This is a genomic window from Vibrio sp. 1731, from assembly GCF_033339955.1.
Classification (GTDB): domain Bacteria; phylum Pseudomonadota; class Gammaproteobacteria; order Enterobacterales; family Vibrionaceae; genus Vibrio; species Vibrio alginolyticus.
This window is the reverse complement of record NZ_JAWOVO010000002.1, coordinates 344,926-401,664: the sequence shown is the minus strand read 5'-3', so window position 1 is coordinate 401,664 and position 56,739 is coordinate 344,926. Positions and strand designations below refer to the sequence as shown.

The window sequence follows — 56,739 nt, the reverse complement described above, 5'->3', positions numbered from 1 at the left end:
GTGAAGGCTTGGGTTATCTGATGCTCCAAGCTAATGCTCGCATGATCATTGATGAGATGTTTGCGGCGCTGTTTATCCTAGCCGTGCTGTCTATCTCACTCTACTTCATCACCGATAAATTATTGAAAAAAGCCATCCCTTGGGAAAGCAAATAATTACAGAAAATAACCAAAGAAAATTGGGAAAGAAAAGGAAGAACCCCGTGAATAAAAACAAACTTATGAGCGCTGCTGCTCTACTCGCTTCAGTGGTATCAACCAATGTGCTTGCAGCAGAAAAAGAGATGACACTGATGTTGGATTGGTTCGTCAACCCAAATCATGGTCCTATCGTGATTGCCAAAGAGCGTGGTTACTTCAAAGAACAAGGTTTGAAGGTCAACATTCAAGAGCCTGCTGATCCAAGCACACCACCTAAGTTGGTCGCGGCGGGTAAAGTCGACATGGCGATCTCTTACCAACCAAGCCTGACCATCGATGTCGCGGCTGGTTTGCCACTAATCCGCTCTGCGACTTTGATTGCTACGCCACTCAACACGCTGATGGTGTTGGACAACGGTAAGAATGAAAACCTTGGCGACTTAAAAGGCAAGAAGATCGGTATTGCGATCGCCGGCAACGAAGAAGCGACAATCGGCACCATGCTTGCGCAAGAGAATGTGAAGTTTTCTGACGTACAAATCATCAACGTAGGTTGGGCGCTGTCTTCGTCTCTTGCGTCTGGCAAAGTGGATGCGATTTGGGGCGGTCTACGTAACTTCGAAACCAACCAACTGGCACTAGAAGGTTATAAAGCTAAAGCCTTCTTCCCTGAAGAACACGGAGTACCAGCGTATGACGAGTTAGTCTTCGTAGCCAATGCAAAAACCTACGACAAAGAAGCCATCAAGGCATTCAACAAAGCACTAGAGCAAGCGACCACTTACATCGTTAACCATCCAAAAGAGTCGTGGAAAGAGTTTGTGGCTTATTCACCAGACACACTCAACAACGAGCTTAACCAACGCGCTTGGAACGACACACTAATTCGTTTCGCTCTTCGTCCATCTGCAGTAGATCTGAAACGCTACGATGATTACGCCGAGTTTATGTATTCACAAAAAATCATCGAAACACTGCCAAAAGCGAAAGATTACGTACCGAATTTTGACTAATTCTACTGACCTTAGGATCTAAGCCTAGGGTCTTTTGATAACGAGATACCCATAATGAAATACCAAGATTTGATCGACGCTTGCCGCCAAGATTGGCAAGAATACACCGAGCATGCTTTCGTGCAGCAATTGGCGCAGGGCACTCTGGCTCAGCCTTGTTTTCTGCATTACCTAAAGCAGGATTTTCTTTTCCTAAAACAGTACGCACGAGCTTACGCATTAGCGATCTACAAAGCGCGTACTTTGGATGACATGCGCCGCGCGCTCCCAAGCGTACATGCATTGCTCGATTCTGAAATCGCCCATCACGTGACTTACTGTGAGCAATGGGGGCTGACGGAATCCGACCTAGAAAACGAGCCAGAAGATTTCGGCACTGTGGCTTACACCCGCTACGTATTGGATGCTGGCATGACGGGCGATCTTGTTGATCTATACGCGGCACTAGCGCCATGCTCCATCGGTTATGCCGTAATCGGTAAGATGCTGATTGAAGTTGAAAAGACAGTAATCGAAGGCAACCCATATGCAAGTTGGATCAACCTCTACGGTGGTGAGGAATTCCAATCTGGTGTCGCAAAAGGTGCAGAACACTTTAATCAGTTATTGGCGGAAATCGATATCAATAGTCAGCGTGGTCAAAACCTGATTCAGGTATTCAAAACTGCAACGCGTATGGAAGTGGCATTCTGGCAACAAGGTCTAAACGCTCAGCAAGATTAATCGGAGAGTCTCATGTTAATTGAACAAATCACCCAAGCATTAACCGCAGTACGCCAGCAAAAGCCGTTAGTCGTCAACATCACTAACTACGTGGTGATGAATAACACAGCAAACGCACTATTAGCGATCGGCGCTTCTCCAATCATGGCGCACTCCAAACAAGAGATGGCAGAGATGATGTCGTTCGCTGGCGCACTGGTTATCAACATCGGTACCCTAGACAGCGTTTGGACACCGCGCATGAGCTATGCCGTAGAGCAAGCCAATTCCAATGGTAAAATCGTTGTACTCGACCCTGTCGGTTGCGGAGCAAGCTCACTACGTACCGAGACATCACGTGAGATCGCACGCCTTGCAAACAAGCTGATCATTCGTGGTAACGCCTCAGAAATCATTGCACTCGCTGGCGAGCAAGCACAAAGCAAAGGCGTCGATGCGTTAGACAGCAGCGACGCAGCACTTGGCGCAGCGAACTTCTTAGTCTTAGAGTACGGCGCGAGCGTAGTGATTTCTGGCGAGACTGATTACATCGTCACGAAAGGGCAAACCGTGCAGCTAAACAACGGTCACGAGATGATGCCATACGTAACCGGAATGGGTTGTACACTAACGGCTCTAACAGGCGCTTTTGCTGCTGTTGGTGATGATACCGGCCTTGCTGCAGCGGCGGTACTGGGCGTTGTTGGCGAGATTGCCGCGGAACAAGCTCGCGGCCCAGGTAGCCTACAAATGAACCTGCTGGATGAGCTTTACCAGCTGGATGAAGAAACGCTGGCAAAACGCCTAAAACTACACGTGAGCTAAGCTTTTCTCTACAAATACCAGCCTCTCATTCCATCTAGATGAGAGGCCCAAAGGAAACAAAATGAACGCCTATCGTTTATATTTGGTCACCGATGACCAACAAGATTTAGCCACACTAAAGCGTGTTGTGAGAAAAGCCGTGGAAGGTGGCGTGACCATGGTACAAGTCCGCGAAAAACACGGCGATGTGCGTGCGTTTATCGAACGTGCTCAAGCCGTCAAAGACATCCTTAAAGATACCGATGTGCCCTTGATCATCAATGACCGCGTTGATGTCGCACTGGCTGTCGATGCTGATGGGGTTCACCTCGGGCAATCAGACATGCCAGCAAATATCGCTCGTGAGTTGATTGGACCAAACAAAATCCTCGGCTTATCCATCGAAAATGAAGAGCAGCTTGCACAAGCGGATTCTCTTCCAATTGATTACATCGGTTTGAGCGCAATCTTCGCGACGCCAACCAAAACCAACACCAAAAAACATTGGGGTATTGATGGTTTGAAAATGGCGTTAGAGACGACTTCACTGCCGATTGTTGCCATTGGCGGCATTAACGAAACCAACATTCCTGCCCTGAGTGCGACAGGTGTACATGGTTTGGCTTTGGTTTCTGCCATTTGTCATGCAGAAAACCCAACCAAAGCAGCAGAATACTTACTTTCTCTGATGGATTAAGACCCCAGCGCTTAAGGATGAGCGCCTTTACCCTCCGGATAAGTGTCATCAATTCATCACTCAACCTTCATTCTCTCGTCAAATTGACAGAGCGTTGATAAGTTTTTCACGCCAGATAACGTAAGATAAGCCCATTATTTTCACGTGGTTGAATAACCCTCAATAAAAACAAAACGCTCTCAATGAAAACCAAAAAATATGGATTGATGATGCTCGCCTTGTTTGTTCTTGGCATCATCCCAATGTCGCTGTTTGGCTCTTATCACAATCTCACTTCACAGGTGCCTGAAAGTCTGGGTATTACTTTTACTTTGCTCACAGATTCTGCTGGTAGCAAAGGTTTTTTAATTACGTTAACACTGCTACTGCTTTCTTTATTTCGCTTTAAACCAAGTCGCATTGAGTGGATACAAAAACTCTCAATGTTAGGGTTGTTACTGGTGATTGGTTTTGCCAGCAAAACGGGGCTAAAACTGATGACAGAAAGCCCGCGTCCCTACGCCGAACTGCTTGCTGCAGAGCAATTGATTGAGCACCCAGAAGCGTTTTATCAGTTGGATACAAAGCAGCAAGCCAACGTAATTAACCAGATTTCTGAACACGTCAGTGATTGGCGAACGCGCCATTGGCAAGGCGAGAAAGACTATTCTTTCCCATCCGGCCATACGATTTTCGTTTCGATTTGTTTGGCTTTCTTTGGTGGTTTGTTCTTACAGAACAAGTGCTATATCTCTGCACTGTCATTGTGGATGTGGGGAATGAGCGTCGCATATAGCCGCTTATGGCTGGGCATGCATCGCCCTGAAGATTTAATAGGCTCGGTCTTGTTTGTCGCGATTGTATTTACTTTACTCCCGACATTTCAGATTAAGAAATAGATGCCGTTTGTTTCTCTCGCTTCGCGCTAATGTGAACGATGACTAGATAAAAAGAAGCCAGCGATTCGCTGGCTTCTTGCTTTCAATCGCTACTTTTTTCTAGCCATTTCTTGGTGGTTCAAACGCTGTTAGTTCTAATTCTGGGCCAGTGTATTTTTCAATACGAACCAGTGCCGAGTTCGCCGCACAGCCGTTTGCAAGTCGAGAGGTCGGAATATCCAACGTTAACACGTTACAACCGCCGTTCTTACAAATGCCGGTTTTAGGATCCAAATCCGGCCAACCGCCTTCATGAATACACACTGAACCTTGCTTGATTCGGTCAGTCACTTCTGCACCAACCAATACTTGGCCACGGTTGTTAAACGCACGAACTAGATCGCCCGTTTTAATACCACGCGCTTTCGCATCTTCAGGGTGAATCCAAATAGGTTCACGGTTTGCAATTGCGTACTCTTCGCGAATCTTCGCGTAGTTGAATTGGCTGTGTAGACGATGCGCTGCGTGCGCGGTCATTAGCTGCAACTCGCCATCTTTCGCAGTACCCGTGTACTCGGTTGGTGCCATCCACGTTGGATGTGGAGGACAGTCTTCCAACTGATAGCCTTCAATGGTTTTCGAGAAGATTTCGATCTTACCACTTGGTGTACCGAGTGGATTCATGATCGGGTCTTCACGGAAATCTGCGTAACGAACAAACTGTGCGTTCTTCTCGTTCCACTTCATCTCGATCAGTTGGTTATCTTCCCAGAACTTGCTGAAGTTCGGCATTGCTACGCGAGAGCCACGGCCACCTTGTTGCGCCGCCTTGTAGAAGCCGTACAGCCATTCCATTTCGGTTTTGCCTTCGGTGTATACGTCACGGCCACCCGGAGCTAGCATCTCTGCCATGTCCGCGAATACATCGAAGTCATTACGCGCTTCACCTTGCGGCTCAACCACTTGCTTCATTGGCACCAAGTGTTGGTTACTGTAGTCACCCGTCATCGTTAAGTCGTTACGCTCGAACGATGTGGTGATTGGCAGAACAATGTCCGCGTGCTTCGCAGCCGCCGTCCAGTAAGGCTCTGAAATCACGATCAGCTCAGGCTTTTGCCACGCTTTGATCAGACGGTTGGTGTCTTGGTGGTGAGTAAAGTTCGCACCACCTGCCCACCAAATCATCTTGATGTCCGGGAACGTCAGTTCATGACCGTTATGATGGTAGGATTGACCTGGGTTTTCCAACGCCTCGACAATACGCGCCACAGGGAAGCTTTGCACCGCGCCAGACACCGCCCAGTCGTTCCCCGCAGAAGAGCCGCCACCCAGCGATGCCGAAATCGCAGGAAGTACGCCAGCATCACGAGCAGGGTTACCACCGTTTGAGTAGTGGTAAGAGAAACCAAAACCACCGCCCGGTAAACCGATTTGACCCAACATCGTTGCCAGTGTAACCAGCATCCAGTGACGCTGCTCACCGTATTGTTGGCGCTGCATGCCCCAACCCGCCATCAGCATGGTGCGGTTTTTACTGAAGATGTCAGCCAGTAGCTCAAGTTGCTTCGCAGGTACGCCACAGATTTGTGATGCCCATTCTGCTGATTTTTCTACGCCGTCTTCTTCGCCCATCAGGTACGCTTTAAACTTGTCGTAACCTGCGGTGTATTTATCGAGGAAGGCTTTATCGTGCTTACCTTGTTTCACTAAGGTGTGTGCGATACCCATCATCATTGCCACGTCGGTCATTGGGTGAGGAGCAATCCACTCCGCATTCTCACCAAAGAACTCGATGGTTTCAGAACGAATAGGGTCAATAGCGATAACCGTCTTGCCTGATTTTTTCAACTGATGGAAGAACTCAAGACCAGCACAGTCTGTTGAGCTCCACGCGATTTTTAGAGTGTTAATTGGGTTTAAGCCCCAAAGCACAACCACATCGCTGTGCTCTAGTACCACTGGGTACGTGGTTTGTTGCTCGTACACTTCGATAGAGCCCACAACGTGCGGCATGATGACCTGCGCAGCACCCGTTGAGTAGTCACCCAAGTGGCCTGAATAGCCACCCGCCATGCTCATGTAACGTTGCAGCAAGGTTTGTGCTTTGTGCAGCACGCCACTTGAACGCCAGCCGTAAGAACCAGCAAACACAGAAGCCGGGCCATATTCTTTACGAATGCGCATGTGCTGCTCGTGTATCAACTTGTAAGCTTCATCCCAAGACACCCGTACAAATTCATCGCTGCCACGAACTCCTTCGGGAGCTGATGGGTTTGCCAAGTAACCTTTGCGAACCATTGGGTACTTGACACGCGCTTTAGTGTGCACTTGGTCAGGACCGGTGCTTTGTAGGCTGTTTGGTACCGTTTGTGGCAATGCGTTCGTGGTTGAAACCAGCTTACCGTCTTGCACTTCACACAGCATTGGGCCCATGCGGCCCGCTGTCAAAATGCCCTTGCCACGCTGGTTTGAAGACGCAACAGACATAGGTGCAAATGAAGTGAATGCCATTGCACCAGCCGCCATACCAGTGCCTTTTAGAAATCCGCGACGGGTCATATTAGTCATAATCTTATCCTTCTATTTATCGTTAGTGACCAACCACATCTTTTGCATGGTGCTGGAAGAACTTGGTTAGAATTTCTAGGTTCTCGGCTGAAATATCAGTTCGATCACCCATACTCTTCGCTACCGGTCCCCATGCATTCACTGTGAAGTGATTTGAAGGAATTTTCGCGTGACAAGTTGCACAGTAAACGTTGTCCAACTCTTCTGCGTATGACCATACTGGTTCAAGCGTGTCAACAACTGGAGAATCAATAGCGCCAGTTAAAGAAACCGCGCGCCATTCGTTGCCGTAAACATCTGCCTCAAATTCACCAGTTTCAAGCGCTTGTTGGCCTTGCTCTGTTAGCGTTGCTACGATGGCACGTTGACCTTCTCCCATGTAAAGCACTTGCTCTGCGCCTTTCATTTGGAATGCGTTCAACTTAACAGTGCGGTTGTCGCCTTCAGAGCTGATTACTTCCAACTTCGTCGTTGGGTTAATTTTACCCATCTCACCCATTGCGATTTCAGTCACAGGGTAAACGACTTTGGCACCAGGTGATGTTTTTGTGGTGAAGCTCATCAACGTTTCAAATGCCTTGCTGTCTAGCTCTGCTTCTGGTGCAAAGTGCGCCACACCTTTATGACAATCGATACACGTTTGATCGTTTGCTTTCGCGTAAGCGTGCATCTTCGCCGCATCACGTGATTGCTCAAACTCTTCCATTGCATCGAAATCATGACACGAACGACACGTCGCTGAATCGTTTTCACGGAACTGAGCCCATACCGTTTCAGCCATATCTTTACGATGTGCTTCGTATTTCTCTGGCGTGTCGATCTTGCCTGTCACAAATTCGTGGTAAATGTCTTTCGACGCACGAATTTTGGTGATCAGGTAATCCATTGGTTCTTGAGGAATATGACAGTCAGAACATTCCGCGCGAATGCCTTTCGCATTACTGAAGTGCACTGAGCCTTGGTACTCTTTGTAAGGGGTTTCCATAGAGTGGCACGAGAGACAAAATTCAGTATCTGAGGTGTAATGCATTACTGCCGCACTCCCCCCCAAAGTTAACCAGCCCACACCAATGCCGGCAGCAACCAGCAGTGCAACATATCGTTTTTTTATTGACATAATTAGCAACACTTCCAAATAAAATGTAATTATAGGTCGCAAATTACTACTTTATGGGTAGCCCTCTCTTGATCCACATCATTTCCGTGTTGCTCTGTATGCCTCAAGTATGAAATTTTGTTATTTGCATCTCAAAGATGAATATATGGCAATAATCCATTACCCAGCCAACTATTCACCACATAAATCACTTTTATGAATGCAACTATTTGATTAAACAGATAAGAGGATGAGAGACTGAATCTCCACATTGATGCAGTAAGGACACGCATGTCAGTTTATATCGAGACGCACAGAAGCCAATTAAGACCCATCAAAGCCAGTGACTGGGAACTCTTTCAACGATTACTCTCCGAACAAGAGGTTATTGCGCTCTGTTTCGATCGTCCCAGCGAAACAGAAATAAGAGAAAAATTTGCTTCGCGATTATTACCATGGACCCCAAATTGCCAGCATTGGCTTTGCCTTGTAATACTCGATAAGCAATCTGAACAACCCATCGGCATCACTGGCTTTGCTATTGAAAACGGTAAGGCAGAGGTAGGTTACTTACTTTTGCCGGAATTTCATGGCCAACAGTTTGGAACAGAAACTCTTCAAGCGCTTCTATACTGGGCAACCTCGACACATAACATCAACCACTTTTCCGCGACGGTCACTGAAGGCAATATTGCGTCAGAACGTGTCCTGATAAAATGTGGTTTCGAACTCATTGAGGTCATTCCAGACGCATACCAAATTGGTGGCAAACCCTACGCCGATAAAATCTACTCACTACAAAAATAAGGACGTATTTTGAATAAAGTAGTCATCATTACCGGCGCAAGCCGAGGCATTGGAGCCGCAGCGGCGAAAAAGCTGGCCGAGCAAGGCTATCGCGTTTGCGTTAATTACCGCACTCAGCAAGAGGCCGCCGACCAAGTTGTGGCAGAAATACAAGCAAACGGTGGCAAAGCGATTGCCATCGCCGCAGACGTAGCCGATGAGAAGCAAGTGCTCTCCTTGTTTGATGAAACAGAACGTGAATTTGGTGCAGTGACGCACTTGGTCAACAACGTTGGCATCCTATTTACTCAATCGCCTTTGTCAGAAATCAGCTTGGAACGCTTTCAGAAAGTAATGAACACCAATGTGAATAGCTGTTTTCTCTGCTGTCGAGAAGCGGCGAGGCGATTCAGTGCAGGCGGTGCAATTGTGAATGTCTCCTCTGGAGCGTCGCGCTCAGGCGCGCCATTTGAGTATGTCGATTACGCCACATCAAAAGGCGCGATGGATACCTTAACTAAAGGGCTCTCGCTAGAGTTGGCAGAGCGCAATATTCGCGTCAATGGCGTTCGACCTGGTTTCATTTACACTGATATGCATGCCGACGGCGGAGAACCAAACCGAGTAGATAGACTCAGCCCTCAAATTCCTCTTAAACGCGGTGGCACGGTAGAAGAAGTAGCAAATGCGATCGCTTGGCTATTAAATGACGAAGCCTCTTATGTCACAGGATCATTTATCGATATTGCAGGGGGCAGATAGAATGCAAGTCCATATCCGACAAGCGATTCCCGATGATTTAGACGGAATTTTTCAGCTTAATTTTCAAATTAATTCACTGCATTTTGCGAATGCGCCAGAAGCCTTTGTTGCGCCATCAGAAGCTGATCGAGAATTTCTTGCACAAGCACTAGAGAACAAAGAGCGACTCTTTTTGATTGCCGAACGCGAACAGCAAATTCTCGGCTTCTTAACCGCGATGATCACCCAAAACGACACCGTCAGTTTTCTGATCAAAGACCCAATTTGTCGCGTGGGAACAATTGTTGTCGATGAAGCGCAAAAGCAGCAAGGAATCGGCCGCCAACTGCTCCAAGCCTGTGAGCAATGGGCGCGCGATGCCAATGCCACACAAGTTCGATTGGAAGTGATGGAATTCAATCAGCCAGCACAGCGCTTTTACGATAATCAAGGTTTTAAAACTAACTCACGCATTATGCTGAAACATTTGTAACGATAACGACAATTAAGCGCTTTTCACGACTAAACCCACCTAAATCGCATTTATCGATGCAATTTACCCCCCTGATTTTAGAAAAAGACGATATGATGTGCGGATAAGGAGATTCGAACATGATTTATCTTTTCGATTGGGGGAACACCTTGATGGTAGATTTCCCTCACGCACAAGGAAAAATGTGCGATTGGGAACACGTAGAAGCAGTTCCTCAAGCCAGAGAAACACTGGCAATACTTTCCCAAAATCATCCCATCTACATTGCGACCAGTGCATCTGATTCCAACATGGAAGAGGTTCAGCGTGCATTTGTTCGCGTCGACTTAGACCAATACTTAAATGGCTATTTTTGTTTTGCCAACCTCGGTATCGCTAAAAACCAACCTGAGTTTTATCTCGCCATCGCAAAACAGTTAGGGGTTAACGTGAGTGGAATAACCATGGTTGGCGATTTACCTCACAAAGATATTTACCCTGCGATGAAAGCGGGCGTAAACACAATTTGGTTTAACCCAACGGGCGCTGATGCACCAGCCGAAGCCATTCCTAACCAAATTCGTTGTTTATCTGAGCTTATCCCCTAACCGTTACTAACCTGCACTAATCAAGGAAGATGAATGCAAATCAGATCCATCAAGGTGAGCGATATCGCGCGCTTCACCGCGCTGTGGAATCGAGTGTACTCCGAAGGGGAATTTTTGATTTCTCCTGCACCCGATAACGCAACGCTTCGCAGAATCCTGCAACGTGTGGAAAACGAGTCCATCCCTCAGTTTGTCGCGTTTGACCGCCAAAAACTTATCGGTAGTGTTGAAATCTACCCAGCTGAGATGTGCGGTTACGAAAGAGGGCAACGCCTTCGCGTCGGTATTCTTGGTATTCACATCGACAAAAACTACCGAGGCAAAGGATTGGGGCGGAAACTATTGGCAGTCGCGATCGCACGTGGTTGGGAATTTGGTTACGACCAAATCGCACTCTACGTATACACAACCAACACACCAGCGATTGCTTTATATGAACGGTTTGGATTTGAACATCAGGGGGAACTTGGGGAAGTGACCTTGCCAAATGGTAAAGTCTTGATGAGTCAAAAAATGGTATTGTATAAAGCGCAAAGCCCTTCGAAAAACCCCGATTTGTAGACTCACGATAACCGTTGTTCGCAACACTTATTCGGGATTAACACCCTTGCGTCACATACCCTCGAACAATTGAATCGTTAGAGGCTTGATTCACGTAGTAGAAATAGCATGCTTCTTCTGCCAGTGTGTAACCTTGCGGCCAAATGTACACCACGCGATCAACACCCGATTTATCTAAGAACTGATAATCAGGAATAGCGACAAAATGAGCACTGTTTGGGTGCTGCTGACCGATGATGCAAAAATCACTGCCTTTGCACGGCACGTCAATTTTCGAATAACCTCTGGCTGGTAGATCGATTTCTAACAAAGCTCGAATACTATCGGCACTCGCTTCTGGCATGCCTTTGCGTGTTTTGACATGTCGGTCAATGTAGTGAACGTGCTCTTGGCCGTAAGCGTTATCAATCACTGATTGAGCATGAAAGAATTTGAGAGCCGTACCCAAAGAAGACTGAGAACTGTGCAGCATCGCAGCGTATGCTTGGCGATGAATATCGAGTAGTACTGGTAAAGCAGCTAATGCGATGAAAGCCAAAGTGGTAAGCACTATGGTGATTTCCATCAGCGTAAATCCCTTTGATTTCACGTTTCTTATCTCAACTAGCCCAAGACAATAGCCCCACATCCATGTGAGACCGAGCCAATATATCGCCAATTTCTTACGATTAAAGGCTTAAGGGGTAAGAAGAGACAAACACCACTCAAACTTGAGAACAGCAGCCAAAGAGCAGTGTAACAAAACGACGCTATGTGTCAGATATTAGACGATTTTTACTCTCTAGTTACTGAGTAAAGGCACATTATTTCGCACCAGACCACGACGAACATTCGTGCACATTTTGCCAAAACGACGAATCTCATCGAACTGCGGAACAATGCCGCGCTCCATGGCTGACTCCCAATAAGTGACTTCTGAATCGACCATTTCCAACAATTTCTTCGGACAGCCAATGCACTGCCCTTCTGGTCCACATACAAACGTTTCTGGTTCATAAATTGGTAGTTCCGCTTTTACTTGCTCGATGATGCTACGCATGGCGGTCATTCGATCTGGCTTTACCTTCATCATTCTGCTCCACGGATTAAGATGAAGCAGATTGTACCCACTGATACGCAAATGTCCCTACCCAATTTAGGTATATTCTGTTTGAATCGATTTCTTTATCGTCAGATCCGGCTTTTTAACCACCAAATACACCGCCGTAGCTGCCAGTACGAAACCAGAAATCCCCATCCAATCAAATGACTCTCCAAACGCGAGCCAAGCCTGAATCGCCGTCGTTGGCGGCACCAGGTAGAATACAGAAGCTACGCTCGATGCAGCACCGTTCTTAACCATGTACAGCAGCAGTAGAATAGCTACACAAGAGAGCACGACGACCAACCACAACACAGTCAAAATAAACTCCAGTTCCCACTGCACTTGCATGGTTTCAAACTGCATCGCAACGGGCAGAAACATGACGAGCGCGGCCAAATATTGCACCGTCGCACCACCCACCATATCCACTTGTTGGCAATGTTTTTTCTGATAAAGCGTCCCTAGCGTGATACCAACCAAAGCCAACAAACACAAACCAATGGCCAACACTTTATGCTGCTCGGATTGCCACTCCATTTTGCCCATCAACACCATAGCGATACCGACAAAACCAAGAGCCAAACCCAACCATTGCGAGGGTTTAAATTCCTCACGAACAAACACCACCAGCAAAGCCGCGGTTAAAATCGGTTGAATACCCACCAGCAACGAACTCAACCCCGCAGGCATACCTAAGGCGATAGCGAAATAAGTACCGCCCAGATAGAAACCGTGGATCAATGCACCAACCACACAGCTGTGCCATAAATCTTTTCCTGTCGGCAACCTTCTACGCAATACCGCCACAAGAACCAAAAACAATAAGACATTGAATGCCATACGGATAGAAAGTAGTGTCGCTGGCTCGGCATATTGCAAACCAAAACGCGCACCAACGAATCCAGAAGCCCAAAGGATGACAAATACAAAAGGGATGGCTCGGATTAACATGATCGCCTCACTCACGCTTGTTTTATGTTTTGAGATACTGCTAATGTAATTAGGTACAGTGTTTTCAAAAAGTGACAGATGGAAGTGTTTTTATGGGTACAGATTTATTGGGAAGCGGTGAAGGGAATAAGTACCTCGTGGTGGAAAAACACCTCAAACAAGCCATCAGTGGTGGCGTTTATCAGGCGGATGATCGACTGCCCTCCATTCGCTCGTTGAGCCAAGAATTAAACGTCAGTAAAAATACCGTGATTCGTGCGTATCAAGAGCTGGAAGCACAAAACTTGGTGTACTCGGTTCCCAAATCGGGTTATCGAGTTAAAGTCGCTTTGCCGACCTCTCGCTCAATTCCGGATCCGACTCGCGTGGATTTGCTCTCGATCTGCAAAGAAATCCTTACTTATCCTGAATACCAAGAGCGTTTGCCTACCGGTTCTGCCCACCCAAACATTGACTCTCCCGCGATCAAAAGCTTGTACGCCGAGATCGGCCGTCACAGCCGCCAGCAAACGCATGTACCGAGCCATTACCAGTTGCCACCCGGTGATCACCTCTTAATTAAACAACTGGCGAAAATCACGCAAGATTTGGGCACACCAGCCAAATTGGATGAAATCATGGTGACGCACGGCGCGCAACAAGCAATAAGCCTAGCGCTGCGCGCAACGACACAAAAAGGCGATATCGTCGCGGTGGAGTCTCCTTGTTATTTTGGAAACTTATTGATGCTCGAATCACTCGGCCTCAAAGTGGTGGAAATCCCGAGTTGCCCACGAGACGGTATGTGCCCCGAAGCCTTAGCAAAAGCAATGGCGACATGGGACATAAAAGCGATCATCGTAACACCAAACTTCACCAACCCTACTGGTGCCATGATGCCGTTAGAAAAGCGCCAGCAATTGCTATTGGCGTCCGGCAATATTCCTATTATCGAAGACGATGTGTTTGGCGGGTTAAGTTATGATAAGCCGTTGCCAAGCTTGAGATTGCTCGATGACAAGCAACGCGTAATTTACGTGAATTCGTTATCCAAAACGCTCGATTCGCGTTTGAGAATTGGTTGGATGTTGGCGGGGCGATATCGAGACCAAATTGAACAATATCTACTGTGTGAGAACATGGGCAGTTTGAACCTGATGCAATCCGCCGTGGCAACGTTTCTAACGTCAGGCAAGTATCGAACGCATACTGCGCGAATGGGTCGGGTTTATCAAAACAACATGCGACGATTTATCCAGATGCTTCATCAATACTTGGATGAATACGAACCTCTAAAAAATCGATACCAGATCAACGCCGTACAAGGCTCGTTCTTACTTTGGTTGCGACTGCCCGAAGACACGGACAGCTATGCGTTGTATCAAGCATGCAATAAGCACAGAATCAGCCTACTTCCCGGTACCGTATTTGGCACTCAAGGGCAATATCGGCATTGCGTACGCCTCAGCGTGGCAAACTTTGGTCATGAAACCGATTGGAGTCACGCGATGCAAACTCTGGCAAAATTGATAAAAAAACATGCCTGTTAACTCGCTCTTGCTAAATGAACTTATGCCGACATACGCAAACAGGTAACAACAAAAAACTCCACACAAAGGTGGAGTTTTTTCATATCGTCATCGCCTTCAGTTCGACTTAATTTGCCACATTCTCGCGACGTTTTCGGCTAAATTAGCAACGTTGACGTCGGCCTCTTTCATGGCCTCAGGTAAGCTCATCGCCCTTGGTACACAAGCAAACACCGCATCAATGCCGCACTCATAAACCGCCTGATAGTTGTCGCCCACACAGCCTGCTAATGCAATGACTGGTAAATTACACTGCTTAGCCACCTGAGCAACGCCCATCGGCGTTTTGCCATGTGCGGTTTGATGATCGATTCGACCCTCGCCTGTAAATACGATATCCGCATCCTCAACATGCTGAGCAAGTTTGACCGTTTCAAGCACAATCTCAATTCCTGGTTGCAAACGTGCTGGCGTGTACCCGAGCAAGGCCGCGCCCATACCACCAGCAGCACCCGCCCCTTCACGAGTCAGTACATGCTTACCCGTCGCTTGTTCCGTCAACTCGCCAAACTTGCGCAATGCGTTATCGAGCAGAGTGACGTCTGATACCGTCGCTCCCTTTTGAGGGCCAAAGATAGCCGACGCGCCTTTGTCACCACAGAGTGGGTTATCAACATCGCACGCTACCAACACTTCGCAAGTTGCTAAACGAGGGTCAAGACCAGAAATATCGATGGACGCAAGCGCCGCTAACCCGCCTCCATTTGGGGTAATTGCATGACCAGATTCATCAAGAAACGCCACCCCCAACGCGGTCAACATGCCCACGCCACCATCATTGGTAGCGCTGCCGCCCAAACCAATGATTAAACGTTGAATGCCTCTGTCTAGCGCGTGTTTGATCAGCTGTCCGGTACCAATGCTACTGGTCAGTTTTGGGTCGCGAGCGTCACTCGGCACAAGGTGTAGCCCACTGGCCTCCGCCATTTCAATAACCGCAGTTTCGCCGTCGCCGAGGATGCCATAAAACGCTTCAACATCATTCCCTAATGGCGCAGTCACTGTTGTGAAGACTTGTTCGCCTTGAGTTGCATCTATCAAAGATTGAACCGTGCCTTCGCCACCGTCTGCGACCGGAACCGTAACAAACTCGGCATCATGCCATACGCGAGCAAGACCCGTTTTGATCGCCTCGCTCACTTGTTTGGCGGTTAAGCTTTCTTTAAATGAATCAGGTGCAATTACCACTTTCATACGTATTTCCAGAGACTTATAAGAGAACGAGACTCAAAATGTACACCAATGCCATTGCCGTGACACCTTGAACGAGCGTAGCCATGGTTTGCGCGCGGTACGCTAAGCCCACTGACATGCGGCTAAACTGCGAAACTACCCAGAAGAAGCTGTCGTTTGCATGAGAAACCGTCATCGCACCTGCACCGATCGCCATCACCGTTAATACGCGGCCCATTTCTGAATCTAGCCCCAATTGCGTAAGCATAGGCGCAACCAAAGCCGATGTGGTCACTAGTGCAACCGTTGACGAACCTTGCGCCGATTTTAGCGCAGCCGCAACGATAAATGGCATGAAAATACCCACGCCCAGCGCCGATAGCGTCGTACCCAAGTATTCACCTAGCGGCGTTGCTTTTAATACCGCGCCAAATGCACCACCCGCACCGGTAATCAAAAGAATAGGCGCAGCAGCCGTAATACCTTGGCTGATTCGCTCGCCAAATTCTTCAATCTTGTTGTCTGACTTGAGTAGGCAAACAGAAAGGAACAGGCCAATCACCAATGCCGTTAGTGGCTGTCCTAAGAAAGTCAGAACATCAAACACAAAACCTTCGCCCAGCGGTAGGCTTGGGAATTTCGCGATAGAGCCAAAACAGATCAATAAGATAGGAACAAAAATAGGAGCGAATGCTTGGCTCGCCGTTGGCAATTTGCCGTAAGACGCTTTGAGTGCTTGCCAGTCTTGCTGAATTTCTTCTACGGCTTCAATGCCATCTGGTTCAACATGTTGGAATCGGTTCGCCCACAACATACCCGCTAACGCCGCAACCGCTGCAACAAACACACCCACACCAATCACTAAACCAAGGTTAGATTCCAGGCCTAAGTTACCCGCAGCGGCAATCGGGCCAGGAGTTGGCGGCACAAACGTGTGCGTTGCGTATAGGCCAGTTGCCAACGCCACACTCATCGCAACGCTTGAGGTTTTTAAACGCTTAGCGAGTGATTCTTTGAGCGAGTTCAGAATGACAAAGCCTGAATCACAAAATACTGGAACAGAAACGATGTAACCGATGATGCTCATGGTCAATGTTGGGAAACGCTCACCCAACACTTTGATGACCGTATCGGCCATGGTGATCGCCGCACCACTTTTTTCCAAAATAACACCAATGATGGTACCTAAAACGATAACCAAACCAATGTAACCAAGGATGCCGCCAAAGCCAGAAGCAATGGTTTTGGCAATGCTATCTGCCGGTAAGCCGTAAGCAAATGCCGCAAGGAACGCCGCGATGATCAGCGCTAAAAAGGGATGTAATTTGAATTTGGTGGTCGTGAGCACAATAAATGCGATCACCCCGAGCAGGATTAATATAAGGTTCATGATAACTCCATTTATTCTTATTTTGCTGAGCGAGTCCGTGTTGGCTCACTCAACATGTAGGGACGCATGAATTATTAATCGTTTGCTTTCGAATTCCTTTAGGCGGAGTGACAAATGATGTGGTCAAAAAATAACGCGTATTGTGCAAATGCACAACATCACGACATTTTTGAGAGCCGAGTCGCAATATAAAGCTCCGCTAACCCCACAAAATTGGTGGTTGGTAGCCCTGTTATCTCGGTGATTTTCTCTAACCGATAGCGCAGAGTGTTCCGGTGAATAAACAGCATTTTAGAGCATTCTGTTACATTGCCATTGCATTCAAACAGTGCATCTAGGGTTTTCAGTAATTGCCCAGATTTGTCTTTCTCTTTCAACCGTTTCACACCATCAATAATTTGTTCACCTTGCCAAATATCCGCCAACGGCGCTAACAAAACAGGCAAACGAAGTTCATCGAACAGGTACTTACGTTTCTCTGGGTAGAACTGCTTGCCAATAGCTAATACCTGCTTCGCACTTTGGTATGACAACGCGACATCTTTAGGCTCATTAAACAGCTGCCCTAGCGCAATGTGAAACGTATGCGAATCGTGATCGCTTAAACGCGACATCAACTTATCAATGCGCTCACTTTCAACTTGGCTATCCCACTGCTTGGCGGAATGACACGGTTTCAACACCACAATTTCATTCACTGAGACAATCGCAACTAGGTTGTTACGCTCTGGGTATTCAAGCAGCTCAACAATATTGCGCACACTCTTCATGCTTTTCGAGGCCGACGGCGTCGAGACTTCAATCACCGTTGCCACCCGTGGTTGAGTAACATCGATAGAAAGACGCATCGCCCAATCTTTCAGCTCTTCATCGGTCAATTTGCCATTGATCCAAGCCAGAATAAACTCTTCACGATGACGTCTGTCCCACTGAAATTTTTCCACCAGCGCAGCTTGCTCGATTGTTAGTTCAGCGGTCATTTTAACCAGTTTTGCAAAATCTCGGATTTTCTCCGGCTCTCCTGTGACGCCAACAATACCGACCACGTCGCCATGTAATTTCAACAACATATTGATACCGGGTTTGACACCCTGCAACGTCAAACATTGCTGCTCATTAAGCTCTAGCGAATCGCCATGATTCAGCGCCAGTACCGCGCCATCATGCACTTGCCCAACACGTTTAGGGTCGCCACTGCCAATGATGATGCCTGCCGAGTTCATCACATTCACATTGTGACCAATGATGGACATGGTTCGATCAACAATTTGTTGTGCTAAAGCGTGGTCGAGAATCACCATTTCGAGTTTCCAAATTGACCGTTTAATCACTCAATAAATCACAAATGGCAAACTATCGCGATGCTGCGGTTCTAAATAACGGAAGCAGCTCAAAGCATTATCCAATTGCCCATATTTAAAAAGTGGATTAAACCTTCATTTTTAGCAGCGGGTTATATACTTAGAACAAAGGTTACCAATGCATTCTTCACTGTGCATTGATGCCACTCGTCTACCTACAGAGGAGAGATCAACATGGAGTTACGGAATAAATCGGGGGAAGTTGCAAATATTGCTGATAACCTCACTTTGAAGGAAATCACAGAAATGGGCTACACCGTAGATTTATGCGATGAAGCATTTGCTCCTGGAGAGCATTGGAAAGCGGAAGGTAAAACGCAAGGTATGGGCGAGTATCCAGAAGAGTAAACGTCCTGACGAGCCAGCGCACAAAAGCGTTCCACAAACAGAAAAACCGAGCGACTTAACGCTCGGTTTTTTACTTTTGAACTTCTTGAATAAACAAGCTCATCTCTTCAAGATAATTGCCGTTTGAGCATCCCCAGTCGGTGACCTCAATCAACTCAGTAACTAACTGTCCAGACTCATCATCTTGCACTCTCTGCACAAACGCTTCAAAACGTTCCAGTTGTGTCTGACTCTTAACGCCATGCACGGCATATTCTACAAGCAAGCCGTTGTACGTCTGCCAGCGCTGGTCGCCAGCAACATCATTGCTTAAAATCACAGAACACTTTTGTTGAATGCTTTCAACCGCATCATTTCTTGGTGGCGCGACTGTGGAACATCCAACTAAAATCGTACCTACCGCCAATAACGTAACTTTTGTCTTATTTATCATATCGTTTCCAACTGTATCGCCACGATATGGAAATCTTATTACACCTGATAAGGATCATCGATAGCGCACCGCAGATTAATTACTTAATAAACTGTAAACTCCATACCAGTCTTAACACTGCAAGCTCATAACTCCTATTAACTCACCCAAATGTAAACAAATAGTAAAATCACCTTTACGCGATGCAAAATCGACAAATGAGATTAGCGTTCCTTTCTCGCGACCAAGCGTGCAATAATCAACTGTCTACATAACGAAACCATTTGAAGGATCAAAATGACCGCAACGGATTACCTCAACGACCTCAATCAACGTTACCTTGCGATTCACCGCACCAAAGAAGATTTCTTTTGGGAAACTTACATGGGGATCAGCGATGACCATGATGGCTCGACGCAAGCACAAACGGCATGGACAAGCTTTTTAAGCAACGCCGAGCAAATTACTGCCATCAAACAACAGCTTGAAGCCGCGGACTCAATTACCGACCCACAAGAGAAACAACAAACCATTACGGGTCTATCTGGTTGGCTGGCGATGTTTGAATCTCACGCTATCGAGGGCGAAAAAGCACAAGCGTTGAAAAATCAGCTCATTGCCTTTGAAGCTGAGCTCTTCGAGAAAAAACAGAACCACGTACAAACATTTACCGATGAGAACGGCGAGCAAGTAGAAGGTTCACTTCCAGTATTAAGCTCAACCATTCGCACCAGCAATCATGAAGAAGTTCGCCAATCGGCTCATCAAGCGTTGCTGAACCTTGAACAATGGCTACTGCAAAACGGCTTTATTGAACTGATCAAACTGCGCAACCAGTTCGCTCGCTCACTGGGTTATGCGACTTTCTTTGATTACTCCGTGCAAAAAACGGAAAAGATGAGCACTGAGCAGCTATTCGAAATTTTGGAAGATTTCGAACAACGCACGCGAGATGCGCATCTAAACAGCTTAGAAAACTTGGCGAAAGAGAAAGGCGCAAGCGCACTAGCAGGCTACAACTTTGTTTACTCATTCGCGGGTAACGTTATGCGTGACCTTGACCCATACGTGCCGTTCTCAAAATCTCTGAGACGCTGGGTAGAATCATTTGGTCGCCTAAATATTGATTACTCTGGCGCGACGCTAACGCTGGATTTACTAGATCGCAAAGGTAAGTACCCGAATGGGTTCTGCCACGGCCCTATCCCTTCTTTCTATAATCAAGGCGAATGGGTCGCAGCGCAGGTGAACTTCACCAGTAATGCCAAACCAGACCAAGTGGGCAGTGGCTACGATGGCATTAACACGCTGTTCCACGAAGGCGGCCACGCAGCACACTTTGCGAACGTAAAAATGAACGCACCTTGTTTCTCGCAGGAGTTTGCGCCGACGTCAATGGCTTATGCAGAAACTCAGTCGATGTTCTGTGATAGCCTGTTAACCGATGCCGATTGGCTAAAACAGTACGCACTGGATGATGAAGGGAATTCTGTGCCTGATGAGATTATTCAAGCAATGATCAACAGCCGTCAGCCATTCAAAGCTTATGAAGAACGTAGCATCTTGGTTGTGCCCTATTTTGAGCGCGCGTTGTATCAACTGAGCGATGACGAGTTAACGCCAGAGCGCATCACTAAGCTAGCTCGCGATTGTGAAAAACAGATCCTTGGTTTGGAATGCAGCCCTCGCCCACTGATGGCGATTCCACATTTGCTATCCGACGAAGCGGCTTGTGCGTATCAAGGTTATCTACTCGCGCACATGGCGGTGTATCAGACCCGAGCATACTTCCTTGATAAGTTTGGTTACCTGACGGATAACCCAGAAATTGGCCCACTGCTGGCAAAACACTACTGGCACGCAGGCAATCACTTGTCGCACAACGAAACCATTGTCTGCCTGACTGGCGAAGGCTTCAATGCCAAATACCTTGCAGACGTGTGTAACCTGTCGCCAGAACAGGCATGGGAAGTGCAGCAGAAGAAAATCGACTCACTTGCGACGCGAGAGCGAGTACCAGTCGCTTCACTGAACGCCGCGATTAAAGTCGTCGACGGCAGTAAAGAGCTGGCAAGCAACGCCATCTCTGACGAACAAATGTGTGACGATTTTGAACGTTACATCGTAGAGACTTACGGTCGATAACACGCAGAAAGCCAGGAGCTCGCCTTCTGGCTTTTTATTCTTTAGCTAATGCAATAGGAAGGAAGATCCATGTACCAAGAAGTCATCAAATTTTGGTTCGAGGAGCTATCGCCCCAAAATTGGTTTGAAAACAACCCAGAACTGGACAAGCGTATTACATCGCGATTTGCCTCGGTATTAGAACAAGCGGCTCGTTGTGAACTGTTTAATTGGCGTGACAGCGCACAAGGACGATTGGCCGAAATCATCGTCCTCGACCAGTTTTCACGTAATGTGTATCGCAACACCTCAAAAGCGTTTGCACAAGACCCACTCGCATTAGCATTGGCTCAAGAGGCAATTCGGTTAGGTCACGACAAAGAATTAGCGCCCGAGCAGCTAAGCTTTTTGTACATGCCGTTTATGCACAGCGAATCTCGCCTCATTCATGTCGAAGCTGAAAAATTGTTCCGCGCATCAGGGCTTGAAAATAACTACGATTTTGAGCTAAAACACAAAGCCATCATCGACCAGTTTGGGCGCTATCCTCATCGCAATGCGATACTGGGAAGAAAGAGCACTCCCGAAGAGTCAGCGTTTTTGCAACAACCTGGGTCAAGTTTCTAAATAACAATGAATAATGAGTTAACCATGAGAGACCACGCAGTATGTTGGCCATGCTTGCTAAAACTAGACGGCGACGATGAGCTGATCTACACGCATTCCCAGTCCGACTTAGACTCTGAATGCGAAGCCCTCATTTTTGGGCAAGATGATTACGTTATTGACTCAAATGGCAACACGTTCGAATTGAAAAACAATGGTTCGAACACCACTCTTTTACATCTAAAAGAACGAACGCTGTCCGTAGAAGAGGTTACGTCATTAATCCAATCGCATGAATTCAGCCTCGCGCAACGGTGTATTATCAAGATTCATTTCACCTCGGTGAGACAAGCTGTTGAGGCCTTAGCTCACTAACTCAATCCCAACATGCATAGCATTAAATAAAATTATCATTTTTATAATTTATGATAATTTCATGTAATCAACATCACGCCATATACTCTCCCACATCGAAACAAGACAACGTTCAAACACACATGTTGGGAGCAAACAAATGAAAATGAATCATGTCGGTATTATGGTCGGAGATATGGACAAAGCGGTTGAGTTTTACACGCAAGCGCTAGGTCTAAAAGTCGTTATGGGCAACACGAAAGTGATTGAAGAACGCGAAACGGCAATTGGCAGAATGTGTATTGCGGTCTTTGGGGAAGGCTTTAAAGGCTTCAACATTGCGCACCTTGTGACAAGTGATGGCATCGGCCTTGAGTTATTCGAAATGAAAGAACGTCAAGAGCGCCATGAAGTGGATTTTTCTCGCATCGGTATCTTCCATTTCTGTTTACAGACAGACGATTTTGAAGGTGCTATCAAACGCACCGAAGCACTAGGTGGCAAAGTTCGCATGGACATCATGCGTTACCACCCAGAAGACGATAATAAGCCTGCGAAAATGGTTTACCTAGAAGACCCATTCGGCAACCTATTCGAGCTTTACTCACACTCTTACGAAGAAACTTACGCTTCTGATTACGAGTAATAGCCCCATCCATATCCCAAAAGGCTAGCAATACGCTAGCCTTTTTTGTTTGCTTTGAGTTGCAGTGTTTCTGCACTCGCTCTAGCAAAAAAACATCTGGAATTTGATCATTTCTCTCACCACTTTTAAGGTCACTTTATACTTACCTCAACACAATGCAAAAAGGAGTGAAGCATGCCCACCAACAACCCAATCGCAATCCAAGCCCTTGATCATGTCGTGTTAAGAACGTGCAACCTCGACGCCATGTTGCATTTCTATCGAGATATTTTGGGCTGCCCTGTCGAGCGCGAAGTAATGGAGCTTGGTTTAACCCAGCTTAGGGCTGGCAACGCCTTAATTGATGTGGTGACGGTAGACAGCGAGTTAGGGCAACTTGGCGGAAAGCCACCAGTTCAAAATGGTCGTAATATTGACCATTTTTGCCTGCAACTAGCGCCTTTTTGCGAAAATGAAATACTGGAATATCTGCGTTCGAACGGCATTGAAACCGAAGAGTTTGCGAAGCGCTACGGCGCACAAGGGTTCGGTAGATCACTCTATATACATGATCCGGAAGGAAATGTCGTCGAGTTAAAACCTCAAGTGATTGATGAGTAAGCGAGTAAAAACCTTGTTATATTCTGAAAATAACAAGGTTAATTTCTAAAATAATTATTGAAGTAAGATCATATTATTAAGTCAAAATTCTAGCTGGTTCACCTATTTCTTTTTCTCGCCACCATTGTTTATTTATATGTTCTTGATGAACGTAAAAACTCTCCCCCGGCATTGGCGTCAGCAGCGTTATATGTTCTTTTTGACAATGGGTAAGCAAATCTAAAATCGGTTCGTCCCAGCGGTGAGTAAACAGTTCGTATGTAGCCCAATGTACTGGCAACAGTTTTTTCGCATTTAAATCGCGAAACGCTTGCACGGTATGATGAGCCTGCATGTGCCCCCAGTTTTCGACCGGATAACCTTGGCCTTTCACATCAGCAGCCACTTCCAAACAGGCAATGTCGATTGGTCCACATCGCAGTGCGATCTCGGAAAAGTGCGAATCGTAAGCTGAATCGCCACTAAAATAGAGCGTCTCTTCTTTGCCTTTGATGATCCAAGAAGCCCACAAGGTCGAGTTTTTATCGAAATAAGTACGACCCGAATTATGGTTAGCAGGCGTACAAATCAGTTCGATTCCGGCATAGTGCACGCTATCCCACCAATCGAATTCCACGATGTTGTCTGCGCAAACGCCCCACTTTATCAGGTGCTTGCCAACCCCTAAGGGTACATAAAACGTCACGGGTTTATCGGCGTAGAAACGTATGGTCGATGCTTCTAAATGGTCGTAATGATCGTGCGAAATCACGATAATTTCAGGAATCGGCAAACAATCTCTGGCATGGGTATTGGGAATATTGCGTTCAAACCACGCTTTTGCGATGAACGGAGAAGCGTAATCAAATACCGGATCAGTCAGAATTCGAATGCCATCGACCTCCACCAGCATGGTGGAATGGCCCAGCCAAGTAACGCGCATCGATTCACTTCGCTGCGCAAACTGCGTAGGTTGAATTGGGAAATGTGGCAGATGTTCGTTAGGACTCAATGGCGTTCTACCACCAAGATAGCTCCAACACACCTGCCAGAATGATTGCGGGCTAGGGACATTTGGCATCTCGTTTTTAACTCGGCCGTTTTCAAATTGAGGCGAGTGGTGAACACGGTGCGCCAACTGCGCATCGTAGGTTTGAGGGGAAATCAGTGAACTTGGCTTTTGTGTCTTTTGTTCACTTGTTAGGTATGTGCGCTTAAGTATCGTCTCAGACATATCGTAGTTTTGTCTCGCTTGTGAACGCTCAACAGTAGGTTTATTAAAACGTGCGTGTATGTCTATTTCGTGACCAAAATGAGGTGTAAGATGAAGATTCAGTTTCAATCAAACGTCTCCTATTTAAGGATACGGTTCTCAAACCTTCTGAATACTGCGTCGGTTTGAAAGGAGAAAACTATGGTGACTTGCAGCCAATACGATTTTATTGAAATCGCCTGTATGTTTAAGCTCCCTATCGAGATCACACTAAAAAATGGTGAAACTCATCAGGGCAACGCGTTCGACACAGGCTACGACATGCAGCGACAAGAGTGCTTGTTTTTAGATATGGATGGTGAGCACACCGCTTTCCCGACTGAACAATTAGTCGCAATGCGCGCGCTCAAAACCAATCCGCATTTTGACGAAGTGACGTTTGAGTAAACGTCCTTCTTTCACTGGCACTGTCCAATAAAAAACGCCTCTCAAGCTGACACAACTTGAGAGGCGTTCTCTTACACTATTCACCGGAACTTCATGTTATTCACGCGACCGAATGAAAACCAGCATCGGCATCATGATCACGAACATCACTCCCACAAGCTGGAAGGTGTGCACAAACGCGACCATTTGCGATTGCTGCTGCAACATCTGTTGGTATTGGTCTAACGCAACCGGGTCGGTAATAGAAAGCCCCTGATTGGCCGCCCAGTCATGCAAGTTAGGATTATAAGGATTAATACCCTCTCCCAGTGCATGCCATTGCTGCTGACTATCACGATATTGGAACGTGGTGGCGATAGAAATACCAAACGAGCTACCAATGGTACGGAACAGATTGTAAATACTCGCCGCCGCAACAGATTGCTCTTTCGGAATCGTTAAATACGCCAAGGTGGATAGCGTCGAGAAGGTTAAACCAAGCCCCATCCCCTGAATCATACTCGGCATCACAATCCAAAATGTATCGATCTGCAGTGAGTATTGCGTCATCAAATAACTACCAATCCCGATGCAGCTTAAGCCAAAGACTATTTTGATTCTGGGATCGAATTGCGGATTGAGCTTAATCACCAAAATCAACATCGCCGCTGACGCCAACCCACGCGGTGCCATTAATAAACCAGTGGTTGAGACCGGATAATCCAGCAAGCTTTCCAACAGCATTGGTTGTTGAGTCGTCAGACCAAACATCGCCATCGACACCACGGCAATCATCAATGACGAGACCATAAGGTTTCGGTCTTTCAGTAGCCACAATGGCGCTATTGGACTTTTGGTTTTCCAACTGCGATAGATCCACATCACCAATCCCATGACTGCGAGCAATATCGCGGTCTGAATCATACGTGAGTCGAGCCAGTCGTCTTCATTCCCTTTATCCAACACAAACTGCAACGCGCCCACACCTAACGCCATGTAACCGATGATCCACCAGTCAAAGTTAGGTTTGGATTTGTTGTCGATATGGATATAGCGATAAATCAAAGAGGTACAGATCAAACCGAATGGCAAGTTGATGTAAAAAATCCAGCGCCAGTTAATGTTGTCGGTGATCACACCACCTACAACTGGGCCCAAAATAGGACCAAGCAAAATGCCGATGGAGAAAATCGCCATCGCTTTGCCTTTTTGCTCATACGGATAGATCTGCACTAACGTCGACTGCGCCAATGGAATCACCGACGCGCCGAAAGCGCCTTGGATAATGCGAAATAGCACCATCTCTTCAAGAGACTGTGCTTGCCCACAAAGCGCACTGGCAATCACAAAACCGATCACAGCAACCAACATGACTTTGCGTTCACCAAAGCGCGACACCCAGAAACTGGTCATCGGAATGAAGATCGCTTCCGCCATGCTGTAACCCGTCAGCACCCAAGTAATTTGGTCTGCCGTTGCGCCCAACGCGCCCATCATGTGCGATAGCGACACGTTCGCAACGGTCATATCGATTAACACCATGATGGCAGAAAGCATCACGGCGACGGTGGCAATCCCCCGTTTGTCTGCCGTAATTTGATGGTTCATTGCACGCTACTTTGCAAATCAATGGTGACTTCTGAGCTCGCACCCACGCGAAGTTGCGGCGCATCGGCTGGTACTTCTAATGCCAAACGTACAGGGAAACGCTGTTTGATTTTAACCCAGTTACCCGTTGCGTTTTCTGGTGGCATCAAGGAGAACGATGTACCACTCGCAGGCGACAGCTGTTCTACCGTTGCTTTCCACACCACGTCTGGGTACATATCAATCACCACATCCGCATGCATACCAGGTTTGATGTGAGTAAGATCGGTTTCTTTAAAGTTCGCGCGTACCCAATAGCTGTCTTTTAAAATCACAGGGAACAGCGTTTGACCCACGCTAACGACCGAGCCTACGTGCGTATTGATTTCACCGGTAATGCCATCCACTGGTGACGTAATGTCGGTGTAGCTCAAGTTCAGCTCCGCTTGCGCTAACTGTGCTGCCGCTTGTTGAACGACCGCAGCCTCTACGCCTTCTTCACCACGGTTCGCAATGGCTTTTTCTACCGTCGCACGTGCTTGCTCTAGGCTCGCTTGGGCATTGGCGAGTTTGTTTTTCGCCGTATCTAAATCTTGGTCCGACGCCAGTTTGCGTTTCACTAGGGAATCCGTACGTTTGTACTCTACTTGCGCTTCTATCAGGTTAGAGCGCGCCGCATCTAAGCCCGCAACAGCTTCAGTTACCTGCTTATCGGCAACGTCATGTTGCTGGACCGCCAATTGGTATGCCGCTTTTGCTTGCTTCACTGCCAACAAATATGGGCGTGAATCTATCTTCAGCAGTAGGTCACCTTTGTTAACAGATTGGAAGTCTTTGACATCCACAGAAACCACTTGGCCTTTTACCTGAGGCGCTACCGACAAAATTTTTGCCCTAACGTAGGCATCTTCCGTGCTTGGATGACTGTCTGAATACTGCCAAGACCAATACATCGCACCAAATGCGATAACACAGAGAGTAAAGAAAAGAGTTTTTACCAGCTTAGATCTGGAGGAGGAATGCTTTGCGATGTCGTCGCTCATTTATATTGTCCACTTGTTCAATTATGTGATCAGTGTAGGACTTTTCGATCTTCCGACAATAAAATGATCTGCAAGGTAAAGATCCAATTTTGCATGTTGCTAAGTGGAGTAAATGATGTGCAATCAAAACGAGGATAAAAAAGAGGGGCAGTCCCCGTAACCGCCCCCAAAGTCATGCCAATAATAGTAATGTGCGTGTAACTACTGGTTTTTCTTAGAACTTGTAACCGCCGCTGATCATAAATACCCAAGGGTTAATTTTGACGTCGGTTTTTTGCTTCTCTCCACCTGCTTTGTAAGTTGCTTCTGTTTCAATGTTTGCGTACCACGCAGCAGCGTTGAGGAACCATTGATCGTTGATCATGTAGTCCACACCAATATTCGCTGCTAGACCGAATGAGTCATCCAACTTAAGATCTGAAAGACCAGCGCCTTTACCCGTGCTATTGAAGCCCTCATCAAAGAACATGGTGTAGTTGAGACCTGCACCCACGTATGGACGGAACTTACTTTGTGGCTCGCCAAAGTAGTACTGCACCATAAGCGTTGGTGGAAGGTGTTTGGTGTCCGCGATATCACCAAGACCTAACAAGTCTGTTGAAATATCGTGGCTGAATGGTGTTGCTGCTAGAAGCTCTAAACTGATGTTGTCTGTAAACATGTAGCCAAACGTCAAACCAAGCTGCGTATTTGAATCCACTTTCAATTCTTCTTGAGAACCAAGAATCTTATCGCTGCTGTCGTTTGGAACGACAGACGCCGCACCAACACGAAGAACGAAGTCACCTTGTTTATGAGCGAAAACACTTGGTGACACGAGTGCAGCAACCACTGCTAGACTGCAGATTGTTTTTTTCATTTTTATTTCCTTTCGTAGGGCTTCGTTATGTCGTACCCAAAGGGGTGCCTACTAACTGATCTGAGATTTCAAGTAAACTCAGCGCCTTGAAGCACACGGGTATCTATATCTTTTTGAGCTGTGCGCAATCTAGCACATAGAAACCCTACTATTTTGATGGAAATCAATTTGTGAAAAATATAGGTTTTTTGTATGGAGAAACGCCATATTGATCAACAAATTATGCAAATAGGATACAATTCTGTAATGCAAACTGTGCGTGTGAGTTGCCATGCATACCCATAAATGCGAATCCTCTCGTTAAGGCTCGTAGCCAGCAAAAACTTTTTTCGTCCTCTACGTCTTCTATTTTCAAAAAACAACCCACTTAAAACGCTCGTTTGCCCCCTTAAAATCGCGATTTGAGGGGTTTGTAAAGCACTGAAATACAAGTGGTTATTTTTCTGGAAAATCAGTCACTTGGAGTGCTAGTCTGCTCGCAGCTAAGGAGAAGACATGTTAAAAACCGATCTCATTTTTGAACGAGAAAACTTTTCTCATCACGATTTTCAGAATGCTACCTTTAAAAACTGCCACTTTTATATGTGCTGTTTCGACCATGCCGATCTGCGCGATGCTAAGTTCATCGACTGTCGCTTTATCGAATCCAAAGCGCTAGAAGGGTGTAGTTTTCGCTTCGCGAACTTAAAAGACGCTAGCTTTACGAACTGCATGTTGGCGATGAGCCTGTTTAACGGCGCAAATTGTATGGGCTTGGAGCTACGTAAGTGCGATCTCAAAGGGGCAAACTTCCAAGGTGCGAACTTTGCTAATCGCGTCAGTAACACCATGTTTTTCTGTTCTGCTTTTATTACTGGCTGCAACCTCACCTACTGTAACTTCGAGCGAGTGTTACTAGAAAAATGTGACCTCTTTGAAAACCGTTGGAACGGTGCGAACCTCGCAGGGGCAACTCTCAAAGGCTCGGATTTATCTCGCTGCGAATTCTCGCCAGAACAATGGGGAACCTTTAACGTTGAGCAGTGTGATCTGACTCATGTCGAACTAGACGGGCTGGATGTTCGCCGCGTTTCTCTGTTTGGTGTTAAAATTTGTGATTGGCAACAAGAGCAATTGCTTGCGCCTTTTGGACTGATCATTCTCTAAGGAAAGGCCATGAACCTGTTTAAAGACTTACCGAATAACCTCGACGAGGAAGTGTTCGAAGACCTGCTGACCCACAAAAACCTGCGTATAGAACGCATTGTCTCAACGGGGCAAACCTCGCCCGAAAGTGGCTGGTACGATCAAGAAGAACATGAATGGGTCTTGGTTCTTAAAGGAGCTGGAGAGCTGACTTTTGAATCAGATGTAGTGCAACGACTTGAGGCAGGCGATCACGTTACGATTCCAGCTCATACCAAACACAAAGTGAGCTGGACTGACCCAACGCAAGAAACCATCTGGTTGGCGGTGTTTTATCAATAAACACAAAACGATCTTAAACCAAAAAATAGGCGCTGAATTTGCTCGATACTACTAAGCCGTCACTGGCACTGTTTGATTTTGATGGCACCATCACCCGAGAGGATATGTTTAGCCTTTTCCTCCACTATTCTGCTTGTGGCCTGCGCAAACGAGTAGGAAAGGTCGCTATCATGCCATTTTATGCGCTGTACAAACTCGGAGTGTTACCCGCTCGTGTTATGCGTCCACTCAGCAGTTTTATTGCATTTTCAGGGAAAGAAACGCAAAAAATTGAAGCGATTGGCGCTCAGTTTGCCCATGAAGTGATCCCGCTGTACTTACGGCCAGAAGCGATGGAAAGATTGGCGTGGCATCAACACAGAGGCGATACCATTGTAGTGGTGTCGGCATCACTCAATGCGTATCTCAAGCCTTGGTGTGAGGCGAACGGTTACCACTTGCTGTGCAGTGAACTGATCTCAGAACAGCCAAAACTGAGTGGCTTTTACCAGCAAGGTGATTGCAGTTTAGAAAGAAAAGTCTCGCGCGTTAGGGCCACGTTTTCGCTCGACGAATTTGCGTCTGTTTATGCCTACGGTGATACACACGAAGACATTCCGATGCTCAAACTGGCAGACTACGCGATGCTCAACTGGAGCGAGTGGAGAGCAAGCGAATAACGATATGTGCTCTGATTTTCAAGACAACCACTCGACCAAAGTGATCGTTTTAGGCTAAAAAAACAAACCCTTCTCACATGAGAAGGGTTTTATTGATCAGGGCCCGAATAACTGGCTTAACGCCATACCCCCCATTGACCCGTTGTGCCTGGTTCCTCACCAGACGTCCACCACTGAGCGGTCCATTCTTTACCGTTGTGCGTCACCACATCACCTTGGTCGTAAACAGCCGTCTTGTCCCACAAGTTGGTTGGTTCAACTGGTGGCGGTACATCCGCTTTGATCAGTGACAACGCATAACTGAAGTCTGCGCTTGGCGCTAATACTTGGTTCGCATTCACGTTGTTACTATCGAACATGTAGTGGTTCATCTCTTGATGCCAAATGCCCACGTACCAATCGCCCGTTTGCTGCGCGTTAAATTGATCAGCAATTTCTGCCGCCCAAGTCGTCGTATTGTTTGCGCTGATTGGCAGTGAAATATCGACAATTTCATTGCCTGTCGCATTAAACGTACGGAAACGGATGGTGTCACCCGCTTCTACTGGTCCGAAACCTTGCTGAACAAAGTAGCCTAGAGATGTCAGATTATTGCCCGGTTCGGTTGGATCAACAGGGTCAGTCGGTGGCGTCGTGCCTGTTCCGTTTAACGTAATGTCACTACAGTTGTAGAAACCTTCCCCAGCGACATCAATACGCTGCCAACGAGTGTAAAGTACCGCATCGCCCGAACGATCAGCAGGGAAAGTCACCTGAATACGGTAGCGTTTTTCCGCATCAACATACACATCACCTGCGGTGTCGATCAGCTCTAAATCACTCCAAGTAAGAGGTTTTGAATCATCATAAGTTGGCTTGGTGAGATAGAATTCCCAGTACGATGGGTTGTGCGGCGCTTTGCCGTAAAACACCAATTCAATCTGGTTATTTGCATCTGGCGTAACATTGGTGCGCTGCCAGTTTGGAGAAGGAATGTTCAAGCCTTTCTTAGCTGTATCGCCAGCAGAACATAGCTCACCGTCGCGAACCACGGCTTTCACATGCTCCATATCTCGGTAATTTGGTACGTTTGCTGCAATTTCGCTGCGTTGCACAAACGGGTACGCACCAGATTCTTCAAAAGCCGCTTTACACGCTTGGTTAGGGATCTCGTTGGTCCAAAAGCCACCGTCTAAATAACACGTATTTTGACGAGCACTTGGAAACTCTACCCAGCCGTGGGCGTTGACGTTAAATGAGCTCAATGCGGCAACAGCGCTTAAGCTCAAAAGAGGAAGTGTTACATGTGATTTCATCGTTCATCCTTAATTTTGCTGACTCGCCGCTCTGAAACACAAGCGGTTTAAGCAAAACTAGCAGGATGGGATTATTTAGAAGGTGAGAATAAATATGGAAATTGTAAGAGTGCCATCTGCTTTCCAGCATTTGTTGTGAACCATTCTCATACTCGACTGACTCTTTCGAGTCACTTCAAATTCATGTGCCACAAAAACTGTCACTCTCGTTTGGCTATCGCTCGTCTTTTGGTGTGTCCATCACCACCATCGTTGTGATCGACTTGACGTGTTCGCACTCACCCAACACATCAGCATGGAACGCTTTATAAGCGGCGAGATCTTGCGTCTCTACGCGTATGAGATATTCGTTAGATCCCGTAATGTTGTGACATTCCACCACCTCGTTTACAAAACGCACATGCTCTTCGAAACCCAGCTGTGCCTGCTTAGAGTGCGAGGCCAAACCAATCGACACATAAGCGACAAAACCCACGCCAAGTTGCTGATTATCCAGTACTGCTCGGTAGCCTTTGATCACGCCTTTACGCTCTAAATCTTGCACTCGGCGTAAGGTTGCAGATGGAGATAAACCAACGCGTTCCGACAGCTCCACATTGGAGATTCTTCCGTCTCGTTTGAGCACTTGCAATATTCTTTCGTCAAATCTATCCATCATGATGTTTCATTGCTTATTTAGTTTCTAATCATCAAATAAAAGCACAATATTGACCTCAGTTCTACTTATAGTTGTTCTCAACTTATCGAGAACTGATTCAAGGAACAATCTATGGAATATCATCAACTGGGCGCTTTGGCGTTGTTCGCTTTTGTCTCCACTTTTACGCCGGGTCCCAATAACATTATGTTGATGACCTCAGGGGCAAATGTCGGCTTTAAACGCACTATCCCACATATGTTGGGCATTACCTTTGGCTTTGGTGCCATGCTAATTTTGGTGGGCATTGGCTTGATGAGCCTGTTCCACGCATATCCAATTACACACTCCATTTTGAAAGTGTTGAGCTTGAGTTATTTGCTGTACTTGACGTACAAAATCGCCACCAGCGACAAAACCGAAGCAAAACACGATTTTCGCCCAATGTCTTTTTTAGGGGCTGTCGCATTCCAATGGGTGAACCCGAAGGGTTGGTCGATGGCGTTGACGGCCATTACGGTATACAGCAGTGGCGGTGCATGGCTCGAACTGACTTTTATCGCCGGTATCTTCTGCTTAGCTAACTTGCCATCGGTAACATTTTGGACGGCGGCAGGTATGCAATTGCAGCGTTGGTTGACCACCGATAAACGCGTTAAGGGGTTCAACTACAGCATGGCTGCGCTGTTGCTTTTGTCTACGATTCCAATGATATAAGTCTATTTGGGGTTAAAAACGACTCACTTTACGTAATTGGGAAAGGACAGATACTGCATTTTGCTTGAGGCTTTGGCGTTAATTCACAGTGTAAATTTGTTTAAAGACGCTACCCTCTTGTTAGGGAACTTGATAATCTTTAAATGAGAAAGAGAATAATTATCGAGTAAAGTAACAATGAAAAAGAAGCCTCAACCTAAAACGCTTGTTGTCACAGACACAGAAACCATCACTCCAAACATGCAGCGCATTACCTTGCAAGGTGAGGCGCTGAGCCACTTTCCTCGTGACTGCGAAGGCAGTTACATCAAATTACTGTTTAACGATATGGGCGGCGCGGATCTGAGCATCCTGCCAGAAGACGACCGACCAATCATGCGCACCTACACTATCCGACGCTTTCATCCAGAAACCAGTTCAATCGAAGTGGATTTCGTCCGACACGTAACGCAAGATCTGCAATGCGGATTTGCAGCGCGTTGGGCAATGGCCGCGCAAAAAGGCGACACGATCAGCATTGTTGGGCCAGGTAGCATCTCCAACTTAAATACTGAGGCGGATTGGTTCTTCATGGCTGCCGATATGACCGCACTTCCAGCGCTTTCTGCGAAAATTCGTACGTTGCCACAAGAGGCCAAAGGCTACGCTGTGATCAGCGTGATGTCTCCAGCCGACATTCAACCCCTACAAGCGCCAGCCGGTATGGAGTTGATTTGGCTAACTGAACAGCAAACCTTGGCTGATAGCGTTCGCGAACTCGAGTGGTTAGACGGTAACGCTTCGGTATGGTGTGCGTGTGAGTTCGATTCAATGCGCGCGCTGCGCCAATATTTCCGCAATGAGAAAGAAGTCGATCGCGAGAATATCTACATCAGCAGCTATTGGAAGCAAGGCGTGTCTGAAGATGGGCACAAAGTGATTAAACGTGAAGACGCGGAATCCAACCAATAGTGATTCATGTCTTTTCGATTCCAGCTCTCATCCTAATAAAAACGCCCGGCATCACTGGGCGTTTTAGCAACTTCAGTTGTATTAAAGTTCATGAAAACTCTAATCCGCTAGTTCCTGCGCTAAAAAGTCGATCAACAACCTCACTTTGGGCGATAAATTTCGGCTTTGTGGATACAGTGCCCAAATGCCTTCACGGTCGTCTCGGTAATCGGTCAGCACCTCGACTAGCTCACCGTTATCTAGAGCTTCTTGAACGTAATAGTCCGGCAACTGCACTAAACCCAAACCACGTTTTGCGGCGCCCATTAGCGCAAAACCACTATTGCATTTAATTCTCCCCGATACGCGCAAAGACTTATCGCGTTTATTTTCCTTAAAATGCCAATAATCGACCGAACCAACTAGGCACTGATGTCGAGCCAGTTCGGATAATGTGTGAGGCTCGCCAAATCGCTCCAAATACATAGGGCTAGCACACACGTAATTTTGACGCGACGAAAGACGCTTTGCGATCATGCTGGAATCTTGCAGGCGGCCAAGACGAATCGCCACGTCTACCCCTTGCTCTATCAAATCCAGTTTTTGATTGGTCAGAACTAAATCGAGGTCCACACGCGGGTACTTCTCCAAAAACTGATGCAAGAGCGGCGCGAGGTTCATTTCCCCATAGGTCACAGGCGCTGTCACACGCAGCAAACCTCGCGGTTCGGTCTGCATTTGCGTTACGGCAAGCTCGGCCAGTTCTAGCCCTTCGACCAAATGTTTGCACTGCTGATAATAAAGCTGTCCAGCTTCAGACAGAGAAACTTTTCTCGTCGTGCGATGCAGTAACTTAACCGCAAGACGCTCTTCAAGTGCCGATACGCGGCGACTGATTTGTGCCACTGACGTTTTCAGTTTAGCCGCGGCAGCTGTAAAGCTGTTAGTTTCCGCTACGGCAACAAACTCGCTGACTCCTTCCCAATTCGCCATGCTGTATTCCTGTCGACCTCTTCTAGACAAATAGTGATTACATTGTTCTCGTCGCGCTACGCTTTGAAAACGGGAAAACTTTACGCGTCAGGTAACGGACGAAGTTCGTCGTATTGCGCATCAAGCTCAATGCCAAAATATTCTTTCAACGCATCCAGGTAGGTTTGACCTGGCTCTAGCTCTATTTCTGTTAGCTCTTCATGATTGGTGCATCTGAGTGTGTAGTTAAGCAGCGTCACCAACCCACTTTCTGTCGCTCTAGCAGCGACTCTTGCGCTAGTAAAACGCGAATTAGGCGAAGTCGAGGTAAAGAAGTTGCTACATGCAATGTCACCAGCACACACGAACTCTAGGTCAAAGCTGTATAGATTGTTCCACACGTCTGTTCCATCGGTTGAAAGCACTTGGAGGAAATAACCAAACTGAGCATCTTTGACAAAACGGAAGGTTTGTAAATCCGTCTGAATCACTTGGTCAAGGATAAATGGCAATGGCGCTCGAGGGGTATTGGAGCCAAAACCCACATCGACAATCCATGTTTGTTCCTCTAACGTCACTAACGTGATTTGATGACTACGACCTGTTGGTGTACCAGACACATGTACACGCCCTAACAAACTTCGCGCTTCAAACCCAAGAGTGTTGAGCACATCAAGCATTAAACCATTTAACTCAAAGCAGTAACCACCGCGAGAGTGGTACACGGTTTTTTGAATAATATCTTCAATCTCAACAGAGACGCCTCGCTGCAATGCGATGTCAAAATTCTCAAACGGCAGGCAACGATGCTGCGCCACGTGAACTCTGTGCAATGACTCCAAATCGGCGGGCAATTCACTAGGCAAGCCTAGCTTGGTTAAATAGGCACTCAGATCCGTCTTATTCATAATCACTCTTACCTAGCTGATGGTTTGACTGTTTTCTACTTTAGCCCCTCTATCTAACTTCAGGTCAATCACCTTTTCCATTTCCCTTCCGCTTTAAGGAGGCATAGCACTCTTTTTACACGCTCACCTTATCATTATTACGCATATGTAAAAATCATTTTCAATATGGACGGATTATCATTTTTACTGAAACACCTAAAATGAGCACCAACAAAACGACGCAGCGCGGTAAGCAAACCTTAACTACGCTTATTACGTCACTCCATATACTGAAAATATAAAGGAAACATCCAATGTCGCTTGAAATCAAACCTGGTCAAACTCACATAAAATCAAAAGCAATGGTCGCTTGGGCTGCAGGTGAGCCGCTTAAGATGGAAGAAGTTGATGTACAACTTCCAAAAGCCGGCGAAGTGCTAGTACGTATCGTAGCAACTGGTGTTTGCCACACTGACGCATTCACTCTATCAGGCGATGATCCTGAAGGTATCTTCCCTTCAATCCTTGGCCACGAAGGTGGTGGTATCGTTGAAATGGTTGGCGAAGGCGTAACAAGCGTTGAAGTTGGCGACCACGTTATCCCACTTTACACTGCTGAATGTGGTGAGTGTAAGTTCTGTAAATCTGGCAAAACGAACCTATGTCAGGCCGTTCGTGAAACGCAAGGTAAAGGCCTAATGCCAGATGGCACAAGCCGATTCTCTATCAACGGCGAAACTATCTTCCACTACATGGGTTGTTCTACTTTCTCTGAGTACACGGTTCTTCCAGAAATCTCACTAGCGAAAGTAAACAAAGAAGCACCACTTGAAGAAGTTTGTCTTCTAGGTTGTGGCGTAACCACTGGTATGGGTGCGGTATTAAACACAGCTAAAGTTGAAAAAGGCGACACAGTGGCAATCTTTGGTCTCGGCGGTATCGGTCTTTCTGCAATCATCGGTGCTCGCATGGCTGGTGCCAGCCGCATCATCGGTGTAGACATCAACGAAAGCAAATTCGACCTAGCGAAACAACTTGGTGCAACTGATTGCATCAACCCACAAAAATTCGACAAGCCAATTCAAGAAGTGATTGTTGAAATGACAGACGGTGGTGTTGACTACTCATTCGAATGTATCGGTAACGTAAACGTGATGCGTCAAGCACTTGAGTGTTGTCACAAAGGTTGGGGTGAGTCAGTCATCATTGGTGTTGCTGGTGCAGGTCAAGAGATCTCAACTCGTCCGTTCCAACTAGTAACTGGTCGCGTATGGCGTGGCAGCGCTTTCGGTGGCGTTAAAGGCCGCTCTGAGCTTCCAGAAATCGTGAACCGTTACATGGCTGGTGAGTTCGGCTTACAGGAGTTCATTACCCACACAATGGGATTAGCAGACGTCAACAAAGCGTTTGATCTGATGCATGAAGGTAAGAGCATCCGAACAGTTATCCATATGGATCAATAATGCTGCCTCAGGCTCTCCTTTTGGGGAGCCTGAATTCCTTCTGCTAATTAGAGAGTTTATTCATGACCATTGAAAATGTAAGCCAAGCCAAAGTGTTTGGCGGTTGGCACAAGCAATATACACACGAATCCAATGCCCTAAACTGCACCATGCGCTTCGCGATATTCTTGCCACCTAACGCAACGAAATCAAATCCCGTACCCGCGCTATACTGGCTCTCTGGTTTAACGTGTACCGATGAGAACTTTATGCAGAAAGCGGGCGCATTTCGTATGGCGGCCGAGCTTGGCATTGCGATCATTGCACCAGACACAAGTCCGAGAGGCGAAGGTATCGCTGACGACGAAAGCTATGACCTAGGAAAAGGAGCTGGCTTTTACCTTAATGCGACGCAAGCACCTTGGTCACTGCATTACTGTATGTACGACTATGTGACTGAGGAGTTGCCTGCGATCATCGAAAGTAACTTCCCAGTCTCTGACGTGAAGTCGATTTCGGGTCACAGCATGGGCGGCCACGGAGCGCTCACCATTGGTCTGAAAAATTCAGAACAGTACCGTTCTATTTCAGCGTTCAGTCCAATCAGTAACCCAATGCAATGCCCTTGGGGACAAAAAGCCTTTACTGCTTACTTAGGCAAGGAGCTTGAAAGCTGGAAGCAATACGATGCAAGTGAACTTCTAAAACAACAACAATCACCATTACCAATTTTGGTTGATCAAGGTGATGCTGATGGCTTCTTAAATGAGCAGCTTAGACCGGAAGCGCTGATTGCTGCGGCAAAAATACACGATTCAAACCTAACCTTGAGAATGCAACCAGGCTATGACCATAGCTATTACTTCATCTCAAGCTTTATTGAAGAGCACCTCAACTTCCATGCAAAATATTTGTTTGCATAGTTAATTTAAGTAAGCTCATGAAATAAAAAATAAAGTCACCAAAACTAGGTGACTTTATTTTCTTTACGTACTAACAAATACATATCTGAATATCGATGATTTAAATATGTAAAATAATGTAACTTAAGAACAAATTCGACGTCCATTTCTCGCCTTATTAAATTCTCATTTCCGACACAGTATCTTTATTAAAAATGAAACAAAGTTGCACTAAAAACCAATTAAATACCGCGAAATCATTACGAAACTCTACCATCATCCCAATACTCTGAGCTTTTAATTAAGAAGCAACTTAATAACCTTGACGTGACGTAAACCGACAGTTATTTTTGAAACATAACGTATTATAAAATCTCATCCGGTTGGCTCTATAATTATAAATAAATTACCGCTAGCACCTTTGTCCTAGCTAAGAAAAAAGAATAAAACTCAAAAGGGCATATGATGAAAAAGATAGTCGCGCTAGGTCTGTTTTTTGTTGCGCCATTCTTGTCTGCAAATACGATCGTATTTAGTAGTAGCCAGCAGCCTAGTGTCATACTGGAACTGGAAGAGATCCAAGCTTTACCTACCACTAGCTACACGATGACATTGCCTTGGCTTCCTGCTTCGTCAGAGTTTTTAGGCGTTAAACTCAGCACGCTTCTTACACACGTCTACGGAAAGGTACCAGAGCAGGTTGATATCAGCAGCTTAAACGACTATCACTCGACATTGTCCCGACAAGATATTCTTCGATATCAACCAATACTGGCTTATCAACAAGATCAGAATTACATAAAAGTCAGGAATAAAGGCCCTTTCTGGGTGATATATCCACTCAATCTCTATCCAGAGCTAAACTACAATAAATATCATGCGCAAATGGTATGGCAAGTAAATGAAATAAAAGAAAAATAATAAGAATGAAGTTATCAGAACCCTATTCTAAGAAACAAAGAATATTGCAATATTCTACCACCAGCAAAATGCTGCTGGTGGTGTTTGCCGTTTCTTTGCTTCTCGCGAATGTCGTGCTTTTACAGCAAACACGTTCACTCTCACAAAATTTTAATAACGAACAAAAACAAGCGACTTGGTTTTTATTCCAACTCTCCAAAGAACTATCAGAACTTGTCGGCGAGGCCAGACGGTTAGATGAAAACGTATTGAATATTGATGGTGCAGAGCTTCAATACGAGTTAGCGTGGAGCCGCTTTGACTTATTGACCAGTAGCACGAAAGCCAATAAGTTCTTTTCTCGGAACAACATGCACCTTTACTTCATTAATCTTTTTGAAGAGTTCAAAGAGCTAGAAAAACAACTAGTAGAAGCTAGAACAGGTGACAGCCAAGCTGCTGCTGCATTTTATCGTTCAACTCAAACACTATATTTAGGCTTAATAGACTTCGTTAATCAAAACTTCCGCCTAAGCAGTAAAGCTTATGAAGCACAAAAAGGTCAAACCCAGCGCTTAATGCAAGCACAATATATGTTGTTTGCGACGTTCGTTTTGTCGATTATCTCTCTAACTTATTTCTTTTATCGTGAATCCCATTTTCATAGAAAATTGGCGCTCAGCGACCCTTTAACGAACCTAGGGAACCGCAATGCACTATTCATTACCCTAAACAAATTTACTCAAGAAAAAAGGCCCTTTTCTCTCTGGATTCTAGATTTAAATGGTTTTAAAGAAGTCAACGACACACACGGACACCAAGTTGGCGACACTGTACTGCGGGAAATCGCTAGGCGGCTTAATTCTATGGCACTCAATGATTTTACTGTTTATCGCATGGGAGGAGATGAGTTCGCGGTTATCCTTGAAGGTGAACATCTCAATGAAGAGAACGTACGTGAGCAGATAAATACCGTCTTTGATGCACAAATATTAAACTCCGATAAAGTCTCAACACTTTCAACAAGCATGGGCTTAGCGCAATACCCTAAAGACAGTGACAATGTTGACTTTCTTATCAGCATAGCGGATAAGCGCATGTACAAAATGAAATTTCAACGTTAAACGGTATATATGATGAGAAAGTTCATGCAAGTACTGCTTCTACTGGCAGTCATTGCGGCAGGTGTGTTGGCTTGGGTATTTATTCCATCGCACGAAACCATCGGGCAAAAAACGCTTGAGCAGGCACTCAACGACGACTACAGCCTCGTTGGACATCGAATCTACTCAACCGATCCGGATGCTGGCAACCGATTCGGCTACTTCGTATTGGCAACGGGCCAGAGCATTGAAGAGCAAGAGCCGTTTTTGGTCACTTCGGATCAGTTTATTCGCATGGAGCAAACGGGTGATAATACCTTGTCTGTGACCGTCAATGGCCGTATTTACCATTATCATAACGACTTGTGGGTGCCAAAATCAGACGGGAAATTGCAACACTTTTTAGTCAGTGCAACCGCCAAGTACGTACGCTAAAACGGGAACCTTACTCCCCCCAAAAAAACAAAGCCCCGCATACACTGCGGGACTTTTTACGTGAAGAAGAAAATAACATCGAAAAAATGAGCGTTACTTCGCTAACACTTTCTCTTTAATCACTTTGAGTACCCCAGCCTCTTGGTTGCTTGGCGCAGAATAACGAGCAATTTTCTTAATCTCTTCGTGCGCGTTGGCAACCGCGTACGAATGCTCACTGACTTGCAGCATTTCGAGGTCATTGAGGTAATCACCAAACGTCATGGTTTCTGCCGGAGTAAAATTCATCGTCTCTTGAAGGTGCTGAATGGCCGCGCCTTTAGACGCCTCGGCATTCATCACATCCAGCCAAATTTTTGCGCTCACTACGACTTTATGCGTTGCGCCAAACTTCGCGTTCATGGTCGGGAACAGGAGCTCTTCCGAACCGTCAAAGTGACAAATTGCTACCTTAATAAACTCGTCTTCGACCTCAAGCAAATCCGTCACATATTCACAGCGGTGGTAGTACTTTTGAAATTCTTCCAGCGATTGCTGATCATGCGTTTCGATGTACGCCGAGCGCTTGCCACACAATACGATGTTCGCCCCGTCAATCTCACGAGCCGCTTTCACAATCTCCAACACTTCCGCTTTAGGAATGGTACAACTGTAGAGCTCTTTGTCTTGGTACATCACTAAGGTGCCGTTTTCAGCCACATACAACAGTCTGTCTTTGATTGGCGCGAACGTGTCTCGCAGACTGTAATACTGACGACCAGACGCAGCGGAGAACAAAATACCTTGCTCTTCCAGTTGCAAAAACAGATCGAAAAACTCCGGATCCAAACGACCGTATTGGTCAAGCAATGTGCCATCCATATCGGAAGCAATAAATTTGATGCGAACTTGTGACATTAACTAAAACTCTAAATGACGCTGCGAAAATATATCCATGTAAGGTACAGGATCTTGTATGAATCTCAAGTCGGGATGACGACGCCTTTCGCTATTACCAAGGATGCTGTTTAAAGTAATCTTCACTGTGAACGATGAAAGCTCTCACTGCAGGAGACAAGTGTTTACGTGATGAATACAGCGCGTAAATGTTGAGATCATTTGGCTTCCAATCCGGCAACACCGACTCAAGCTGACCCGATTTGAGATAGATATTGCTCAAGTAAGTTGGCAACATCGAAATACCCATGCCTTGTAAAGCGCCATGCAATAACGCCGTGGCCTCATTGCTGGTTAGGCGACACTCAATTCCCACCGATTCGAACTGGTCGCCCTGAGACAAATGCCACACGTGACGCTCAAAGTTTTTGTATCCCAAACAGTCGTGTGAAGATAAATCTCGCGGATGCGCGATCGCGTGGTGAGTTTGTAAATATTGCGGTGATGCTACCAACACCGATTCGCACACCGCAATCGGCTTACCAATCAAAGAAGGATCGGGATCTGACGCAATTCGGATCGCCAGATCGATACGTTGTTCGGTTAGATCACTCACTGAATCTTGCAGATCTATGTCGATATGCACTTTGGGGTGCTTTTGCATAAAACTGTTTACTACGGGGATCAACTGTGAGAATCCAAATGAAGTACTAGACGCAAGACGGATTTTTCCGGACAGCTCACCATCAGCGGCAATGTTCGACGTTAATGTATCGGCCTGTTTTAACCAGCGCTCAATCTGAGGCAAGCTGCGCTCCCCTGCGGTGGTGAGGGACACCTTGCGCGTGGTGCGGTGTAACAAACGAGTTTGCAGCCAGTTCTCCATCGCCTCTACATAACGAGTTACCATTGGCCGAGACATGTCTAACCGTTCTGCGGTCGCGGTAAAACTGCCAGAATACACCACATCTACAAATACTTTTGCTGCCGTTACTCTATCCATATATTTGCTCGAAATAAGAAATAGTGATGCACATTATTGTGTATTTTTCCGAGCGTATCAATTTCCTAATATAGCTCCCGTTCCCAAGCCATCGTCGCTTGGCCCCAAATTCTTTAGGAGCTTATTATGAAAAAATTCACTTTGATTACTGCATCCATTTTAATGGCAAGCCCTGTTCTAGCGGCAAACCACTCTCCCCTTACTCTTGAGGTTTACAACGCCGACGGTAACAGCTTCCACGTAAACTCAACTTTGGTATACGGTGAGACTGACGCCATGGTTATCGACACTGGATTCACCAAAGCTGACGCGATGCGCATTGCCGCTAAAGTGTTGGACTCAGGCAAAACACTTAAAACCATTTTTATCAGCCAAGCGGACCCAGATTACTACTTTGGCGCAGAGGCCTTACACCAACAGTTCCCTGATGCGCAGATCATCACAACGCCTGCGGTTCAAAAAATTATTAAAGAGAAATTGGCTGGAAAGCTGGCGTACTGGGGACCAAAGCTTGGCGCAAACGCACCAGTAAAACCAGTGATCCCTGTCGCGTACGACAAAACATCATTGGAGCTAGAAGGTCATAAGATTGAAATTCGTGGTAACCATGGCACATCAGCACACCGCCCTTACCTATGGATTCCAGATAACAAAGCGATTCTAGGTAACGTAGCCGTGTACTCAAACGTACATTTGTGGATGGCAGATGCCGCTGACCAAACCGCCATCAATGCTTGGGAGCAGCAACTTAGCGAGATGCTTGCGCTTAAACCTCAAGTGGTCATTCCTGGTCACATGAAAGCAGGCACAAAGCTGAACGCAGACACCATTCGCTACTCGCAACAATACTTGCAGGATTTTCAGCAAGCGAAAAAACACAGCAATAACAGCGTTCAACTCATTGACACCATGTCTGCGAAATACCCAGAAGCTCAATTGCCAATCGCGCTAGAAATCGGTGCGAAAGTGCATACTGGTGAAATGTCATGGTAACCGTGCATTACTTCTTCGATCCCATGTGTGGTTGGTGCTACGGGGCATCACCACTCATCGAAGCCTTGATGGACACCTCTCAATTTAAGGTAGAGCTTCATCTCGGCGGTATGATTGAGAAACGCGCGATTGAATCTGAATTTCGTCAGCACATCATCAACAGTGACGCTCGTATCTCAACCGAAACCGGAGCAACGTTTGGTGAAGCATATCTGCAACGCGTGAAAAGCGAAGATGCGTTTGTTCTTGATTCTTATCTACCCACACAAGCGATCTTGAGTGCGGAGAAAATGGGGCTGAATCCATGGCACATGCTAAAGGCCATCCAATCTGCGCATTATCAACTCGGGTTAAAAGTGAATGAAGCATCGACACTCAAAGCCATTGCAGAATCGCTAGGTTTAGCAAGTGATGCGTGGGAGCAAAACATGACGTTAAGCGAAGCCGAGCTAAACGAGAGAATTCACTCCAGCCGACAGTTGATGCGCCAGTTACACGTTGGTGGTTATCCAACCCTGATTGCAGAAGTAAATGGCGAGTACTTGACCTTGCCGCACTCGACCTACTACGACAAACCGGCACAGTGGAAGCTTGCATTACAAAAACTGCAATAAGCTCTTCCCCACTCGCTCTTGTTCTTAATCCAAGAGCGAGTGCCAACACCGACATGGCAATCCTGACTCAAACAGGTACAATCCTCGCTCGATTTTTTACTCGCGCGGATACCCACCATGCACTCGCCTGAACATTGTTTTACTCGTTTTACTGCTGATACTTCTGATTATGAATTACCAACGCAGTTTACGTTTCCGTTCTACTACACGCCGCATCCTCTTTGCGTTGTGGCCGCAAAGCAATTGCAACAGCACTTATTAGCGCAAACCGACTTCGAACACGATTTTGGTTTGGTTAATGAAGAAACGGGGCGAGGCAAAATGTTTGGCGTATTGCTGGTAAAAAGCCCTCAAGGCGAGCTCGGCTTTTTAAGTGCGTTTTCTGGCAAAATTGCTGACCAAAACTTGATTCCAGGATTTGTCCCTCCTGTGTACGACATGCTGACCTATGAAGGCTTCTTCCGCGCAGAAACGGATGCCATCAACGCCGCCAATGCGGAGTACAAAACCTGTGCCGCGAATCCGGAATTGGCGGATCTTAAAGCGCAAATACAAGCCGACCGAGCCGCTTATCAACAAGAAGAGCAAACACAGCGCCAAGTGATGATTGACGGCCGCGCCGCTCGCAAACGACAGCGTCAACAGGGCGAGCAAACGCTCAATGCCGATGATCTCAAAATCTTGTTGGATGAGTTGGGTAAGCAAAGTGTCACCGAGAAAAACGTTCTCAAATACTTAAAGCAAGCGTGGGATGAAAAGCTTGCAATCAAAGAAGCGCGCTTGGCCGAGTTAGAGCAGCAACTTGCTCATCTGAAAGAACAGCGCAAAACGCTCTCCAACGCTTTGCAGCACAAATTGCATAAACAATACCGCTTTCTAAGCAACCATGGCAAAACACGCGACTTGGTGGACATTTTTGCGGACACCACAAACCCAGTACCACCAGCAGGTGCAGGGGAATGCGCTGCGCCAAAACTGCTCCAATACGCGTTTAAATACGGATTCAAACCGCTGGCGCTGGCAGAATTTTGGTGGGGTGTGTCGCCAAAGTCTGAGGTTCGCCAACACAAAAAATTCTACCCATCGTGCAACAGCAAATGTCAGCCGATTTTGGGCCATATGATGCAAGGGCTGGATGTCGAACCTAACCCATTGGCGGAGAATTGGGCAGAAGACAAAGAGCTAGAGATAATCTACCAAGACGACGCTATGGTCGTCGTCAACAAGCCCTCGGGCTTACTTTCAGTGCCTGGTAAAACTATCAAGGACTCTGCTTATACGCGCCTACAAGCGATGTACCCTGATGTGGAAGGGCCGTTTGTGATTCATCGTCTCGACATGGCGACCTCTGGCATTTTGGTGTTTGCCTTAACTAAGCGCGCGAACAAAAGTCTGCAAAAACAGTTTATGGCTCGCGACGTACAAAAACGTTATATGGCACTGCTCGAAGGCGTATTAAACGAGCCTGAAGGGGAAATCTCACTGCCAATGCGTGGTGACCCCGACGACCGCCCACGTCAACTGGTGTGTTTTGAACACGGGAAACATGCAGAAACCTACTGGCAACTGATTGACGTCAAAGATGGACGCAGCAAGGTATACATGTATCCGAAAACCGGGCGAACTCACCAACTACGTGTACACAGTGCTCATCACATGGGGTTAAACATGCCGATGGTAGGTGATGGTTTATACGGCGAAAAAGCGAATCGCTTGCACCTGCATGCTGAGATGCTAGAGCTGGATCATCCATACAGCAAAGAGCGTATGGTGTTCCAAGCTGAGTGCGAATTCTAACTTCTTCCCGAGTTTAAATAACAAAAAGGCACTGACTAACAGTGCCTTTTTTTCTAACAACAGAATAAGCGTGATGCGCAATACCGAAAACCGTTAGCTCACCTTAAACTTGGTCCACACCTGAGAGCGCCAACGTCTTGCCATGATGATACCACGTACCCATTCATCGAGTGCGATTGCCATCCAAGCCCCTAAAACGCCATAACCCAAGTGGATGCCAAAGATGTAAGAGAAAAGCACGCCTAATCCCCACATACTCAAAATCCCCATTTGCACTGGGAACTTGATGTCACCCGCGCCTTTGAGCCCCGCGATAAAAATCAGGTTAAACACACGTCCAGCTTCGAGCAAAATTGAGCCCATGACTAACGAACTTGCCAATGCGAGTATTTCCGGTTGATCGGTAAATACGCGTAGAATCTCTTCTCTAAACAGGTAAATCAGTGTGGTTGCCGCCGTTGATGCCACAAATCCCACTAAGAAGTAGATTTGTACGCGTTTTAAAATGCTACTCACCCAACCTTTACCGATGTAGTAACCGGTCTGAATTTGCGCAGCCTGACCAATTGCCAGCGCGAAAGCAAACGAGAAACGGGCAATGTTTTGCGCATAAGTGAAAGCCGCCAACGATGCCGTCCCCATTTGCACCACAAAGTATACAATGCAGATTTGCGCCACGTTGTAAGACAGCACCTCACCCGCGTTCATGCCGCCGATTTTTAAGATCTTTTTGTAAATCTCTGCCGGTACTTGTTTCATAGTCGACATTGGTAGTTCAATGCTACTGCGAGCGAGAATAAACCATAACATTAACGTACCGATGACTTGGCTGACGACGGTTGCTATTGCTACACCTTGCACACCATACACAGGTAAACCGAATGGCTGGTAAAGCGCAATATAGTTACCAATGATGTTGAATACACCCGAGATCAAATTCACCACCATTGGGGAACGTGAATAACCATGACTACGCAGAATAGTTGTAAAAACAACGCCAATCGTAACGTTAAACGTCATCGCACCGCTTATCAGCAGATATTCATGAGCGTACTGCTCGACTTGCGCTTCCAAGCCGTAATACGGGAGTAGATATATCGCACCAAGCACGGCAATCACACTCAATAGCACACCGACGAGCACAGACAACGCAATACTCGCAACACCAACGCTCACTGACTCTTGCTCGCGTCCAGCGCCATTGTATTGGGCAATCAAAATCCCCGTACCGCTACTGACAAACGTCGAAACGATGATTAAAAAGAAGGTAATCTGCGTGATCACACCAACAGCGGATACGGCTTTGTCTGAGTAGCCACTCAGCATGAACACGTCACTGGTTCCTAAAGCCGTCCGTAGCAAAATTTCGACAAGAATTGGCCAAGCTAATGCCACGATGGACATTCGTTGGTTGATGTTTTGGCTTTTAGGCATGCTTGTAACCTTTCCTACAACTAAAAACTGCCTCACAATATTTGTGAAGCAGTTTAAAAATAGTGACTCGAACGAAGCTCGATATGAGGTTGTGATTTAGCGCGGATTCTAGTCGCATATTGGTCATAACGACAACAATATTTCGCCCTGTTTCGGAAAAATATTTCTAATGCACTTTCGAAACGACATATGCCTTGACGATACGTAGAGCAGAGATTGGTGAACAATACTCTCAATCAACGAGCACCGAACAGAATCAGGATAATCAATAGAAATGTGTCTAACCAGATACATTACTTTGAGTTATCAGTCCAACCATATAGAGCCATGAAGAACCGTCATGAAAACCTGCATGCGCCACCATTCCTCTTTGAACACTCGCACCAAATCACACTGATGGCTTTGCACTAAAAATGACTGATATCACATTTGGAAACTTTGTTGTTCTATTTATCGCGAAAATACCGCCTAGAATAAGCGTACACGTTAATTAAGCAAGGATACGTAATGTCGACATTGGCTGGGGCGCGCTTAGAAGAAATGGCGGACATCCGCTCAACAAGAAAAAAGAAAATTGTCTTTTTATGCTCCAGTATCGCCGCTGCCTGTTTAACTTATGGTTCCATTGCTCAATCACTTGAGAATAACTGGGGCTTAAGCTTTTTCCATGCTTTGTGTGCCTTGGCATGCTTAGCAATCAGTTATGTAATAAAAGTCCAGCGGCACCATCAATACGCCGACTTATGGCTAAGTGCTGTCTTAATGTTCGAAGGGTTATTGTTACTTCTGTATAACGATGCTCCGTCAGGCAAAATGTTATGGCTATATCCTATTGTCGCCACTCTGGTATTAATTAATGAGTTTAAGGTCGGTCTGTTGTTCAGTGGCACCTACATTTTACTGATCTTTTTTGGGGTCGCTTTTTTAGATCGACTGCCAACAGCCACAGAAATCATAGAGCGGAGATTGATGCTGACCCTGATAGCGACCGCGTTTGTGTGTCACACGTTCTCGTATTACTACACGAAAGTCCTCAATTACATTCAAACACTGTATCGTGAGGGGATTGAGGAGTTAGCATATTTTGACCAGCTCACTGGGCTTGCCAATCGCTGGAGCTTTGAAACTTGGGCGCGCGCAAAGCTCGATGAAATCAAGCACTCATCTGATGACAGCATCACCGCATTGGTTTTTCTCGATATCGATAACTTCAAGCACATCAACGACACCTACGGGCACGATATTGGTGACCAAGTACTTCAAGCCTTCGCCACTCGATTAAAAAATAACATTCGCAACAAAGACAGAAAAACAGATAAACACGACTACTCCATCGCTCGATTTGCGGGCGACGAGTTTGTAATCATGCTTTACGATGTAAAAAGTAAAGATGACCTCGACAGCATCCTAAAACGGATCGTAAATCTGTTTCCAACAGGTTACCGAAGCTACGATATGATTAACGAGTTAACGATGAGTGTAGGTGCTGCTATCTATAAGCAAGATGCAAAGGATTTGTCTGAATTGACTCGATGTGCAGATAAAGCAATGTACGCAGCTAAACATACTGGTAAAAACCAGTACGCCTTTTATGAGCACTGCAATACTGAAGAACAGTCAACATCTGATGCACCAGCGGTACCAGAAGCTTGCTAATGACTAAGCGAACACATGCATCACCCAAAGCCCCACAACGAGGAATACGATTAACCACACTACTTGCAACGTTCTGTTCGGCTTGTCTTGCTGACGAGTGGGGTGATCTTTAAACGCACGGCCCTTCATTTTGCCCATTAAGCTCTTCCCTAGAGCACGTCGATAAAATTCACGTCTCTTATGAGCGGCGTTGGCAACTTCGGTAAAGCGCTGTCTTTGCTCATTGGTGAGATCTTTATCCTCGTAACGAGGAGGGAGATCAGAATGCTTGCGTTGTACTGCCATCACTTCCTCCCTGGTCGATGGGTACATTTTTATTAAGTATATACCCAAATAACCAAAAAGATGCGTTATAAGTGAAGCACATAGACGAAAAAACCACCCGAAGGTGGTTTTATGACGAGCAACAAATGAACGCTAGAAGTACTCACATAAATACGCAGTCGCTTCTTTCACTTGAAGCTCAAATGAAGAACTACCTTCCACTTCAAAAAACTCACCACTTTGATAAGTCGTCCAATCGCTCTCGCCAACACGCTTGACCACAAGCGCACCTTTTACAACCGTCATACGCTCTGGTGCTTGAGTACCAAAAGTGTACTCACCAGGAAGCATCACACCAACGCTAACATCCTGATCTTTCTGGTTAAAGCCTAGTGATTTTACACTACCAGCAAAATAGCTATTTTCCTTAATATTCATTATTGGTTTCCTTATCAAAAGTCCGCTCTTTTTTACCTTGTTTCTTTCCGTTACTCAAGCTTTGAAAGCCATTAAACTCAACGTAATAACGCACATCCTTTGCTACTGAGCGAGAACCTCTTTTCGCGAGGATTAATCAGGCGACCTAAACCGAGCAAGAAAACCTGCGAAGTAATGAATGTGAGCAAACAACAAAATCATCAATAAGATGTGTATCTGAATGTAAAAGTGGACATTAGATCATAGTTTCGTCGTCTCAATGGCGGGATTGTTTGTTTTTAAAAAGGAAGGTTTCCACCATGTTAAAAAAGTGGAGAAAATTAGATCTATGACGGACTCGACTCGCCGAAGGCGAAAAGCACGACAAGAACCAAAACTTTCATTTTTGGCTCGCCACCAATCCAAAATCCTCAAGAGTACATTTGTCTGCTTCGGGATGGGTCTGTTGACGTTTTTTGGCTATCAAATCCACCTCTCCTATCAAGACCACATTGATCCGGAAAAGGTGTACGGCGAATGGATTGAGATTGGCGCGCCACCCTACCAAACAGAACGTCTCGTTTTCACTGAAGATGGGGTATACCGAAACCATCGACTTATTACGACGGAATTTGAATTCGATGGCAAGGTCATCACGTTGAATACCGGATTAGGAAAGACCGCGTATCAGATCTCAGGCTCTCATCTTTCACCTCAAATACGCCGTATTGAGCCTCTTATTCCAGATCAGCGATTCATTCGTAAAGGATTTGAGCATACCGTTCAGGGCTCAGAAACCGGCGCAGCCTCTAAACGTCGCGCCGCGTTGAGTGAACACTTTAGCCGTGACTAGTATGTCTTCACGGCTATTTTTCCTTTCAATTCTCTTTCTATATCAATGAAACAAAACCTTAATAAACAACAAAGTAAGGCCTTCATCGCATTTAGCCAACTCGTTACTGAGTAAACAATAATTTTAGTTTCTGCTGAGATTTTATAAATTATTGACTCAGTCTGACACTTTCTGTGTAACAGAGTGCGAGTTTTAGTTAAGTTCTCTCAAGTGCCTCGAAAACCGTCTTAATTTTTTTTGACGAAAAAAAACTCTCTGAAATGCTGAGTGTGATGCTTTTGCACGTGGAGTAAATCCAATCATCTTATCTGGTGCAAGAGCAGCCTATGTTCTAGGTAGAACATGAATCCAAGGATTGAGAGAGAAGTTATGATTCGATTTAACCTATGTGCAGCTGGAGTTGCTTTAGCGCTATCAGGTGCTGCAGTTGCGGCTCCAACCGCACCAAGTATCGATATGTACGGTTCCAACAACCTTCAATTTTCTAAAATTGAACTCGCGATGGAAACCACGTCAGGCTACTACGACATGGTGAAATACCATGATCAAGCGAAGATCACTGTTAAATTTAACCAGTGGAGTGGCACACCTGGTGACACTTACAACGTCTATTTTGATGGTGTAAAAGTAGCAAGCGGCCCTATCACTGGTAGCCAAACGACAGCTTCGTTTGAATACGGCCAAGGTGGCTTATACCAAATGGAAATCGAAGCATGTGATGCGACAGGTTGTGCGAAAAGCGCACCAGCTGAAATCACAATTGCAGATACCGATGGTTCTCACCTGAAGCCACTAACGATGAATGTTGATCCAAACAACAAAACCTACAATACCGATCCAAGCGTCGTGATGGGTACGTATTTTGTTGAATGGGGCATCTATGGCCGTGACTACACCGTCGATAATATGCCGGTCGACAACTTGACTCACATCCTTTACGGTTTTATCCCAATTTGTGGCCCAAATGAGTCTGTGAAGTCTGTTGGCGGCAACAGTTTCAACGCGCTACAAACTGCTTGTACAGGTGTGCCTGATTATGAAGTCGTTATCCATGACCCTTGGGCTGCTTATCAGAAGAGCTTCCCACAAGCTGGTCATGAATACAGCACGCCTATCAAGGGTAACTACGCAATGCTAATGGCATTGAAACAACGTAACCCTGATCTAAAAATCATCCCATCGATCGGTGGTTGGACACTGTCTGACCCATTCTTCGATTTCGTGGACAAGAAAAACCGTGACACATTCGTCGCATCAGTTAAGAAGTTCCTGAAAACTTGGAAATTCTACGACGGTGTTGACATCGACTGGGAATTCCCTGGCGGCGGCGGTGCAGCAGCCGATAAGGGCGACCCTGTAAACGATGGCCCAGCATACATCGCACTGATGCGTGAACTGCGCGTAATGCTTGATGAATTAGAAGCTGAGACAGGCCGTACTTACGAGCTAACGTCCGCTATCGGTGTCGGTTACGACAAGATTGAAGACGTAGACTACGCAGATGCAGTTCAGTACATGGATTACATCTTCGCAATGACTTACGACTTCTACGGCGGTTGGAACAACGTTCCTGGTCACCAGACTGCGCTTTACTGTGGTTCATTCATGCGTCCTGGTCAGTGTGACGGTAGTGGCGTTGATGAGAACGGCGAACCGTACAAAGGTCCTGCTTACACAGCAGATAACGGCATCCAACTTCTTCTTGCTCAAGGCGTTCCTGCGAACAAGCTAGTACTTGGTACAGCAATGTACGGTCGTGGCTGGGAAGGCGTAACTCCAGATACGCTAACCGATCCAAACGACCCAATGACAGGTACTGCTACAGGTAAACTGAAGGGCAGCACAGCACAAGGTGTTTGGGAAGATGGCGTAATTGACTACAAAGGCATTAAGTCATTCATGTTAGGTGCAAACAACACTGGCATTAACGGCTTCGAGTACGGCTACGATGCACAAGCAGAAGCACCATGGGTATGGAACCGTACTACGGGCGAGTTGATCACATTTGATGACCACCGTTCAGTGCTAGCAAAAGGTAGCTATGCGAAGTCTCTTGGTCTTGCTGGTCTATTCTCTTGGGAAATTGACGCGGATAACGGTGACATTCTAAACGCGATGCACGAAGGTATGGCCGGTGGTGTGGTACCTCAACCAAACCGTAAACCAACCGCAGCCGCTGGCGCAGATCAATCGGTAACAGGTCCTGCAAATGTGGTTCTAGATGGCAGCCTGTCAAAAGACTCTGACGGCACCATCGCAAGCTACGCTTGGGAACAAGTATCTGGCACAGCAGTGGCACTAACAGGTGCAAACTCAGCGAAAGCAAGCTTTGATGCAGCAGAAGTTACTGTTGAAGAGCAATTAACTTTCAAGCTGACGGTGTCTGATAACGAAGGTGCAACGGCATCTGACCTCGTTGTAGTAACAGTGAAACCAGCAGGTGTTGTTGACCCAGTGAACAACGCACCAGTAGCGCAAGTTGTTGCTCCAGCAACAGCAAACGCTGGTGACGTTGTGGTTGTAGATGCATCTGCGTCTAGCGATGCAGACAACGATACCCTGACATTCAACTGGACTCTACCTCAAGGTCTGAATGCAACGGTTGAAGGCTCCAAAGTCACGTTCACTGCTGCGGAATACCCGCAAGACACAAGCTTAAGCTTCACTGTAAGTGTGAGCGACGGTAAAGCGTCTTCATCGGCAAGCGCGACAGTGGTTGTTGCACAGCACACAACCGATCCGAACCCTGGTACTTGTGACAACGCATGGGATGCGAGCGCAGTGTACACAGGTGGTAACCAAGTGACTCACGCAGGTAAAACGTGGGAAGCGAAATGGTGGACTCAGGGTGACGATCCTAGCCAATCTGGCGAATGGGGCGTTTGGAAAGAAGTTGGCGTAGCTAACTGTAACTAATTTCAGCCTTGCAGACGTTCTGCTAAATAAACAAAGGACAGCTTCGGCTGTCCTTTTTGGATTTAACCTCTTAACGAGGAGAGCAACACCAGAGACGAAAAAGTCTGAGGTGTTACTTTCAAACCGAATTAGCGCAAAACGGAGCGAATCAATCAGTAAAAGTAAGGGTTACCAAGCACTATCGAGCAAACGGTCAAAACTACTGAAGACTTGCTCACACTTCATCACTCGACCATGCCCCTGACCTTGTGTTGTCACTAACTCAACGTTTTTAATCTCTTCAGCCGCTTTTGCCGAGACACTGTATTTGGTGAACTTGTCTTGCTCATCATGAATAATAATGGTGTGAGACGGACGCTCAGACAAACGCTTCATCGGATCAATGGACTGTAACGGATAACCAAATTGGTCTTCAACTTCTGAAACCACAGCATTAAAAAGCTTCATCGAGTAACCGGAACGTGCAATGCTACCGAATAAGTTCTCTACGTAATTTAATACCGGAGCAATAAGCAGCAAAGGCTTGTTTTCTAACTTACTGTGCCTACACTCAAGAGCAGAAGCGGTGCCCATGCTGTGCCCAACTAGGCCAACAATATCCTCGACCGTATCCAACACATCTTCTAATCCTCTGACAAACCCCGGAATGTGCCCATACTGCCCCTCACTCCCACCATGTGCCGGATGATCGTACGCCAAAGCAGTAAACCCTTTCGACGCAATATGTTCCATCAGTGGATAAAACTGACTTGCCGTTCCAGACCAACCATGAGTTAGCACCCAAATAGGTCCAGATCCCAAAGTATAGGTTTTGATGATGCCTGCATGCCCTTTAATTTCACCTTTGATAAGCCCTTGAGGTTCAATATTTTTAGGTTGCGTACGAGCAGGTGTCAGAAGAAGCTTGCGCGCGGTCTTCTTTGCATGTGACGGGGCCAGTGTATGGTGTAACCGAGTACTAATGTTCACCAAACTGCGCTTAATACTGAAACGTTGCGATGTATTAAAGTAAATTTTTTCACTCATAATCATGTCCTTAACTATCAGCTTTGCACAAAATAGAACGGTCGTGCTTTTTACGCTGATAAGAAAGAGCGAACTCAGCCGCTCTTTGTGATTTTATGTCTACGAATCTGGGAAGCGAATAACCGATATTAGCCTTTCCAGCGAGAAAATAAGTTGTCGATCCCTTGCCAAAACAGACGCAAGCTTTCTTGCTCACCTTTAATTGAGTAAAAAACATGCGCACTCAAATAGAGACCGTACAAATCAAACGTTGCTTGGCGTGTATCTAAGTCTGCTGCAAATTCTTGCTTCTCTTTGCCTTTCGCTATTTGGATCTCCAAATAACTCAGCCAAGTGTCTATGGATTTACGCAGTCCGGCCTGAAGCGGGCAATCTTTATCTGCCGTATCATTCCAAGCGTCAAGAAACATACAACTTCCTTGGAATGCGTGATTCCAAGTCATCCAAGAGTCGAGCAACCCTCGAATTTTACGCTCGATATTGCCATCCCCGAGTTCTCGAGCAGGCTCAATAACCCGATCAGCGAACACTTTATTGGCGTGATCAAGCACCGATAGCTGTAAATTCAACTTCGAATTAAAGTGGGCAAACAGACCACTTTTCGACATACCGCATTGCTTGGCTAACTCTCCAATCGTAAGACTTTCTAATCCGTCTTCGCTGGCGATCTCAAAAGCCCGCTGCAGAATAAACTCTTTTGTCACTTTTCCTTTTTGCATAATCTTATTTTTAGCACGATCGTTCTTTTTTGCAATCTCGAGTTAACTGGTCTAACCATTATTCAGTGCTATTTTCGACTCACGAATCAGGTATTGATTGCGTTAATAGGTTAATAATTAAGAAGTTTGAAGTAAGTCTTAATTTTCGAAACAGCTTCAATGTAAGCGCAAGTCTGTTGACTTTTTCACGTATTACTTCAGTAACAACCTGCTATTTTCACCTAAGTTTTTTATTTAGGTAAACAATGTAATGGCAAAGAAACAAAAAATAGCCAGCTTAGAGTTTGCACGTATCATTGCGATGCTTGCGATTGTGGGTTTGCATTGCCAGATGGCACTGACGTACTGGCAGTGGAATGGGATACCATGGGTTGGCTATATGCTCAACCAACTGGCTCGTTTTGCTGTTCCGCTGTTCTTTCTCATCTCGGGTTATCTAATCCAGCCGAAGTTGAGTCACTCACCTATCGATACTCTTAAGAACTACGCCAAACCGTTAATGAAGGTTTGGCTCATTTGGAGCATGATCAGTTTACTGATGCCATTCCAATGGCAAACGGTCGCTGAGGCAGGGTATCTCGCCGAAAGGCAAGGTTATTGGGGGTACTTAATGTCAACCCCGATCAATTCACTCATCGAAGGCGGACTCGTTCATCTGTGGTTTATTCCGGCTCTGGTCATTGCCGTAGCGTTAATTGCCTTTCTCGTGCATATCAATATGGTGCAACTGATACTGCCAACTGCAGTATTGCTATACATATACGGGGTCTTTGCTGGCAGTTACGCGACCATTACCGACCTGCCAGCGCCTTTCTTTACTCGTAACGGGCCTTTTTTCAGCACGTTGCTAGTTGCTCTAGGTTATTCCGCACGAGAAGCGCAGTGGCGGTGGTCGCGAAACAATACGGTTCGATGCATTATTCTTGGCATGGCACTGCATTTTGGTGAAGCTTACTGGCTGATGCAACATGACATCGCTTTCAACTCGCACGACTTCCTATTCGGTACCGTTATCTGGGCTGTAGGTGTCTTTATGTGGCTTTTGGCTCACCCTCA

Annotated in this window: 60 protein-coding genes (2 of these 60 cut by a window edge); 36 read left to right on the top strand and 24 right to left on the bottom strand. The window is 46.3% G+C overall.

Annotation, left to right across the window (positions count from 1 at the left end; translation table 11 throughout):
* The 6 genes from R7035_RS04555 to R7035_RS04530 form a co-directional block, all read left to right on the top strand.
* A protein-coding gene (locus R7035_RS04555) for an ABC transporter permease (RefSeq protein ID WP_318145983.1) crosses the window boundary here: on the top strand, positions 1–155 show its 3' portion. It extends 646 nt beyond the left edge of the window; 155 of the gene's 801 nt are visible here — the last part of the coding sequence; its start codon lies beyond the left edge, outside the window; the stop codon is at positions 153–155.
* A 47-nt stretch (positions 156–202) separates the two neighbouring features.
* Positions 203–1,153 (top strand): ABC transporter substrate-binding protein, encoded by a 951-nt coding sequence (locus R7035_RS04550; protein ID WP_156144388.1) that lies wholly within the window; start codon positions 203–205, stop codon positions 1,151–1,153.
* 54 nt (positions 1,154–1,207) lie between these two features.
* Positions 1,208–1,876, top strand: coding sequence for a thiaminase II (tenA, locus tag R7035_RS04545; protein WP_256901228.1), 669 nt, complete (start codon positions 1,208–1,210; stop codon positions 1,874–1,876).
* 12 nt (positions 1,877–1,888) lie between these two features.
* Positions 1,889–2,680: a hydroxyethylthiazole kinase gene (thiM, locus tag R7035_RS04540; protein WP_167415780.1), complete on the top strand. Its 792-nt coding sequence runs from the start codon at positions 1,889–1,891 to the stop codon at positions 2,678–2,680.
* A 61-nt stretch (positions 2,681–2,741) separates the two neighbouring features.
* On the top strand, positions 2,742–3,356 hold the full coding sequence (gene thiE / locus R7035_RS04535) for a thiamine phosphate synthase (RefSeq protein ID WP_167415781.1): 615 nt from the start codon (positions 2,742–2,744) through the stop codon (positions 3,354–3,356).
* 182 nt (positions 3,357–3,538) lie between these two features.
* Positions 3,539–4,234 (top strand): phosphatase PAP2 family protein, encoded by a 696-nt coding sequence (locus tag R7035_RS04530; RefSeq protein ID WP_167415782.1) that lies wholly within the window; start codon positions 3,539–3,541, stop codon positions 4,232–4,234.
* A 99-nt stretch (positions 4,235–4,333) separates the two neighbouring features.
* Here the strand turns inward: R7035_RS04530 and R7035_RS04525 are convergent, their stop codons facing one another.
* Both R7035_RS04525 and R7035_RS04520 read right to left on the bottom strand, forming a co-directional pair.
* A complete protein-coding gene (locus R7035_RS04525) occupies positions 4,334–6,781 on the bottom strand; it encodes a trimethylamine-N-oxide reductase 2 (RefSeq protein WP_256901227.1) in 2,448 nt (815 codons plus the stop codon).
* Positions 6,782–6,803: 22 nt separating this feature from the next.
* Complete coding sequence (locus R7035_RS04520; RefSeq protein ID WP_017634357.1) at positions 6,804–7,898, bottom strand: NapC/NirT family cytochrome c; 1,095 nt, start codon at positions 7,896–7,898, stop codon at positions 6,804–6,806.
* A gap of 270 nt (positions 7,899–8,168) precedes the next feature.
* Between R7035_RS04520 and R7035_RS04515 the strand changes: the two genes are divergently transcribed.
* The 5 genes from R7035_RS04515 to R7035_RS04495 all read left to right on the top strand — a co-directional run bounded on the left by R7035_RS04515 (position 8,169) and on the right by R7035_RS04495 (position 11,045).
* Entirely contained in the window at positions 8,169–8,684 is a 516-nt protein-coding gene (locus tag R7035_RS04515) for a GNAT family N-acetyltransferase (RefSeq protein ID WP_017634358.1), read from the top strand.
* Between the two features lie 9 nt (positions 8,685–8,693).
* On the top strand, positions 8,694–9,425 hold the full coding sequence (locus R7035_RS04510) for a glucose 1-dehydrogenase (protein ID WP_005374308.1): 732 nt from the start codon (positions 8,694–8,696) through the stop codon (positions 9,423–9,425).
* A 1-nt stretch (position 9,426) separates the two neighbouring features.
* Positions 9,427–9,897 (top strand): GNAT family N-acetyltransferase, encoded by a 471-nt coding sequence (locus tag R7035_RS04505; RefSeq protein ID WP_005374310.1) that lies wholly within the window; start codon positions 9,427–9,429, stop codon positions 9,895–9,897.
* A gap of 119 nt (positions 9,898–10,016) precedes the next feature.
* Positions 10,017–10,484 carry an HAD family hydrolase gene (locus R7035_RS04500; protein ID WP_005374312.1) on the top strand — a complete coding sequence of 156 codons (468 nt, stop codon included), beginning with the start codon at positions 10,017–10,019 and terminating at the stop codon, positions 10,482–10,484.
* A gap of 33 nt (positions 10,485–10,517) precedes the next feature.
* Positions 10,518–11,045: a GNAT family N-acetyltransferase gene (locus R7035_RS04495; RefSeq protein WP_005374314.1), complete on the top strand. Its 528-nt coding sequence runs from the start codon at positions 10,518–10,520 to the stop codon at positions 11,043–11,045.
* 37 nt (positions 11,046–11,082) lie between these two features.
* On the opposite strand, the gene R7035_RS04490 is transcribed toward R7035_RS04495, so the two are convergent.
* The 3 genes from R7035_RS04490 to R7035_RS04480 form a co-directional block, all read right to left on the bottom strand.
* A complete protein-coding gene (locus tag R7035_RS04490) occupies positions 11,083–11,673 on the bottom strand; it encodes a type II secretion system protein (protein WP_225474250.1) in 591 nt (196 codons plus the stop codon).
* A gap of 153 nt (positions 11,674–11,826) precedes the next feature.
* Positions 11,827–12,114 carry a hypothetical protein gene (locus R7035_RS04485; protein WP_005374318.1) on the bottom strand — a complete coding sequence of 96 codons (288 nt, stop codon included), beginning with the start codon at positions 12,112–12,114 and terminating at the stop codon, positions 11,827–11,829.
* 66 nt (positions 12,115–12,180) lie between these two features.
* On the bottom strand, positions 12,181–13,080 hold the full coding sequence (locus R7035_RS04480; RefSeq protein ID WP_005374320.1) for a DMT family transporter: 900 nt from the start codon (positions 13,078–13,080) through the stop codon (positions 12,181–12,183).
* A 92-nt stretch (positions 13,081–13,172) separates the two neighbouring features.
* On the opposite strand from R7035_RS04480, the gene R7035_RS04475 reads away from it, so the two are divergent.
* Positions 13,173–14,609, top strand: coding sequence for a PLP-dependent aminotransferase family protein (locus R7035_RS04475; RefSeq protein ID WP_005374322.1), 1,437 nt, complete (start codon positions 13,173–13,175; stop codon positions 14,607–14,609).
* 96 nt (positions 14,610–14,705) lie between these two features.
* Here R7035_RS04475 and R7035_RS04470 read toward each other — a convergent pair whose 3' ends face one another.
* From R7035_RS04470 to R7035_RS04460, 3 genes are all read right to left on the bottom strand, one after another.
* On the bottom strand, positions 14,706–15,842 hold the full coding sequence (locus R7035_RS04470; protein WP_005374325.1) for a glycerate kinase: 1,137 nt from the start codon (positions 15,840–15,842) through the stop codon (positions 14,706–14,708).
* A gap of 16 nt (positions 15,843–15,858) precedes the next feature.
* Positions 15,859–17,211 (bottom strand): GntP family permease, encoded by a 1,353-nt coding sequence (locus R7035_RS04465; RefSeq protein ID WP_005374327.1) that lies wholly within the window; start codon positions 17,209–17,211, stop codon positions 15,859–15,861.
* A gap of 158 nt (positions 17,212–17,369) precedes the next feature.
* Positions 17,370–18,512, bottom strand: a complete 1,143-nt coding sequence (locus R7035_RS04460) for a sugar diacid recognition domain-containing protein (RefSeq protein ID WP_005374330.1) — start codon at positions 18,510–18,512, stop codon at positions 17,370–17,372.
* A gap of 234 nt (positions 18,513–18,746) precedes the next feature.
* Between R7035_RS04460 and R7035_RS04455 the strand changes: the two genes are divergently transcribed.
* Positions 18,747–18,920 carry a hypothetical protein gene (locus tag R7035_RS04455; protein WP_005374332.1) on the top strand — a complete coding sequence of 58 codons (174 nt, stop codon included), beginning with the start codon at positions 18,747–18,749 and terminating at the stop codon, positions 18,918–18,920.
* Between the two features lie 70 nt (positions 18,921–18,990).
* Here R7035_RS04455 and R7035_RS04450 read toward each other — a convergent pair whose 3' ends face one another.
* A complete protein-coding gene (locus R7035_RS04450; protein ID WP_025768763.1) occupies positions 18,991–19,353 on the bottom strand; it encodes a hypothetical protein in 363 nt (120 codons plus the stop codon).
* A 276-nt stretch (positions 19,354–19,629) separates the two neighbouring features.
* On the opposite strand from R7035_RS04450, the gene R7035_RS04445 reads away from it, so the two are divergent.
* From R7035_RS04445 to R7035_RS04425, 5 genes are all read left to right on the top strand, one after another.
* Positions 19,630–21,477 (top strand): M3 family metallopeptidase, encoded by a 1,848-nt coding sequence (locus R7035_RS04445; RefSeq protein ID WP_025768762.1) that lies wholly within the window; start codon positions 19,630–19,632, stop codon positions 21,475–21,477.
* Positions 21,478–21,546: 69 nt separating this feature from the next.
* Positions 21,547–22,083 carry a DUF924 family protein gene (locus R7035_RS04440; RefSeq protein ID WP_025768761.1) on the top strand — a complete coding sequence of 179 codons (537 nt, stop codon included), beginning with the start codon at positions 21,547–21,549 and terminating at the stop codon, positions 22,081–22,083.
* Positions 22,084–22,107: 24 nt separating this feature from the next.
* On the top strand, positions 22,108–22,437 hold the full coding sequence (locus R7035_RS04435; RefSeq protein WP_017634368.1) for a DUF4144 domain-containing protein: 330 nt from the start codon (positions 22,108–22,110) through the stop codon (positions 22,435–22,437).
* A gap of 139 nt (positions 22,438–22,576) precedes the next feature.
* Positions 22,577–23,062, top strand: a complete 486-nt coding sequence (locus tag R7035_RS04430) for a VOC family protein (protein ID WP_025768760.1) — start codon at positions 22,577–22,579, stop codon at positions 23,060–23,062.
* A 174-nt stretch (positions 23,063–23,236) separates the two neighbouring features.
* Positions 23,237–23,662 (top strand): VOC family protein, encoded by a 426-nt coding sequence (locus R7035_RS04425; protein WP_005497761.1) that lies wholly within the window; start codon positions 23,237–23,239, stop codon positions 23,660–23,662.
* 76 nt (positions 23,663–23,738) lie between these two features.
* On the opposite strand, the gene R7035_RS04420 is transcribed toward R7035_RS04425, so the two are convergent.
* Positions 23,739–24,875, bottom strand: coding sequence for an MBL fold metallo-hydrolase (locus R7035_RS04420; RefSeq protein ID WP_262651714.1), 1,137 nt, complete (start codon positions 24,873–24,875; stop codon positions 23,739–23,741).
* Positions 24,876–25,055: 180 nt separating this feature from the next.
* Between R7035_RS04420 and R7035_RS04415 the strand changes: the two genes are divergently transcribed.
* Entirely contained in the window at positions 25,056–25,301 is a 246-nt protein-coding gene (locus tag R7035_RS04415) for a Rho-binding antiterminator (protein ID WP_005374351.1), read from the top strand.
* 96 nt (positions 25,302–25,397) lie between these two features.
* On the opposite strand, the gene R7035_RS04410 is transcribed toward R7035_RS04415, so the two are convergent.
* The 3 genes from R7035_RS04410 to ompW form a co-directional block, all read right to left on the bottom strand.
* Positions 25,398–26,888, bottom strand: a complete 1,491-nt coding sequence (locus tag R7035_RS04410) for an MDR family MFS transporter (RefSeq protein WP_069543312.1) — start codon at positions 26,886–26,888, stop codon at positions 25,398–25,400.
* Positions 26,885–27,910: an HlyD family secretion protein gene (locus R7035_RS04405; protein ID WP_213871349.1), complete on the bottom strand. Its 1,026-nt coding sequence runs from the start codon at positions 27,908–27,910 to the stop codon at positions 26,885–26,887. Before R7035_RS04405 ends, R7035_RS04410 begins: the two co-directional genes overlap by 4 nt.
* Positions 27,911–28,124: 214 nt before the next feature.
* The gene (gene ompW / locus R7035_RS04400) at positions 28,125–28,769 is read right to left on the bottom strand and encodes an outer membrane protein OmpW (RefSeq protein WP_064354457.1); all 645 of its coding nucleotides are present in this window, start codon (positions 28,767–28,769) and stop codon (positions 28,125–28,127) included.
* Positions 28,770–29,264: 495 nt separating this feature from the next.
* On the opposite strand from ompW, the gene R7035_RS04395 reads away from it, so the two are divergent.
* The 3 genes from R7035_RS04395 to R7035_RS04385 are packed head-to-tail and all read left to right on the top strand — an operon-like array spanning position 29,265 to position 30,895.
* Positions 29,265–29,915, top strand: coding sequence for a Qnr family pentapeptide repeat protein (locus tag R7035_RS04395; RefSeq protein ID WP_005374358.1), 651 nt, complete (start codon positions 29,265–29,267; stop codon positions 29,913–29,915).
* Positions 29,916–29,924: 9 nt separating this feature from the next.
* Positions 29,925–30,236 (top strand): cupin domain-containing protein, encoded by a 312-nt coding sequence (locus tag R7035_RS04390; protein ID WP_047725283.1) that lies wholly within the window; start codon positions 29,925–29,927, stop codon positions 30,234–30,236.
* Between the two features lie 38 nt (positions 30,237–30,274).
* Positions 30,275–30,895, top strand: a complete 621-nt coding sequence (locus R7035_RS04385) for an HAD-IB family hydrolase (protein WP_262651578.1) — start codon at positions 30,275–30,277, stop codon at positions 30,893–30,895.
* A gap of 116 nt (positions 30,896–31,011) precedes the next feature.
* Here R7035_RS04385 and R7035_RS04380 read toward each other — a convergent pair whose 3' ends face one another.
* Positions 31,012–32,190 carry a lytic polysaccharide monooxygenase gene (locus R7035_RS04380; protein ID WP_053308042.1) on the bottom strand — a complete coding sequence of 393 codons (1,179 nt, stop codon included), beginning with the start codon at positions 32,188–32,190 and terminating at the stop codon, positions 31,012–31,014.
* A gap of 214 nt (positions 32,191–32,404) precedes the next feature.
* Complete coding sequence (locus R7035_RS04375) at positions 32,405–32,845, bottom strand: Lrp/AsnC family transcriptional regulator (RefSeq protein ID WP_005374369.1); 441 nt, start codon at positions 32,843–32,845, stop codon at positions 32,405–32,407.
* Between the two features lie 114 nt (positions 32,846–32,959).
* On the opposite strand from R7035_RS04375, the gene R7035_RS04370 reads away from it, so the two are divergent.
* Entirely contained in the window at positions 32,960–33,544 is a 585-nt protein-coding gene (locus R7035_RS04370) for a LysE family translocator (RefSeq protein ID WP_062730858.1), read from the top strand.
* Positions 33,545–33,721: 177 nt separating this feature from the next.
* Positions 33,722–34,495 (top strand): siderophore-interacting protein, encoded by a 774-nt coding sequence (locus R7035_RS04365; protein WP_170897416.1) that lies wholly within the window; start codon positions 33,722–33,724, stop codon positions 34,493–34,495.
* 99 nt (positions 34,496–34,594) lie between these two features.
* Here R7035_RS04365 and R7035_RS04360 read toward each other — a convergent pair whose 3' ends face one another.
* Together R7035_RS04360 and R7035_RS04355 are read right to left on the bottom strand one after the other, a co-directional pair.
* Positions 34,595–35,467, bottom strand: coding sequence for a LysR family transcriptional regulator (locus R7035_RS04360; RefSeq protein ID WP_017633836.1), 873 nt, complete (start codon positions 35,465–35,467; stop codon positions 34,595–34,597).
* Positions 35,468–35,547: 80 nt separating this feature from the next.
* Positions 35,548–36,354, bottom strand: coding sequence for an arylamine N-acetyltransferase family protein (locus R7035_RS04355; RefSeq protein WP_017821026.1), 807 nt, complete (start codon positions 36,352–36,354; stop codon positions 35,548–35,550).
* Positions 36,355–36,647: 293 nt separating this feature from the next.
* On the opposite strand from R7035_RS04355, the gene R7035_RS04350 reads away from it, so the two are divergent.
* The 5 genes from R7035_RS04350 to R7035_RS04330 all read left to right on the top strand — a co-directional run bounded on the left by R7035_RS04350 (position 36,648) and on the right by R7035_RS04330 (position 41,115).
* The gene (locus R7035_RS04350) at positions 36,648–37,796 is read left to right on the top strand and encodes an S-(hydroxymethyl)glutathione dehydrogenase/class III alcohol dehydrogenase (protein ID WP_017821027.1); all 1,149 of its coding nucleotides are present in this window, start codon (positions 36,648–36,650) and stop codon (positions 37,794–37,796) included.
* Between the two features lie 62 nt (positions 37,797–37,858).
* Positions 37,859–38,698 carry an S-formylglutathione hydrolase gene (gene fghA / locus R7035_RS04345; protein WP_005374382.1) on the top strand — a complete coding sequence of 280 codons (840 nt, stop codon included), beginning with the start codon at positions 37,859–37,861 and terminating at the stop codon, positions 38,696–38,698.
* Between the two features lie 444 nt (positions 38,699–39,142).
* Entirely contained in the window at positions 39,143–39,598 is a 456-nt protein-coding gene (locus R7035_RS04340; protein ID WP_005374384.1) for a hypothetical protein, read from the top strand.
* Positions 39,599–39,603: 5 nt separating this feature from the next.
* Positions 39,604–40,701 (top strand): GGDEF domain-containing protein, encoded by a 1,098-nt coding sequence (locus R7035_RS04335; RefSeq protein ID WP_005383270.1) that lies wholly within the window; start codon positions 39,604–39,606, stop codon positions 40,699–40,701.
* 9 nt (positions 40,702–40,710) lie between these two features.
* A complete protein-coding gene (locus R7035_RS04330) occupies positions 40,711–41,115 on the top strand; it encodes a hypothetical protein (protein ID WP_044129611.1) in 405 nt (134 codons plus the stop codon).
* Positions 41,116–41,208: 93 nt separating this feature from the next.
* Here R7035_RS04330 and R7035_RS04325 read toward each other — a convergent pair whose 3' ends face one another.
* Both R7035_RS04325 and R7035_RS04320 read right to left on the bottom strand, forming a co-directional pair.
* Entirely contained in the window at positions 41,209–42,012 is an 804-nt protein-coding gene (locus R7035_RS04325; RefSeq protein ID WP_054729173.1) for a Cof-type HAD-IIB family hydrolase, read from the bottom strand.
* 94 nt (positions 42,013–42,106) lie between these two features.
* Positions 42,107–42,994, bottom strand: coding sequence for a LysR family transcriptional regulator (locus R7035_RS04320; RefSeq protein WP_318145982.1), 888 nt, complete (start codon positions 42,992–42,994; stop codon positions 42,107–42,109).
* A 126-nt stretch (positions 42,995–43,120) separates the two neighbouring features.
* Here R7035_RS04320 and R7035_RS04315 point away from each other — a divergent pair, with 126 nt between their 5' ends.
* From R7035_RS04315 to R7035_RS04305, 3 genes are all read left to right on the top strand, one after another.
* On the top strand, positions 43,121–43,987 hold the full coding sequence (locus tag R7035_RS04315; protein ID WP_005374393.1) for an MBL fold metallo-hydrolase: 867 nt from the start codon (positions 43,121–43,123) through the stop codon (positions 43,985–43,987).
* Positions 43,981–44,601: a DsbA family protein gene (locus R7035_RS04310; RefSeq protein WP_318145981.1), complete on the top strand. Its 621-nt coding sequence runs from the start codon at positions 43,981–43,983 to the stop codon at positions 44,599–44,601. The genes R7035_RS04315 and R7035_RS04310 overlap by 7 nt, the downstream gene beginning before the upstream one ends.
* A 117-nt stretch (positions 44,602–44,718) precedes the next feature.
* The gene (locus R7035_RS04305) at positions 44,719–46,398 is read left to right on the top strand and encodes an RluA family pseudouridine synthase (RefSeq protein ID WP_262629956.1); all 1,680 of its coding nucleotides are present in this window, start codon (positions 44,719–44,721) and stop codon (positions 46,396–46,398) included.
* Positions 46,399–46,491: 93 nt separating this feature from the next.
* On the opposite strand, the gene R7035_RS04300 is transcribed toward R7035_RS04305, so the two are convergent.
* A complete protein-coding gene (locus tag R7035_RS04300) occupies positions 46,492–47,832 on the bottom strand; it encodes an MATE family efflux transporter (RefSeq protein ID WP_017633826.1) in 1,341 nt (446 codons plus the stop codon).
* 507 nt (positions 47,833–48,339) lie between these two features.
* Between R7035_RS04300 and R7035_RS04295 the strand changes: the two genes are divergently transcribed.
* Positions 48,340–49,488, top strand: a complete 1,149-nt coding sequence (locus R7035_RS04295) for a GGDEF domain-containing protein (protein WP_025768745.1) — start codon at positions 48,340–48,342, stop codon at positions 49,486–49,488.
* A gap of 3 nt (positions 49,489–49,491) precedes the next feature.
* On the opposite strand, the gene R7035_RS04290 is transcribed toward R7035_RS04295, so the two are convergent.
* Both R7035_RS04290 and R7035_RS04285 read right to left on the bottom strand, forming a co-directional pair.
* Positions 49,492–49,773, bottom strand: coding sequence for a hypothetical protein (locus tag R7035_RS04290; protein WP_005374405.1), 282 nt, complete (start codon positions 49,771–49,773; stop codon positions 49,492–49,494).
* A gap of 132 nt (positions 49,774–49,905) precedes the next feature.
* Positions 49,906–50,190 (bottom strand): pyrimidine/purine nucleoside phosphorylase, encoded by a 285-nt coding sequence (locus R7035_RS04285; RefSeq protein ID WP_132936197.1) that lies wholly within the window; start codon positions 50,188–50,190, stop codon positions 49,906–49,908.
* A 328-nt stretch (positions 50,191–50,518) separates the two neighbouring features.
* On the opposite strand from R7035_RS04285, the gene R7035_RS04280 reads away from it, so the two are divergent.
* Positions 50,519–51,022, top strand: coding sequence for a DUF2850 domain-containing protein (locus tag R7035_RS04280; RefSeq protein ID WP_005374408.1), 504 nt, complete (start codon positions 50,519–50,521; stop codon positions 51,020–51,022).
* A gap of 369 nt (positions 51,023–51,391) precedes the next feature.
* Complete coding sequence (locus R7035_RS04275; RefSeq protein ID WP_262651586.1) at positions 51,392–53,938, top strand: glycosyl hydrolase family 18 protein; 2,547 nt, start codon at positions 51,392–51,394, stop codon at positions 53,936–53,938.
* A gap of 168 nt (positions 53,939–54,106) precedes the next feature.
* Here the strand turns inward: R7035_RS04275 and R7035_RS04270 are convergent, their stop codons facing one another.
* Both R7035_RS04270 and R7035_RS04265 read right to left on the bottom strand, forming a co-directional pair.
* Positions 54,107–54,964, bottom strand: coding sequence for an alpha/beta fold hydrolase (locus tag R7035_RS04270; RefSeq protein WP_025768741.1), 858 nt, complete (start codon positions 54,962–54,964; stop codon positions 54,107–54,109).
* A 128-nt stretch (positions 54,965–55,092) separates the two neighbouring features.
* Positions 55,093–55,683 (bottom strand): TetR/AcrR family transcriptional regulator, encoded by a 591-nt coding sequence (locus R7035_RS04265; RefSeq protein ID WP_005374416.1) that lies wholly within the window; start codon positions 55,681–55,683, stop codon positions 55,093–55,095.
* Positions 55,684–55,933: 250 nt separating this feature from the next.
* On the opposite strand from R7035_RS04265, the gene R7035_RS04260 reads away from it, so the two are divergent.
* Positions 55,934–56,739, top strand: the 5' portion of a protein-coding gene (locus R7035_RS04260) for an acyltransferase (RefSeq protein ID WP_171344996.1). 220 nt of this gene lie beyond the right edge of the window; 806 of the gene's 1,026 nt are visible here — the first part of the coding sequence; its start codon is at positions 55,934–55,936; its stop codon lies beyond the right edge, outside the window.

Excerpts from the sequence above, each read along its gene's own strand:
- tenA (WP_256901228.1), top strand. The coding sequence starts at position 1,208 with ATGAAATACCAAGATTTGATCGACGCTTGCCGCCAAGATTGGCAAGAA.
- thiM (WP_167415780.1), top strand. The coding sequence starts at position 1,889 with ATGTTAATTGAACAAATCACCCAAGCATTAACCGCAGTACGCCAGCAA.
- thiE (WP_167415781.1), top strand. The coding sequence starts at position 2,742 with ATGAACGCCTATCGTTTATATTTGGTCACCGATGACCAACAAGATTTA.
- R7035_RS04530 (WP_167415782.1), top strand. The coding sequence starts at position 3,539 with ATGAAAACCAAAAAATATGGATTGATGATGCTCGCCTTGTTTGTTCTT.
- R7035_RS04525 (WP_256901227.1), bottom strand. The coding sequence starts at position 6,781 with ATGACTAATATGACCCGTCGCGGATTTCTAAAAGGCACTGGTATGGCG.
- R7035_RS04520 (WP_017634357.1), bottom strand. The coding sequence starts at position 7,898 with ATGTCAATAAAAAAACGATATGTTGCACTGCTGGTTGCTGCCGGCATT.
- R7035_RS04515 (WP_017634358.1), top strand. The coding sequence starts at position 8,169 with ATGTCAGTTTATATCGAGACGCACAGAAGCCAATTAAGACCCATCAAA.
- R7035_RS04505 (WP_005374310.1), top strand. The coding sequence starts at position 9,427 with ATGCAAGTCCATATCCGACAAGCGATTCCCGATGATTTAGACGGAATT.
- R7035_RS04500 (WP_005374312.1), top strand. The coding sequence starts at position 10,017 with ATGATTTATCTTTTCGATTGGGGGAACACCTTGATGGTAGATTTCCCT.
- R7035_RS04495 (WP_005374314.1), top strand. The coding sequence starts at position 10,518 with ATGCAAATCAGATCCATCAAGGTGAGCGATATCGCGCGCTTCACCGCG.
- R7035_RS04490 (WP_225474250.1), bottom strand. The coding sequence starts at position 11,673 with ATGTGGGGCTATTGTCTTGGGCTAGTTGAGATAAGAAACGTGAAATCA.
- R7035_RS04485 (WP_005374318.1), bottom strand. The coding sequence starts at position 12,114 with ATGAAGGTAAAGCCAGATCGAATGACCGCCATGCGTAGCATCATCGAG.
- R7035_RS04480 (WP_005374320.1), bottom strand. The coding sequence starts at position 13,080 with ATGTTAATCCGAGCCATCCCTTTTGTATTTGTCATCCTTTGGGCTTCT.
- R7035_RS04475 (WP_005374322.1), top strand. The coding sequence starts at position 13,173 with ATGGGTACAGATTTATTGGGAAGCGGTGAAGGGAATAAGTACCTCGTG.
- R7035_RS04470 (WP_005374325.1), bottom strand. The coding sequence starts at position 15,842 with ATGAAAGTGGTAATTGCACCTGATTCATTTAAAGAAAGCTTAACCGCC.
- R7035_RS04465 (WP_005374327.1), bottom strand. The coding sequence starts at position 17,211 with ATGAACCTTATATTAATCCTGCTCGGGGTGATCGCATTTATTGTGCTC.
- R7035_RS04460 (WP_005374330.1), bottom strand. The coding sequence starts at position 18,512 with ATGGTGATTCTCGACCACGCTTTAGCACAACAAATTGTTGATCGAACC.
- R7035_RS04455 (WP_005374332.1), top strand. The coding sequence starts at position 18,747 with ATGGAGTTACGGAATAAATCGGGGGAAGTTGCAAATATTGCTGATAAC.
- R7035_RS04450 (WP_025768763.1), bottom strand. The coding sequence starts at position 19,353 with ATGATAAATAAGACAAAAGTTACGTTATTGGCGGTAGGTACGATTTTA.
- R7035_RS04445 (WP_025768762.1), top strand. The coding sequence starts at position 19,630 with ATGACCGCAACGGATTACCTCAACGACCTCAATCAACGTTACCTTGCG.
- R7035_RS04440 (WP_025768761.1), top strand. The coding sequence starts at position 21,547 with ATGTACCAAGAAGTCATCAAATTTTGGTTCGAGGAGCTATCGCCCCAA.
- R7035_RS04435 (WP_017634368.1), top strand. The coding sequence starts at position 22,108 with ATGAGAGACCACGCAGTATGTTGGCCATGCTTGCTAAAACTAGACGGC.
- R7035_RS04430 (WP_025768760.1), top strand. The coding sequence starts at position 22,577 with ATGAAAATGAATCATGTCGGTATTATGGTCGGAGATATGGACAAAGCG.
- R7035_RS04425 (WP_005497761.1), top strand. The coding sequence starts at position 23,237 with ATGCCCACCAACAACCCAATCGCAATCCAAGCCCTTGATCATGTCGTG.
- R7035_RS04420 (WP_262651714.1), bottom strand. The coding sequence starts at position 24,875 with ATGTCTGAGACGATACTTAAGCGCACATACCTAACAAGTGAACAAAAG.
- R7035_RS04415 (WP_005374351.1), top strand. The coding sequence starts at position 25,056 with ATGGTGACTTGCAGCCAATACGATTTTATTGAAATCGCCTGTATGTTT.
- R7035_RS04410 (WP_069543312.1), bottom strand. The coding sequence starts at position 26,888 with ATGAACCATCAAATTACGGCAGACAAACGGGGGATTGCCACCGTCGCC.
- R7035_RS04405 (WP_213871349.1), bottom strand. The coding sequence starts at position 27,910 with ATGAGCGACGACATCGCAAAGCATTCCTCCTCCAGATCTAAGCTGGTA.
- ompW (WP_064354457.1), bottom strand. The coding sequence starts at position 28,769 with ATGAAAAAAACAATCTGCAGTCTAGCAGTGGTTGCTGCACTCGTGTCA.
- R7035_RS04395 (WP_005374358.1), top strand. The coding sequence starts at position 29,265 with ATGTTAAAAACCGATCTCATTTTTGAACGAGAAAACTTTTCTCATCAC.
- R7035_RS04390 (WP_047725283.1), top strand. The coding sequence starts at position 29,925 with ATGAACCTGTTTAAAGACTTACCGAATAACCTCGACGAGGAAGTGTTC.
- R7035_RS04380 (WP_053308042.1), bottom strand. The coding sequence starts at position 32,190 with ATGAAATCACATGTAACACTTCCTCTTTTGAGCTTAAGCGCTGTTGCC.
- R7035_RS04375 (WP_005374369.1), bottom strand. The coding sequence starts at position 32,845 with ATGGATAGATTTGACGAAAGAATATTGCAAGTGCTCAAACGAGACGGA.
- R7035_RS04370 (WP_062730858.1), top strand. The coding sequence starts at position 32,960 with ATGGAATATCATCAACTGGGCGCTTTGGCGTTGTTCGCTTTTGTCTCC.
- R7035_RS04365 (WP_170897416.1), top strand. The coding sequence starts at position 33,722 with ATGAAAAAGAAGCCTCAACCTAAAACGCTTGTTGTCACAGACACAGAA.
- R7035_RS04360 (WP_017633836.1), bottom strand. The coding sequence starts at position 35,467 with ATGGCGAATTGGGAAGGAGTCAGCGAGTTTGTTGCCGTAGCGGAAACT.
- R7035_RS04355 (WP_017821026.1), bottom strand. The coding sequence starts at position 36,354 with ATGAATAAGACGGATCTGAGTGCCTATTTAACCAAGCTAGGCTTGCCT.
- R7035_RS04350 (WP_017821027.1), top strand. The coding sequence starts at position 36,648 with ATGTCGCTTGAAATCAAACCTGGTCAAACTCACATAAAATCAAAAGCA.
- fghA (WP_005374382.1), top strand. The coding sequence starts at position 37,859 with ATGACCATTGAAAATGTAAGCCAAGCCAAAGTGTTTGGCGGTTGGCAC.
- R7035_RS04340 (WP_005374384.1), top strand. The coding sequence starts at position 39,143 with ATGAAAAAGATAGTCGCGCTAGGTCTGTTTTTTGTTGCGCCATTCTTG.
- R7035_RS04335 (WP_005383270.1), top strand. The coding sequence starts at position 39,604 with ATGAAGTTATCAGAACCCTATTCTAAGAAACAAAGAATATTGCAATAT.
- R7035_RS04330 (WP_044129611.1), top strand. The coding sequence starts at position 40,711 with ATGATGAGAAAGTTCATGCAAGTACTGCTTCTACTGGCAGTCATTGCG.
- R7035_RS04325 (WP_054729173.1), bottom strand. The coding sequence starts at position 42,012 with ATGTCACAAGTTCGCATCAAATTTATTGCTTCCGATATGGATGGCACA.
- R7035_RS04320 (WP_318145982.1), bottom strand. The coding sequence starts at position 42,994 with ATGGATAGAGTAACGGCAGCAAAAGTATTTGTAGATGTGGTGTATTCT.
- R7035_RS04315 (WP_005374393.1), top strand. The coding sequence starts at position 43,121 with ATGAAAAAATTCACTTTGATTACTGCATCCATTTTAATGGCAAGCCCT.
- R7035_RS04310 (WP_318145981.1), top strand. The coding sequence starts at position 43,981 with ATGGTAACCGTGCATTACTTCTTCGATCCCATGTGTGGTTGGTGCTAC.
- R7035_RS04305 (WP_262629956.1), top strand. The coding sequence starts at position 44,719 with ATGCACTCGCCTGAACATTGTTTTACTCGTTTTACTGCTGATACTTCT.
- R7035_RS04300 (WP_017633826.1), bottom strand. The coding sequence starts at position 47,832 with ATGCCTAAAAGCCAAAACATCAACCAACGAATGTCCATCGTGGCATTA.
- R7035_RS04295 (WP_025768745.1), top strand. The coding sequence starts at position 48,340 with ATGTCGACATTGGCTGGGGCGCGCTTAGAAGAAATGGCGGACATCCGC.
- R7035_RS04290 (WP_005374405.1), bottom strand. The coding sequence starts at position 49,773 with ATGGCAGTACAACGCAAGCATTCTGATCTCCCTCCTCGTTACGAGGAT.
- R7035_RS04285 (WP_132936197.1), bottom strand. The coding sequence starts at position 50,190 with ATGAATATTAAGGAAAATAGCTATTTTGCTGGTAGTGTAAAATCACTA.
- R7035_RS04280 (WP_005374408.1), top strand. The coding sequence starts at position 50,519 with ATGACGGACTCGACTCGCCGAAGGCGAAAAGCACGACAAGAACCAAAA.
- R7035_RS04275 (WP_262651586.1), top strand. The coding sequence starts at position 51,392 with ATGATTCGATTTAACCTATGTGCAGCTGGAGTTGCTTTAGCGCTATCA.
- R7035_RS04270 (WP_025768741.1), bottom strand. The coding sequence starts at position 54,964 with ATGAGTGAAAAAATTTACTTTAATACATCGCAACGTTTCAGTATTAAG.
- R7035_RS04265 (WP_005374416.1), bottom strand. The coding sequence starts at position 55,683 with ATGCAAAAAGGAAAAGTGACAAAAGAGTTTATTCTGCAGCGGGCTTTT.